Source organism: Gammaproteobacteria bacterium (genome assembly GCA_028819075.1).
Taxonomy (GTDB): Bacteria; Gemmatimonadota; Gemmatimonadetes; order Longimicrobiales; family Gaopeijiaceae; genus BD2-11.
The window spans coordinates 57,672-115,342 of record JAPPMM010000028.1 but is presented as its reverse complement, the minus strand read 5'-3'; the positions used below and the strand labels follow the sequence as shown (position 1 = coordinate 115,342).

Annotated in this window: 47 protein-coding genes and 1 tRNA gene (2 of these 48 cut by a window edge); 23 read left to right on the top strand and 25 right to left on the bottom strand. The window is 67.4% G+C overall.

What is annotated here, in order from left to right; genetic code table 11:
- From OXU32_06750 to OXU32_06735, 4 genes are all read right to left on the bottom strand, one after another.
- Positions 1-567 carry the 5' end (the start) of an SDR family NAD(P)-dependent oxidoreductase gene (locus tag OXU32_06750; protein ID MDE0073664.1) on the bottom strand. Its footprint begins 9,204 nt before the window's first position, so only the first 567 of its 9,771 coding nucleotides appear in the window; its start codon is at positions 565-567; the stop codon falls past the left edge of the window.
- A gap of 596 nt (positions 568-1,163) precedes the next feature.
- A complete protein-coding gene (locus OXU32_06745; protein ID MDE0073663.1) occupies positions 1,164-1,835 on the bottom strand; it encodes a M50 family metallopeptidase in 672 nt (223 codons plus the stop codon).
- Positions 1,836-1,899: 64 nt separating this feature from the next.
- Positions 1,900-2,868 carry a pyridoxal-phosphate dependent enzyme gene (locus OXU32_06740; protein ID MDE0073662.1) on the bottom strand — a complete coding sequence of 323 codons (969 nt, stop codon included), beginning with the start codon at positions 2,866-2,868 and terminating at the stop codon, positions 1,900-1,902.
- A gap of 49 nt (positions 2,869-2,917) precedes the next feature.
- Complete coding sequence (locus OXU32_06735; protein ID MDE0073661.1) at positions 2,918-3,682, bottom strand: creatininase family protein; 765 nt, start codon at positions 3,680-3,682, stop codon at positions 2,918-2,920.
- A gap of 203 nt (positions 3,683-3,885) precedes the next feature.
- Here OXU32_06735 and OXU32_06730 point away from each other — a divergent pair, with 203 nt between their 5' ends.
- Genes OXU32_06730 through OXU32_06720 form a run of 3 tightly spaced genes read left to right on the top strand, consistent with a single transcriptional unit; the run spans position 3,886 to position 6,885 of the window.
- On the top strand, positions 3,886-4,806 hold the full coding sequence (locus OXU32_06730; GenBank protein MDE0073660.1) for a proline dehydrogenase family protein: 921 nt from the start codon (positions 3,886-3,888) through the stop codon (positions 4,804-4,806).
- Positions 4,790-6,472 (top strand): amidase, encoded by a 1,683-nt coding sequence (locus OXU32_06725; protein MDE0073659.1) that lies wholly within the window; start codon positions 4,790-4,792, stop codon positions 6,470-6,472. The genes OXU32_06730 and OXU32_06725 overlap by 17 nt, the downstream gene beginning before the upstream one ends.
- Entirely contained in the window at positions 6,469-6,885 is a 417-nt protein-coding gene (locus OXU32_06720; GenBank protein MDE0073658.1) for a hypothetical protein, read from the top strand. The genes OXU32_06725 and OXU32_06720 overlap by 4 nt, the downstream gene beginning before the upstream one ends.
- 86 nt (positions 6,886-6,971) lie before the next feature.
- On the opposite strand, the gene OXU32_06715 is transcribed toward OXU32_06720, so the two are convergent.
- Positions 6,972-7,997, bottom strand: coding sequence for a PfkB family carbohydrate kinase (locus OXU32_06715; GenBank protein ID MDE0073657.1), 1,026 nt, complete (start codon positions 7,995-7,997; stop codon positions 6,972-6,974).
- A 7-nt stretch (positions 7,998-8,004) separates the two neighbouring features.
- Positions 8,005-8,601 carry an HAD family hydrolase gene (locus OXU32_06710; protein ID MDE0073656.1) on the bottom strand — a complete coding sequence of 199 codons (597 nt, stop codon included), beginning with the start codon at positions 8,599-8,601 and terminating at the stop codon, positions 8,005-8,007.
- A gap of 118 nt (positions 8,602-8,719) precedes the next feature.
- Here OXU32_06710 and OXU32_06705 point away from each other — a divergent pair.
- The 5 genes from OXU32_06705 to OXU32_06685 all read left to right on the top strand — a co-directional run bounded on the left by OXU32_06705 (position 8,720) and on the right by OXU32_06685 (position 13,490).
- Positions 8,720-8,792: transfer RNA gene (locus tag OXU32_06705), tRNA-Ala, on the top strand.
- A gap of 423 nt (positions 8,793-9,215) precedes the next feature.
- The gene (locus OXU32_06700) at positions 9,216-9,437 is read left to right on the top strand and encodes a type II toxin-antitoxin system HicB family antitoxin (GenBank protein MDE0073655.1); all 222 of its coding nucleotides are present in this window, start codon (positions 9,216-9,218) and stop codon (positions 9,435-9,437) included.
- Positions 9,434-9,628: a type II toxin-antitoxin system HicA family toxin gene (locus OXU32_06695; GenBank protein MDE0073654.1), complete on the top strand. Its 195-nt coding sequence runs from the start codon at positions 9,434-9,436 to the stop codon at positions 9,626-9,628. The genes OXU32_06700 and OXU32_06695 overlap by 4 nt, the downstream gene beginning before the upstream one ends.
- 232 nt (positions 9,629-9,860) lie before the next feature.
- Positions 9,861-11,771 carry a Xaa-Pro dipeptidyl-peptidase gene (locus tag OXU32_06690; GenBank protein ID MDE0073653.1) on the top strand — a complete coding sequence of 637 codons (1,911 nt, stop codon included), beginning with the start codon at positions 9,861-9,863 and terminating at the stop codon, positions 11,769-11,771.
- A 39-nt stretch (positions 11,772-11,810) separates the two neighbouring features.
- A complete protein-coding gene (locus OXU32_06685) occupies positions 11,811-13,490 on the top strand; it encodes a DUF885 family protein (GenBank protein MDE0073652.1) in 1,680 nt (559 codons plus the stop codon).
- Positions 13,491-13,526: 36 nt separating this feature from the next.
- Here OXU32_06685 and OXU32_06680 read toward each other — a convergent pair whose 3' ends face one another.
- Complete coding sequence (locus tag OXU32_06680; protein ID MDE0073651.1) at positions 13,527-13,910, bottom strand: hypothetical protein; 384 nt, start codon at positions 13,908-13,910, stop codon at positions 13,527-13,529.
- Positions 13,911-14,029: 119 nt separating this feature from the next.
- Here OXU32_06680 and OXU32_06675 point away from each other — a divergent pair, with 119 nt between their 5' ends.
- The 3 genes from OXU32_06675 to OXU32_06665 all read left to right on the top strand — a co-directional run bounded on the left by OXU32_06675 (position 14,030) and on the right by OXU32_06665 (position 22,161).
- Positions 14,030-15,109, top strand: coding sequence for an XRE family transcriptional regulator (locus OXU32_06675; GenBank protein MDE0073650.1), 1,080 nt, complete (start codon positions 14,030-14,032; stop codon positions 15,107-15,109).
- Positions 15,110-15,289: 180 nt separating this feature from the next.
- Complete coding sequence (locus OXU32_06670; GenBank protein MDE0073649.1) at positions 15,290-16,471, top strand: hypothetical protein; 1,182 nt, start codon at positions 15,290-15,292, stop codon at positions 16,469-16,471.
- Complete coding sequence (locus OXU32_06665) at positions 16,471-22,161, top strand: DUF3883 domain-containing protein (GenBank protein ID MDE0073648.1); 5,691 nt, start codon at positions 16,471-16,473, stop codon at positions 22,159-22,161. The genes OXU32_06670 and OXU32_06665 overlap by 1 nt, the downstream gene beginning before the upstream one ends.
- Here OXU32_06665 and OXU32_06660 read toward each other — a convergent pair.
- The 3 genes from OXU32_06660 to OXU32_06650 form a co-directional block, all read right to left on the bottom strand.
- Positions 22,059-22,388 (bottom strand): type II toxin-antitoxin system HicA family toxin, encoded by a 330-nt coding sequence (locus tag OXU32_06660; protein MDE0073647.1) that lies wholly within the window; start codon positions 22,386-22,388, stop codon positions 22,059-22,061. The two genes, OXU32_06665 and OXU32_06660, sit on opposite strands and share 103 nt — an antisense overlap.
- A complete protein-coding gene (locus tag OXU32_06655; protein ID MDE0073646.1) occupies positions 22,385-22,588 on the bottom strand; it encodes a type II toxin-antitoxin system HicB family antitoxin in 204 nt (67 codons plus the stop codon). Before OXU32_06655 ends, OXU32_06660 begins: the two co-directional genes overlap by 4 nt.
- A 236-nt stretch (positions 22,589-22,824) precedes the next feature.
- A complete protein-coding gene (locus tag OXU32_06650) occupies positions 22,825-23,982 on the bottom strand; it encodes a fumarylacetoacetate hydrolase family protein (protein ID MDE0073645.1) in 1,158 nt (385 codons plus the stop codon).
- A 223-nt stretch (positions 23,983-24,205) separates the two neighbouring features.
- Here OXU32_06650 and OXU32_06645 point away from each other — a divergent pair, with 223 nt between their 5' ends.
- Positions 24,206-27,034, top strand: a complete 2,829-nt coding sequence (locus OXU32_06645; GenBank protein ID MDE0073644.1) for a prolyl oligopeptidase family serine peptidase — start codon at positions 24,206-24,208, stop codon at positions 27,032-27,034.
- 87 nt (positions 27,035-27,121) lie between these two features.
- On the opposite strand, the gene ilvN is transcribed toward OXU32_06645, so the two are convergent.
- A complete protein-coding gene (ilvN, locus tag OXU32_06640; protein ID MDE0073643.1) occupies positions 27,122-27,619 on the bottom strand; it encodes an acetolactate synthase small subunit in 498 nt (165 codons plus the stop codon).
- A gap of 140 nt (positions 27,620-27,759) precedes the next feature.
- On the opposite strand from ilvN, the gene ilvB reads away from it, so the two are divergent.
- Together ilvB and OXU32_06630 are read left to right on the top strand one after the other, a co-directional pair.
- Positions 27,760-29,607: a biosynthetic-type acetolactate synthase large subunit gene (ilvB, locus tag OXU32_06635; protein ID MDE0073642.1), complete on the top strand. Its 1,848-nt coding sequence runs from the start codon at positions 27,760-27,762 to the stop codon at positions 29,605-29,607.
- Between the two features lie 6 nt (positions 29,608-29,613).
- Positions 29,614-31,296 carry an amidase family protein gene (locus OXU32_06630; GenBank protein ID MDE0073641.1) on the top strand — a complete coding sequence of 561 codons (1,683 nt, stop codon included), beginning with the start codon at positions 29,614-29,616 and terminating at the stop codon, positions 31,294-31,296.
- Positions 31,297-31,330: 34 nt separating this feature from the next.
- On the opposite strand, the gene OXU32_06625 is transcribed toward OXU32_06630, so the two are convergent.
- Entirely contained in the window at positions 31,331-31,828 is a 498-nt protein-coding gene (locus OXU32_06625; protein MDE0073640.1) for a hypothetical protein, read from the bottom strand.
- A 225-nt stretch (positions 31,829-32,053) separates the two neighbouring features.
- Between OXU32_06625 and OXU32_06620 the strand changes: the two genes are divergently transcribed.
- The 3 genes from OXU32_06620 to OXU32_06610 all read left to right on the top strand — a co-directional run bounded on the left by OXU32_06620 (position 32,054) and on the right by OXU32_06610 (position 33,917).
- Complete coding sequence (locus OXU32_06620; GenBank protein ID MDE0073639.1) at positions 32,054-32,602, top strand: serine protease; 549 nt, start codon at positions 32,054-32,056, stop codon at positions 32,600-32,602.
- 64 nt (positions 32,603-32,666) lie between these two features.
- Positions 32,667-33,581, top strand: a complete 915-nt coding sequence (locus tag OXU32_06615; protein ID MDE0073638.1) for an FHA domain-containing protein — start codon at positions 32,667-32,669, stop codon at positions 33,579-33,581.
- A gap of 12 nt (positions 33,582-33,593) precedes the next feature.
- Positions 33,594-33,917, top strand: a complete 324-nt coding sequence (locus tag OXU32_06610) for an FHA domain-containing protein (protein ID MDE0073637.1) — start codon at positions 33,594-33,596, stop codon at positions 33,915-33,917.
- Here the strand turns inward: OXU32_06610 and OXU32_06605 are convergent.
- The 9 genes from OXU32_06605 to OXU32_06565 form a co-directional block, all read right to left on the bottom strand.
- A complete protein-coding gene (locus OXU32_06605) occupies positions 33,914-34,666 on the bottom strand; it encodes an ABC transporter ATP-binding protein (GenBank protein ID MDE0073636.1) in 753 nt (250 codons plus the stop codon). The genes OXU32_06610 and OXU32_06605 overlap by 4 nt on opposite strands.
- A complete protein-coding gene (locus tag OXU32_06600) occupies positions 34,663-35,511 on the bottom strand; it encodes an ABC transporter permease (protein ID MDE0073635.1) in 849 nt (282 codons plus the stop codon). The genes OXU32_06605 and OXU32_06600 overlap by 4 nt, the downstream gene beginning before the upstream one ends.
- A 7-nt stretch (positions 35,512-35,518) precedes the next feature.
- On the bottom strand, positions 35,519-36,295 hold the full coding sequence (modA, locus tag OXU32_06595) for a molybdate ABC transporter substrate-binding protein (GenBank protein ID MDE0073634.1): 777 nt from the start codon (positions 36,293-36,295) through the stop codon (positions 35,519-35,521).
- On the bottom strand, positions 36,292-37,476 hold the full coding sequence (locus OXU32_06590; protein MDE0073633.1) for a helix-turn-helix domain-containing protein: 1,185 nt from the start codon (positions 37,474-37,476) through the stop codon (positions 36,292-36,294). Before OXU32_06590 ends, modA begins: the two co-directional genes overlap by 4 nt.
- Positions 37,477-37,678: 202 nt before the next feature.
- Positions 37,679-38,926 carry a hypothetical protein gene (locus OXU32_06585; GenBank protein ID MDE0073632.1) on the bottom strand — a complete coding sequence of 416 codons (1,248 nt, stop codon included), beginning with the start codon at positions 38,924-38,926 and terminating at the stop codon, positions 37,679-37,681.
- A gap of 88 nt (positions 38,927-39,014) precedes the next feature.
- Entirely contained in the window at positions 39,015-40,259 is a 1,245-nt protein-coding gene (locus tag OXU32_06580; GenBank protein ID MDE0073631.1) for a hypothetical protein, read from the bottom strand.
- Positions 40,260-40,409: 150 nt separating this feature from the next.
- A complete protein-coding gene (locus OXU32_06575) occupies positions 40,410-41,093 on the bottom strand; it encodes an outer membrane beta-barrel protein (protein MDE0073630.1) in 684 nt (227 codons plus the stop codon).
- Between the two features lie 211 nt (positions 41,094-41,304).
- The gene (locus OXU32_06570; GenBank protein ID MDE0073629.1) at positions 41,305-41,622 is read right to left on the bottom strand and encodes a HigA family addiction module antitoxin; all 318 of its coding nucleotides are present in this window, start codon (positions 41,620-41,622) and stop codon (positions 41,305-41,307) included.
- A 21-nt stretch (positions 41,623-41,643) separates the two neighbouring features.
- Entirely contained in the window at positions 41,644-41,922 is a 279-nt protein-coding gene (locus OXU32_06565; protein MDE0073628.1) for a type II toxin-antitoxin system RelE/ParE family toxin, read from the bottom strand.
- A 123-nt stretch (positions 41,923-42,045) separates the two neighbouring features.
- On the opposite strand from OXU32_06565, the gene OXU32_06560 reads away from it, so the two are divergent.
- The 3 genes from OXU32_06560 to OXU32_06550 all read left to right on the top strand — a co-directional run bounded on the left by OXU32_06560 (position 42,046) and on the right by OXU32_06550 (position 44,624).
- Complete coding sequence (locus OXU32_06560) at positions 42,046-43,197, top strand: FAD-dependent oxidoreductase (protein MDE0073627.1); 1,152 nt, start codon at positions 42,046-42,048, stop codon at positions 43,195-43,197.
- 97 nt (positions 43,198-43,294) lie between these two features.
- Entirely contained in the window at positions 43,295-44,263 is a 969-nt protein-coding gene (locus OXU32_06555) for a class A beta-lactamase-related serine hydrolase (protein MDE0073626.1), read from the top strand.
- A gap of 88 nt (positions 44,264-44,351) precedes the next feature.
- Positions 44,352-44,624, top strand: a complete 273-nt coding sequence (locus tag OXU32_06550; protein MDE0073625.1) for a hypothetical protein — start codon at positions 44,352-44,354, stop codon at positions 44,622-44,624.
- A 33-nt stretch (positions 44,625-44,657) separates the two neighbouring features.
- On the opposite strand, the gene OXU32_06545 is transcribed toward OXU32_06550, so the two are convergent.
- The 4 genes from OXU32_06545 to OXU32_06530 form a co-directional block, all read right to left on the bottom strand.
- Positions 44,658-45,800: an aminotransferase class V-fold PLP-dependent enzyme gene (locus tag OXU32_06545; protein ID MDE0073624.1), complete on the bottom strand. Its 1,143-nt coding sequence runs from the start codon at positions 45,798-45,800 to the stop codon at positions 44,658-44,660.
- Positions 45,801-45,868: 68 nt separating this feature from the next.
- A complete protein-coding gene (locus OXU32_06540; GenBank protein MDE0073623.1) occupies positions 45,869-47,020 on the bottom strand; it encodes an aminotransferase class V-fold PLP-dependent enzyme in 1,152 nt (383 codons plus the stop codon).
- A complete protein-coding gene (locus OXU32_06535; GenBank protein MDE0073622.1) occupies positions 47,017-48,426 on the bottom strand; it encodes an amino acid permease in 1,410 nt (469 codons plus the stop codon). Before OXU32_06535 ends, OXU32_06540 begins: the two co-directional genes overlap by 4 nt.
- Positions 48,427-49,893 (bottom strand): hypothetical protein, encoded by a 1,467-nt coding sequence (locus OXU32_06530; protein MDE0073621.1) that lies wholly within the window; start codon positions 49,891-49,893, stop codon positions 48,427-48,429. It lies immediately after the preceding gene.
- Between the two features lie 193 nt (positions 49,894-50,086).
- Between OXU32_06530 and OXU32_06525 the strand changes: the two genes are divergently transcribed.
- The 3 genes from OXU32_06525 to OXU32_06515 all read left to right on the top strand — a co-directional run.
- Positions 50,087-53,173 carry a glycosyl hydrolase gene (locus OXU32_06525; GenBank protein MDE0073620.1) on the top strand — a complete coding sequence of 1,029 codons (3,087 nt, stop codon included), beginning with the start codon at positions 50,087-50,089 and terminating at the stop codon, positions 53,171-53,173.
- A 311-nt stretch (positions 53,174-53,484) separates the two neighbouring features.
- Positions 53,485-56,733, top strand: a complete 3,249-nt coding sequence (locus OXU32_06520; protein ID MDE0073619.1) for a SusC/RagA family TonB-linked outer membrane protein — start codon at positions 53,485-53,487, stop codon at positions 56,731-56,733.
- 16 nt (positions 56,734-56,749) lie between these two features.
- Positions 56,750-57,671 carry the 5' portion of a RagB/SusD family nutrient uptake outer membrane protein gene (locus OXU32_06515; protein MDE0073618.1) on the top strand. The gene runs 422 nt beyond the window's last position, so 922 of the gene's 1,344 nt are visible here — the first part of the coding sequence; the start codon lies at positions 56,750-56,752; its stop codon lies off the right edge, out of view.

Below are 57,671 nucleotides of genomic sequence, written 5' to 3'. Positions count from 1 at the left end.
GGCGCAGGCGGCGTCCACCGCCTTGGCCGGGCCGGTCAGCCCGAGCACGAACGAGACGCGCCCGGCGGTCCCGTTCAGGTTCGTGCCGCTCAGCGCGTACAGGCACGCCGCCGCCTCGGCGGGCTTGGCCGAATCCACCACCAGCATGCGGTACTCGTCGTTGCTGATCCCCGAGTAGACGCCGGTGCGGCTCTCCCTCAGGCGATCCGGGTCGATGCCCGCGTCTTCAAGCGCCTGCCAGCTCACCTCCAGCATCATGCGCTGCTGTGGATCGAGGAGTTCGGCCTCTACAGGGGATATCCGGAAAAAGGCGTCGTCGAACCGGTCGATGTCGTCGACGAATGCGCCGAAACGGCAGCCCTCGCTCTGGACCGCATTGTCGCCGAATATCTGGCCCCAGCGCCCCTCCCCGGAACCGGGAACCCCCTCGACCACAGCGTTTCCTCCGGTCTCCAGCAGGCGCCAGAAGGCTTCGATGTCGTTTGCGCCCGGGAACCGGCACGCCATGCCGATGATGGCGATCGGCTCTCCGGATCCGGACGCAGACCTGGAGGCTGAATCAGGCATGGAAGCTGACATATCTCGTTTCCTGCGCTTCCCTCGAAGCGGATGTCGATACTTCGTTCGCGTGAAGGGTGAGAGCGACCTGCGTTTGCGCACGGTCCCGTTACAAGGATAGCCGCACTCCGTTGGAGTGGCAGCACCGCGCCGGCACGACGAAGGCGCCGCCGGACCGATCCGACGGCGCCTTCTTCCAGTGTTTTCTGCTCAGCCCGGCACGATGGCCGCTGGCCCGAACAGATACGATCACTCGGCTAACGGCGATCGCTTGCCCATGCCAGGCTGAACAGGGTACTTGGACTAGACAATTGATCACCTCCTTTTCATGAGTCGACATCGGGCCGAACACCGGCGGGCCCAGGCCCGCGGTCCGTCGGAGAACGCCATCTGAGCGATTCCCCAGCGGCCCGCCACCCCCTAATGGAGCAGTTGCCGAAAATTACATGGCCGTGACGCCTGCGGCAAGCGAGGGGCGGGACGCGGGGGATCATTTGTTTCCGGCGCAGGCGGGATCGGACGCCCGGTGCTGCGAGCGCAGCCTTTCGTCCCGGGAGAGTGAGTTGGATTCCCGCCGTGCCCGCCTCAGACACGCGGCAGGACGGCTACGCCTCCCGGAACGCCTTGCGGAAGAGCATGAGGGCGACCGCGATCGCGATCCCGATCCACAGGAATCCCCAGGCCATGGTGGGGATGCCGGTCATCTCGGCGAGCATGCGCGCGTCGGACTGGAGTTCCGGCCGGTCGATGATGTCGCTCTTGATGTCGAGGATGGCGTACAGACAGCTGGTGAGCCCGAGCGCGGTGAGCAGTACCCGGTTCGCCCGCGCCGGGAGCTTTGCCGCCGAGGCGAAAAGGGCCAGCCCGAAGAGCAGGCCGAAGCCGAAGCCGAAGCCGTTGCGCACGTACAGGAGGGTGAGCACGATCACCATCACGCCCACCGCGCCGACGATCCACCGTGACGGCCGGGCGCCGGCGCGCGCGCCCATGAGCAGCAGCGCGCCCCAGCCCAGGCTCCCCAGATATCCTGCGGACAGTGTCAGGAACGCGTTCCCGCCGGGACAGTAGCACACGCCGCCCTGGGCCGGGTCGAGTTCGATGCCCTCGATGGTGCCCCCGGTGGCGAGCGCCGCGATGCCGTGGCTGATCTCGTGGAGGAGCACCACGAAGACCTTCAGTGGATAGACGACGGGTGTATCCCACGCGAACCAGATCGCCCCGAAATAGAGGGCGAAGCCGGCGAGGAAGACGAGGCGTCGTTTGGTCTGGGGGTTCATGCCGGATAGGTACGTCGCGCGGAGGCGAGGGGTTCCAGAGCCGGCGATTCCTGCGGCAGGAGCGTCAGGGCGCCCGGCCCTCGAGGATGGCCGCGAGCACGCGCGCGTCGATGTTGCCGCCCGACACCACCGCGACGACCGGGCCGTCGCCGACGCCGGGAAGGTCGCCCAGCCCCGCCGCCACCGCCGCCCCGCCCGCCCCCTCCGCGACCACGTGCGCGCGCTCGGCCAGCAGCCGGATCGCCTCGCGGACGTCTGCGAGCGACACGACCCGCGACCCGGCCAGGAGCGCGCGGGCCAGCGGCCACATTCCGGGCAGCAGGCCGGCGCCCCCGATCCCGTCCACGAACGACCGCTTGTACGGGACGTCCACCGGCCGGCCTGCCCGGAGCGACGCCGCCAGCGGGGCCGCCGTCTCCACCTCGGCCGCGAACACCCGCGTCTCCGGCCGCAGCGCGCGCACAGCCGTGGCGATCCCGCACGAGAGCCCGCCCCCGCCGAAGGGAACCACCACCGCGCGCACGTCCGGCAGGTCTTCCACGACCTCGAGCCCGATGGTGCCGTTGCCGGCGATCACGGCCGGGTCGCTGACCGGGTGGACGAAAAACCCCTTTTCGCCGGGATGGCCGTAGTCGCGCAGCACGGCCCACCACTCGGCGAACGGTACCGGGACGGAGGTCGCTCCCAGCCGAGCGATGGCATCCAGCTTGGCCGCGGGCGCGGTGTCCGGAACGATCACCCGGCAGGGGATCCCGCGCCGCCGGGCCTCGTACGCGACCCCCTGGGCCATGTTGCCGGCGCTCCCGGTGTAGACCCCGCGCGCCAGCCGGGCGCGGTCGGCGAGCGCCATGGCGTTGGCGGCTCCCCGGATCTTGAACGACCCGATGGGCTGCAGACACTCGAGCTTGAGCCACACCTCGGCGGACGCCCCCGCCGCCCCCAGGCGCACCAGCGGCGTGCGGATGGCGGCTCCGGCGATGCGCTCGCGCGCCGCCCGGATGTCGGCCAGGTCGATGGGCCCGACCGGCTTCATCCCGCGGCCGCCCCCGGACCAGGCCGCGCCTCGCGGTCCTCGAGCGGATTCATCCACGGACTGCCTGTAACGCCGCCGCGATGCCTTCGGCCGCGCGGGCAATGCACCGCTCCCCGATCTCGCGGCTCATCCCGCGCGGGTCCCCCAGCACGCCGTTCGAGGTGACCGCTCGCAGCCCCTCTCCAAATATCCGCTCGGCCAGCGCCGCGTCGAACCCCCCCACATATCCCGCCTCGGCCAGCTCCGCCCGCACAAGGTCGGGGCGGATGCAGAGCATCTCCGAACTCTCTGCGATGTCGGCGTGACCGCCCACGCGATCGGTGAGGCCGGGGGCCACTTCCCGCACCGCACCCTGCCACAGCCCCACGAACTCGAGCAGGTCGGTATATGCGTGCACCGTGCAATCGGGGGCGCCGGCGGCCCCGAGTTCGTCCAGCATGGCCGCCAGGGGCGCGAAGTTGCCTCCGTGGGACGGCACAAGGTACACGGCGCGGAAGCCGTGGCGCGCGAGGCTTTCCACATAGTCCAGGCAGATCGCCCTGAGGGTATCCGTGCTCACCGAAATCGTGCCCGGGAAGCCCATGTGGTGCTCGGAGCATCCCACCCGAATCGTGGGGCCAATGAGGCTACGCCCCAGACGGCGCGCCACCTCGAAGGCGAGCCGGTCGCCACGCGCCGCGTCCACCAGCAGCGGCAGGTGCCTGCCGTGCTGCTCGATGGCACCCACGGCCACCACGACCGAGGTGAACCCGCCGGCCAGAGCCGCCTCCACTTCGGGCCAGGTCATCTCTTCGAGGAGAAGCGTCTTGAGCATGGCTCCAACCTATGCCGGGGCCAGCCTCCGCTCCAGGTGATCGAGGAGCAAGGCGACGGTCACGGCCAACCGACTTGGCCGACCTGACCGGGCCGGGTATACTGCCTCACTCTCGTGCCACCTCAGGGAGAAACCGGAATGCCCGACGAAGCCGACCCCGAGCCGCCACCTCGTCGCGGGCGCACCCCGGAGCGGAGCTAGCCATGCTGCGCCAGGTTCTGCTCTGGGCCTCCGAGAACGCATGGATGGAGCGCCAGATGCGGCGCCGCGCCTTTGCGCGCCGGGCGGTGTCGCGCTTCATGCCGGGCGAGACCGCCGGCGCGGCGCTCGAGGCCGCCCGGGGGCTCGCCGAGCACGACATCTCGACGGTGTTCACCAAGCTCGGCGAAGCCCTCGAGGACCGGGACGAGATCGAGAGGGTGGTACGACACTACGTGGACCTGATCGAGCGCATCGCGGCGGAGCAACTGCCCAGCCAGATCTCCATCAAGTTGACCCAGCTCGGCCAGGACCTGGGCCCGGAGGTGGCGCAGGCCAATCTGGAACGGCTGGCGGCGGCCGCCGCCGCGCAGGGGGACGTCCTGTGGGTGGACATGGAGGCATCGCCGTACGTCGACGAGACGCTGGACATCTTCACCGCCACGCTGGCCCGATATCCCGACCTCGGTCTGTGCGTGCAGGCGTACCTGTACCGCACGGCCGCGGATGTGGAGCGGCTGCTCTCGCTGGGGGCGCGCCTGCGGCTGGTGAAAGGGGCCTATCAGGAACCAGGGGACATCGCCTGGCCCCGTAAGCCGGATGTGGACGAGAACTTCATGGTCCTCACCCGGCTCATGCTTGAAGACGCGAATCCGGGCGCGCCCCACGGCATCGCAACCCACGACACCGTCCTGCTCGGCCGCATCCTGGAGGAAGCGCGGGAGATGGGGCTGCCTGAAGATGCGTTCGAAGTGCAGATGCTCTACGGGATCCGGACGCGCGAGCAGTTGGCACTGAGGCGGCGCGGGATTCCCGTGCGGGTGCTCATCAGCTACGGGCCGCACTGGTACCCGTGGTACATGCGTCGCCTGGCGGAGCGGCCCGCGAACCTGGGATTCGTCGTCCGCAGTGTCTTCACGCGATAGGGATCTCGCCGTCGAAGGTCTGCGGGCGAACCTGCGCGCGGCGGGGATTCCGGCCCGAGAAGAGGACATCGACCGGGTCGTGACGGAGGGCATCCCGGACCGGGCGGTGGTCTTTCGTGCCTTGCTTGCGGCCGCGGGAGACGATTGCATTCCGGACTCTCTGTCGGGATGGTCGCTCGCCGGATCCGCGGCACACGGGGAAGGAAGGGACGCCGCGGATGCGGCCGCTGGCCCGCCCCAGGCCGCTGGCCCGTCCCCGTCCGGTGGCCCGCCCCCGTCCGCTGCTCGCGCGCGAACGGAGCCCGCGCCCTGGCCCTCGACCATCGCCGAGCTGGCGCCGCTGGTGCGCGCTGGCGCGGTGTCTCCGGTGGAACTCACCGAGCAGGCGCTGACCCGCATCGAAGAGGATGACGGCCGGGCGAACGCCTTCCAGTTGGTGCTGGCGGATGAGGCGCTGGCGACGGCGCGTCTCGCGGAGGAGGAGGTGCGGCGCGGGGCGTGGCGCGGCCCGCTGCACGGGATTCCGGTCGCGGTCAAGGATCTCCTGGCAATGAAGGACACGGCCACCACGTCAGGGTCGAAGGTCTTCGCCGATCACGTCACCGACCACGACGCGGCGGCGGTAGAGCGGCTGCGCGCGGCGGGGGCGGTGATCGTGGGCAAGACCCGGCTGTCGGAGTTCGCGTACTGGCCGGGCTCGACCAATCCGCACTACGGGCCCACTCCCAATCCCCGCGACCCCACCCGCGACGCGGGTGGGTCGAGCAGCGGCTCGGCGGCGGCGGTGGCGCGCGGCATGGTGTACGCCGCCCTGGGGACGGACACGGGGGGTTCGATCCGCATTCCGGCGGCGCTATGCGGGGTGGTGGGCCTCAAGCCCACCTTCGGGCGCGCGAGCCTGCACGGCTGCATGGCGCTGGCGTGGTCGCTCGACCACGTGGGCCCGCTGGCGCGCAGCGTGGAGGATGCCGCGCTCGTGATGGCCGCCATCGCGGGACCCGACCCGCGCGACCCCCGCACCCGACCGGCTCCTCCCTTCGCGGTGGCGGGCTCGCCCGGCGACCCGGCGCAAAGCTCGCGCCGCCTGTATGCCGACCTGCCCGGTGTCCGCGTCGGTGTGCCCGCGGACCTGCACCTCGCCGCACCCCTTCAGGAGGCCGCCGCGCGCTCGTGGGCGCGCGCCAACCGTGCGCTGGAGCAGGCGGGCGCAACGCTGGTGGAGGTTGACCTCGACGAGATCCACATGCTCCGCCAGGTTGCCGTGCTTACGCTGGGCGTCGAAGCCGCCGCGCATCACGCGCCGCTGCTCAGGGCCCACTACGACGACTACGGCGAGTTCTGCCGTGGCCGCCTGGTGGCCGCCTTCACCTTCTCGGCCCAGGACTTCCTCGGGGCGCAGCGGCTCAGGCACTGGATCCGCATGCGCTGGGATGCCGCGTGCCGCCACGTGGACCTGCTGAGCTTGCCCTGCCAGCCCGGCGTGGCCCCACCTTTGGATATGCCCGCCTCGACGGACCTCACGAATCTGTTCAACGCGCTCGGCTGGCCCGCGATCAGCGTACCCTGCGGTGACGGTGAGCAAGGACTGCCGCTCGCGGTGCAGCTCGTGGCGAAGCCTTGGGGCGAGGCTGAACTTTCGCGCGCGGCGCGGGCGGTGGAGGTGTGAGGAATGCCTGGACGATCGTCCTGATCCTGGCCGCCGCCTGCGGCGAGGACTCTGCCGGTCCCCAGGAGATAGCGGAGGTCCCCGGGCAGCTCGAGCCCGCCGTTCCCCCGGAAGGATACGACGGCCCTGCGGATTTCTTCGGCTTCCGCTACGGCTTCAAGGGGCAGCTGACCCGGACGGGGATCGGCGTGGGGCATCTTCCTCCAGAGGCCGGAGAGATGGACCGTGTTCCCTGGCTATGGATCGGCTGCTTTGTACGGGAAACCCAGGAAGCCGAGTACATGAAGATCGACCCCGTTGAAGGGTCGTCCTTCCCCTGCGGCTTCCGATGGCACGTGGACCACCTGGATGCCGTCGTCGAGTCTCCGCGTACGCCCCTTTGGGAGGCGCTCGTCGTCGTGATCGTGCCCTGAGGATGGCCCGTGCCGGGGAACCCGCGACCGGCTTCGCGCACTCCCTCGCGCACCTGTCTGGACTTAGTCTTATCGACTAAGTCCACTCAGACGAGTTTCCTCCAGGCCTCGAGCGCGCGGGCCACCTCCCCGGGCGCCGCAGTGGCGGCTCCCCGGCGCCCGACGACCACCGAAGCGGCCGCGTTCGCCAGCACGGCAGCGCCCAGGACGTCCGCGCCGGCCGCGAGCCCGAGCGCCAGCGCGCTTGCAACCGTGTCGCCGGCCCCGGTCACATCCGCGACCTCTCCCCTGCGGGCAGGCGGGATGTTCCGACAATGCCCGGCGCGCTCGAAGACGCTCATCCCCCGGCTTCCGCGCGTGACCACCATGGCGCGCGCGTTCAGGCGGCGCAGGAGCTCTCTTCCGGCCGCTGTGACATCGGCGTCGCTGCGAAGGACGCGGCCGAGGACCCCCGCCAACTCCTCTTCGTTGGGGGTGGCCACGGTCACGCCCTGGAACTCGGACAGCTGATAGCGAGAGTCAGCGCACGACGGAATGTTCCTGTTGCGCGCCGCCTGGATCAGGCAGGAACGCACTGCTGGCGCAAGCGTCGCGTAGCCGTAGTCCGAGAGCAGTACCGCGTCGACATCGGAGACAAGCGCGCGAGCCCGCCTGACAAGGTCGTCGATCCGGCTCGCGCCGTACTCCCCGCCCCGGTCGATCCGCAATACCTGCTGCCTGACGGTATTGGCGGCTCCCGCGAGGATCCGGGTCTTGGTGACGGTGCGGCGCTCCGGGTCGCGCAGCATCCCGCGCGTATCGATGCCCGCCGCCCGGAACAGCTCGACCACCCTGTCTCCCTCCCGGTCGCGTCCGACCAATCCCAGCGGAATCGGCTCCCCGCCCAGGGCGTGCACATTGCGGGCGGCGTTTCCCGCCCCTCCGAGGCTCGTATCGTCGCTCTCGTGCTCGATGATGACGACGGGAGCCTCGCGGGAGAGGCGTGTCGCCTGTCCGACGAGATACCGGTCGAGTAGAAAGTCGCCCGCCACCAGGATTCGGCGGCCGGCAAGTGCGTCGACGCTCCTGAGGGCCACGTCGCGCGCGCGCTTCAACCGGTCGTCGGGGTCCATGTCCTCGTCACCTCGGGTGTTGTGGAAGTGCGGCCACGATCGCGCGCGCGGCCGCGAGCAGGTCGTCGCAGATCAGGTCGGGCTCGACGCGCCAGCGGTGGCGCAGGTACTCGATCTGGCCGCGCCCGTAGCCGGTGCGCAGCAGAATTCCGCGCGCTCCGGCAGCATGCCCCGTCTCCACATCCGTGATCATGTCGCCGGCCATCCAGGAAGCAGTCAGGTCCACCCCGTGCTCGCACGCCGCCCGGTGCAACATCCCCGGAAGGGGCTTGCGGCAGTCGCACACGGCCGGCCGTCCCTCGGGAGGGAGATGCGGACAGTGGTACACCGCTTCCACGCGGGCCCCCTCGCGCGCCAGGGCGTCGACCAGGCGGCGGTGCACCTCGTTCAGCACCTCCTCGGTGAAATACCCGCGCGCGATCCCCGACTGGTTGGTGGCCACGAACACCCGGTAGCCGGCCCGGTTGAGCAGGCGGATGGCCTCCCCCGAAAAGTCGTGCAGGCGGAAGCGGTCGGGATGATTGATGTAGCCCACCTCGCGCGCGACCGTGCCATACAGGTCGAGGAAGACGGCTCCCTGAAGGCATGTGCGAGCGGCGGACATGATGCGACAGTATATCGCGCCCGGGAAGGAGGGGGCAGCCCCGCCTTGGTCGCGGTGCGCGCGAAACGCGCGCGAGACTGGAACGACGGGTCTCCCGCTCCTACATTCCTGCCTCTTCGGGGCCATAGCTCAGTCGGGAGAGCGCCTGCTTTGCACGCAGGAGGTCGCCGGTTCGATTCCGGCTGGCTCCACTTCCGCTGAGTCTTCGGGGTCAGAGGCTCCTACGAGGCGTGAGGCTACCTCGCAGGCAATGGAGATCGTGTAGAGGAGGGCTTCGGAAGATTAGCCAGGAGTGGTCGATACTCTCGGACGCGCGTTCCGCGGACGCCCTCGACGGACGGGCGCCTTGGCGAACTTCTCCGGCCAGCCGTTCCTCGATAGGTCGGGCGCGGTGTCAGGGTCGAGACCTCGGGCGGTAGAGCGCTCGTTCTCGTTCATTTGGCCTCCTCAAGCTGATGATCCGGTGCGCGCCGTCGCGAGTCCGGAGTTGTATATTTCTCCCGGACCGGGCAGCGGGCGATCCCGCTCGGACATGTCCGGAATCGGTATCGACCCTCCAACTCGTGGAGGTGGCGTTGGGCCAGAGCGGCAACTCCAATCGCAAGGAGGCAGTTGTGGACCTGAAATGCACGGCGGTGTTCCGGAAAGTTCCCGAGGGCTACATCGCCTTCATCGAAGAATTCCCCGGTGCCAACACCCAGGGCGCCTCCCTTGAGGAAGCTCGAGCGAACCTTCGGGAAGCCGTCGCGCTGGTGGTCGAAGCCAACCGGACCCTGGCCCGCGAGGACGCCGGCGGGGATGCGGTCATCAGAGAGCCGATCACCGTCACGGCGTGAAGCGCCGCGATCTGCTGCGGCACCTGACAGAACACGGGTGCGCCTTCCTGCGGGAGGGCGGGAACCACACCCTCTACATCAACCGGATGGCCAAGAAGGTTTCGACGATTCCCCGGCACAACGAGATCAACCGGGACCTCGCGCGAAAGATCTGCAAAGACCTCCAAGTGCCCCGTCCGCCAGAAAGCTAAGACCGGACGCGCTCTTCGCCGCCCAACTGTGCGGACGAAGCTGATATGAAGTTCTACCGCGACGCGCAGGGACGAGGTGTTGAGCGTGCTGGAGTAGCAAGGCGGGCGGCCCATCGCCGGCTCTGCAGCAACCCTCCATTTGGTGCCATTCTCCGGTCGATCGATTACGTTGCTCGCTCCACGTCCGGGGCCCGCCGGCCCGACCGTCGCAACGACCCGGTGACCTGAGCCCATGACCGAGATCCGTCCCGTGTACCGTCCGAACCGCCCCCGTCTCGCCAGGACGCCGACTCGCTCCGACACCACCCCGCGCTTCCTCTCCCTCGCGCGGGCATGCGCACTCTTCGCCGCCCTGCCGCTGCTCGCCCCCGCGGCCTGCTACGACGGCCCCCGGCCCGTGTTCGAGGACGGAGAAGCGCAGGTCGTCCCCGAGTTCGGGGATTCAGCCACCTGGGTGCGCCACGAACTCTGGGTCGAGACCGACTTCGATTCCGACGGCGACGGCGCTCCCGACCGCGTGCACGTGGACGTGACGCGCCCCGCCGCGACCGAAACCGGGCTCGAGGTCGCCGTGATCTACGAGACCAGCCCGTACTATTCCGGCACCGGCGGCCTCAACTTCGACTACTTCTGGGACATCCGGCAGGAGGTAGGCGAGCCGCCCCCTCCGCGCACGGTGATGCCTTCGATGGACCACATCGAGGAGCAGCCGGTCATCTCCAACTCGCACATCGCCACCTGGGTGCCGCGTGGCTTCGCGGTGGTGCACTCGCAGTCCCCCGGGACAGGCCAGTCGCAGGGCTGCCCCACCGTGGGCGGCGAGAACGAATCCCTCGCCCCCAGGGCGGTGATCGACTGGTTGAACGGGCGTGCGCGCGGCTTCACCGCGGCCGACGGCGGGGAGGAGGTGAGCGCCTACTGGTCCACCGGCAGCGTGGGCATGATCGGGACCTCCTACAACGGCACCCTGCCGCTGGCCGCAGCCACCACGGGGGTGGAGGGGCTGGAGGCGATCATCCCTGTGGCTCCCAACACGTCGTACTACCACTACTACCGGTCGCATGGTCTGGTGCGCTCGCCGGGCGGCTACCCCGGCGAGGACATCGATGTCCTCTACGACTTCATCAACAGCGGCCCGATGGAGAACCGCGACTACTGCAACCGCACCGTCCGCACCGAACTCATGCAGGCGCGCTTCGACCGCGCCTCGGGCGACTACAACGACTTCTGGGCCGGCCGCGACTACCTCAACCACATCGATGGCGTGCGCGCCGCGACGCTCATGGCGCACGGCTTCAACGACTGGAACGTGATGCCCGAGCACAGCTACCGCATCGTGGCCGCGCTGCGCGACCGCGGCGTGCCGGTGCAGGTGTACTACCACCAGGGGGGCCACGGGGGCGAGCCGCCGCTCAGCCTCATGAACCGCTGGTTTTCCCGGTATCTGTACGGGATCGAGAACGGCGTGGAGAACGATCCGGGCGCCTGGATCGTGCGCGGGGCCGACGACCGCCTGAGCCCCACCCCTTATCCGGCCTATCCCCATCCCGACGCGGAGCCGGTGCGCCTGCACCCGTCCGGCGAGGGACGGGCGCGGGGCATGCTCTCGCTCGAGGCCGATTCCGATGTCGGGGAGCAGTCGCTCACCGACGACGCGGGTTTCTCCGGCGCAGAGCTGGCCGGGGCGGAGGCCTCGGAGCATCGGTTGCTGTTCGCGACGCCCGCACTCGCGGACGACGTCCACCTGTCCGGCCTTTCCCGCGTGTCCCTCCGACTCGCCGCCGACCGCGCCGCCGCCAACCTCTCGGTCTGGCTGGTGTCGCTTCCCTGGACCGAGGGCGCGTCGATCAACGGCAACCTCATCACGCGCGGATGGGCCGACCCGCAGAACGCGGCCTCGCTGCGCGAGAGCGCGCCGCTGGTCCCGGGCGAGTTCGTCGAGCTCGCCTTCGACCTTCAGCCAGACGACCAGATCATCCCCGCAGGGCAGCAGATCGGGCTCATGATCTTCTCCAGCGACGCCGACTTCACCCTTCATCCCGAGCCCGGAACCCGGCTCACCATCGACCTCGCGGGAACCGCCCTCGACCTGCCTGTCGTGGGAGGGCGCGGGGCGCTGGCACGAGCGCTGGGCATCGACTGAATCAAGCATCGAAGAAGACCACAGATCCGGGAGGCCGTCATGTCCCGCAGCAAGCTTCGTCCCTCTCCCCTCATCGCCGGGATCGCGCTCATCGTGGTCGGAGTCCTCTTCGTGCGGTGTACGGCGGATCCCACGGACTCCGCCATCGCCGCCGGCCCCGGATCCCACGCCGACCTGGTGCAGCTCTTCGAGGAGTGGCGAGCCTTCGAGATGCCCGAATTCGTGGATGGCGTCCCCGACTATTCCGCCGCGGCGATGGCGCGCCAGCACGCCGAGCTCCCGCAGTGGCAGCTGCGCCTGAACGCCCTGGCCGCCGAGAGCTGGCCCGTCGCCGAGCAGATCGACTGGCACCTGGTGCGGGCGGAGATGAACGGGCTCGACTTCGACCACCGTGTGCGCCGGCCATGGGCGCGCGATCCGGCCTTCTATGTGATCATGTTCCTGGCGGAGAGCGACGTCCCGGCCCATGAAGGCGCCGTGATCCACGGCTGGGTCGATACCTGGACCTACGACTATCCGCTGTCGGACGCGGATGCGGCGGAACTCACGGCCCGCATCGGCGCCATCCCGGCGCTGCTGGAACAGGCTCGCGTGAACCTCGCCGACTCCAACGCCCGCGATCTCTGGCTGGCAGGCGTCCGCGACTTCGCCGGTCAGGCCCGTGACCTCGACACCTACGCCCAGCAGGTCGCCGGCACCAGCGCCGATCTCGACCAGGCCATCGCCGACGCGCGCGCCGCCTCCGAGGACTTCAGCGTCTGGTTGGAGGAGGGTGCCTCCTCCCGCACCGGGCCGTCCGGGGTCGGGGCCGACAACTACACTTGGTACATGCAGAACGTCCACCTGGTCCCGTATTCGTGGGAGGAGCAGGTGACCCTCATGCGCCGCGAGCTGGCGCGCTCGCATTCCTCCATGCGGCTGGAGGAGAACCGCAACCGCGCTCTGCCCGAACTCGAGCGCATCGCCTCCACGGAGGAATACGACCGGCGCCTGAACGAGTCCGTCGACCTCTACATGCGGTTCCTCGAAGAGGAGGAGGTCGAGACGATCTTCGACTACATGGATCCCGCGCTCAGGGCGGTGAACGGAAGCTTCTCGCCCGTGGAGCCCGGCGAACTGCGCAACTTCTTCCAGGAAGTCATCTACCGCGATCCGGACGCCTTCCGTCCGCACATGCACCACTGGATCGAGCTGGCGCGCATGCGCGAGGACCCGCACCCGAGCCCCATCCGGGCCGTGCCCTCGCTCTACAACATCTTCGACTCACGCTCCGAGGGCCTGGCGACCGGCGTCGAGGAGATGTTCATGCATCTGGGGCTTCTGGACGACAACTCGCCCCGGGCACGCGAACTCGTTTGGATCATGCTGGCGCAGCGGGCGGCGCGCGCCCTGAGCGGGCTCAACCTGCACGGCGACGTCTTCGACATGGAGGAGGCGGTCGAGCACGCGATGACCTGGACGCCGCGTGGATGGCTTACCGAGGGAGATCTGGTGCGCGGCGAGCAGAGCCTCTACCTCAGGCAGCCCGGATACGGCACCAGCTACGTCACCGGCAAGATCCAGATCGAGGAACTGATGTCCGAGTACGCCATCCAGGAGGGCGACGACTTCACCGTCAAGCGCTTCTTCGACGCCTTCTACGGCGCCGGCGTGATCCCCATCGTGCTCACGCGCTGGGAGATGATCGGCGAGAAGGATCCGATTCTTGAGTTGGACTGAGTTAGTCGCATCCGGAGGGCGGGCGCCGCTGTTCCGCTAATTCGCCGGGCTTGCAGGATAGTCCTCCCGCCTTCCGGTATCGCCCCCTTGGATGACGAAGTCTCGCCGGTCACGGTACAGGCGCGCCCGGTTCAGGACCTCGTCCCCGGCGTCGAGGTCGACTTCCTCGCACTCCACCATGATCCAGTACTTGTAGTCGTCGAGGAAGAGATACCGGCGTGTCTGGTGGAAGAACCGGCACTCGACGCCCTCGCCCCGGTCGATCCGTTCGCAGAACGCGGCCAACAGCTCCTCCTGCCCATCCTTCTTGACGACGACGTACTCATGGGGCCACGTCTTCCGGTAGGTGACGGCTTCGCGCCACGGTGCGTTTGCGATCAACTCCATGATGTGCGGCCGTTGCTGCGTTCCGTTGTCCACGTCCCCTCCCTGCTGCCCATTCCGCAGTCTGCGGAGCAATTCCTAAACTGCAAGTTGACATCTATACCGCTTTGTGTGTAGAATGTCAACCATCGGTCATGCGGAAGGGGAGCAACGGGATGTTCGGACAACGGCTTCGGCTGGCCCGCAAGCGAGCAGGCCTTTCCCTCCGAGCGCTTGCCGAGCGGATGGACCCGAAGGTCACCGCGCAGGCCATCAGCAAGTACGAGGCGGGCAAGATGATGCCCTCGTCGGCTGTCCTGGTCGGCCTCGGCGACGCGCTTGATGTCTCGCTGGACTTCCTCATGAGCGACCGCGTCGATGTGCTGGACGGCCTCGTGTTCCGCAAGGACTCGGGCACTTCCGCCCGCGACCGCGCCCGGGCCGAAGCCGTCCTGACCGACAACCTCGAGCGATACTTGACCATCGAGGACATTCTCGGCATTCCGCCCGCGGCCGACTGCTTGGAGCACTGCCGCTGCGACCGCATCGCCACCGAGGCCGAGATCGACCAGCGCGCTGAAGAGCTCCGGGAAGCGTGGGACCTCGGCATGGATCCGGTACCCAGCCTGTGCGCCCTGCTGGAGGAAAAGGGAATCAAGGTGGTCGAGGCCGACCTCCCCGAGCGCATCAGCGGTCTCGCGTGCCGGGCCATCGGGCGGGGGAGGATCGTCGCCGATGCGGTGTTGGTGTCCAGCCGGACCAACGTCGAACGCAAACGCTTCACCTTGGCCCACGAACTCGCGCACAAGATCATCCGGTCGACCGGCAACCCGGCCATCAAGCTGGAGGCGGCGATGAACCGCTTCGCGGGCGCGTTCCTCGTCCCCGCGCGGGATCTCCTGGAGAAGGTCGGGGGGAGGCGACGCCGCGTCACCTACTACGAGATCGCCCGTCTCAAGCACACCTACGGGGTCTCGGCGGCGGCCATGCTGGTCCGCCTCGGTCAGGTGGGTGTGCTGCGGGCGTCCGCGGTCCGGCGCGCGTTCGCGACGTTCGCCCGGTCGTGGCGTACGACGGAACCGGAACCGATGGGCGACGAGCAGGGATTCGGTGCGTTCGAGAAGCCGCAGCGCTTCAGGCGGCTGGTTTGGCGTGCCGTGGGAGAGGAACTGATCTCGCCGGTTCGCGGGGCGGCGCTGCTGGGGGAGCCGCTAGAGGTGGTAGAGTGGCAGGTTAGCGGGCCAGGGGTGGGATGAGGGGCCTAAGCAATCGGCTCCACGCGGGCAATGCCCTCTCAAGGACCAGGGGGCGATCAGGTGATTGACGCGGTCGCCCGGTGGGCGTACGCGGTATCTTGCCCGACTCGCATGGCCCGCGAGAGGTTGCGTCGACCCGCAGGGCCGGTAGGTCCCCCTCTCCTGAAACCAGAGTGATACATGGAGATTCTTGATCCTCGGAACGAAGTCCCGAACACCCCGGTCGGCCAGATCCTGACGCACGAAGGACGCTCGATCGCCCTGGTCGACCTCGGACGAGACGCAAGCAATGCCCTGCGAGCATCCTGGTCCACGGATCAACCGTTCCAATCCGGCGGAGTGGTGGACACCAAATGGCTCCTTCCGATGCTGGGCACCGGGAGCACCGCCGCGTCGTCGCTGCTCGCCGGCAACGTCTTCCTGGCGACCGCCAATCCCGCGACGCTGATGACCATCGGCACCGGGGTGGGCTCGGCGGTAATGGGTCCGACCGGGATCGTTGCGCAGGCCCCGTTCGTTGCCGCCAGCAGTGCCCTGGTGCCGGTTGTCGCACCCATGATGCTCTTCTCGACCGTCTCGTCGGTCATGCTGTGTGCACGCCTCGATCGAGCGCAGCAGACGCTCGGTCGTCTCTCCGACGTGGTAGAGCGCGTTCGAGCCCTTCTGGACGCCGAGGATTACGCAAGGCTCGAAGCCGCGGCCGAACGGATTGACGAAATCCGGTCCGAATTCGAACACTCCCGCCGGTTCGCCAGCGACGTATCGGCCAGACTGGCCAAGATCGATCACGACGTGAGTGTCCTGCGTTCCAAGTACGGACTCCTGATGAGCGGGGACGTGAAGTCGGAGAAGGGCGCGCGGGCCGCGGTTTCGGATCTCAACCGGTTCTTCCTGGCCAGTCTTCAGGATGTCCAGATCGACGTGCTCCAGTTGCTCCTGGCGATCCAGAACGATCCCGATGTCGTCGAGTTCCGTCTGTCCCGGCTCCGGGAGAAGCTCCAAGGGTACGCCGAGCGATTCCGGCAGGTCCGCGGTGACGACCGGGTCGGAGCCTACCACAGGGAATTGAAGGGGCAACTGGACAAGTCAACGGGCGTGGTGCCCCGGGTGTTGATGCCGATGCGGCGATTTCTGCCCAGTGGCCTGCGGTTTGGGGATCTGGCCGCGGAGCTGGACAAGGTTCGGGACATTCGGAGGGACTTCGAGGCGGCGCAGATGCGCGCCGCGCAGTGGATCGATGCGACCGATGCCGTTACGGACGAGTCGCGGCTGCCGTCCCTCATCTTCTACCGCGAGCCCGAGGGTGAGCAGGCGTTGCGGGCTCGGCACACGCACGATATTCGCTTGGAACGGGCGGCGTAGTGCGTGGTCTACCGGAGGGCAAACGGATCATCGAGGAGCAGGCCCGCCGTCAGGTGCGCACCTTTCTCGATGAGTTGAGGAACGGGACGACCAACTACCGGACTGTCGCCAGCCTGGGCGATCAGGTGGCGCAGGAGTACCGGGGAAGAGCCGTGTTGGAGTTGTTGCAGAATGCCCACGATGTCCTGGGCGGCAGCGACGACCCGGGCCAGATCTCGTTCGTCCTGAACCCGTCTGCCGAACAGCCCGAACTGCTGATCGCCAACAGCGGGCGGCCCTTTCGTCCCGAGGATTTCAGCGGAATCTGCGAACTCGCGCAGAGCCCCAAGGATCCGAACGAGAGTGTTGGCAACAAAGGGCTCGGCTTCCGGAGCGTGCTCGAACTGACCACTTGCCCGGAGGTCTGGTCGACCGCGCCCGCGGAAGACAAACCCGCCTTTACGTTCGGCTTCCACCCCGGAGTGCTTGATCCGATAGCTCGAGTGGCCATGCGGCTCTTCAACGGCGACGCGCCGACCGACCCCGCATTCGGCCTGGAACCGGTCGTGGACTGGTCGGAGAAACAGATCGACGAATACCGGAGCCGCGTGTCAGGGAACAGCGTCACATCCGTGGAACAGGTCGACACGTGGCTCTTGGAAGAGGTCAAGCACCTGTCGCCCTACGTACTGCCGCGTTTTCTCGGCGATCCACCGCCCCAAGTGGCGAAGCTGCTCGAAGATGGCCATGTGACGGTCATTCGCCTTCTACTGGACGGGGGGAGGGCGGGCAGCGCGACGGAAGCAGTCCAGTCGGTTCGAGAGCAACTCGTGGCGTTGGACGAAGCGGCGATGGTGTTCCTGCGTCACCTGTCGGTGTTGCGGATCGCCATTGACGGAGATCGCACGGAGCTCAAGCGCGAGGCCGATTCCGAACGCTCCGGTCCCGTGCCGGCCAACCGTTATGAGCGACTGAGGGTGAGCAGGTCGGCGGCGGACGCCAGCGATGTGACCCAGCGGTCTTTTCACGTCTGGAGCCGCACCTTCGGCGGCGAGGACCAGCCGACGGAAAGCGAGCGTGTCGCCGCCGCCGTCCGCCACCTTCCGAATCGGTGGCCGGAGGTGCGGAAGGTGAAGGTCGCCGTCGCGGTCGAGGAGACACGAGAGGCACGGGAGGGCGCTTTCGTCATCTTCCTTCCCACCACGGTGAAGACTGGTGTCGGCGCGCATGTGAACGCTCCGTTCTACGGATCTTTGGACCGGAAGAAGATCGACTTCGGTGACGAATACAACGAACTACTGCTCGAATTGGTGACGGACCGGGCACTCGAAGCGGTCCTCGAGCTGGTGGAAGGTTCCCCAGAGCCGTGGCGGGGCCGGGCGGTGATCGATCTGGTTGCGCAGGCCGGTTCGTCGGCGTCCGACGCTCCCGAGCTGACGCGCCGCCTCCATGAACGCGGCCGCAGCCGGGAGGACTTTACCTCCCTTGATCAGATGAAGCTGATCCTGTGCGATGGCGGCTGGCGGCGGCCCGCCATCGCGCGAACGATGCCGAACATCCCGGCCGACGATCCCTTCGGCGAAGCGGAGTGGCGCGGGCAGGCTGGATTCGATGTGGCATCGTCCACGCTTGACGAGCGGCGCGAGGCCGTCAAGGCCTTTCTGCGAGCGCTGGACTGCTCGCCGGATCCGACGGACGGGGAGTGGGCGGACACCCTGAAGCGAATGGCCGACCAGATCCGCCGGCACCAGGTGGACGCCCAAGCCGACCGATCCCGTTCTTCGGAGGTGCCGCCCGACTGGAACATGTTCTTGGAGAGTGTGCTCGCCCTGCTCCCGACGAGACTGCGGTCCGAGCCCAAGAAGCCGAAGGCCGATGCTCTCGCCGAGGCGAAATTCCTTCCCGCCGAGGACGGACGGCTGCTCTCGGCGTCCGACGCCAATGCTGTTCGGATCTTCTTTCAGCCTCGTAGCGGTGCCGACGACGCTGCGGATTTCGTCGGCTCCGTTCCGGGCTCCCTCAAGGAGCGGGTGGCATTCCTCCACCACGACGTAGAGACGCACGAAGGACCACAGCGCCGGCGGACCGAAATCCAGAAGTTCCTCGACGGGCGGTTCGTGCAGAGCTTTCGGAGAGCCGATCTTCTCCGAGTCGTCATCGTCCCGTCGCTTCCGGACCTGCCGGCCGCTCATGGCAGCCTCGAGGCGAGGAAGTGTGCCGACGCGCTGGCTTGGAGTCTGGAATTGATTGGCCCGGAGGAACCGGAGGGTCTGTTGGATGACCTGGCCAAACTTCCCGTTGCCTGCACCAACGGCTGGTTCGCGATGAAGGAAGCCGTGTTCGGGCCGGGGTGGCCCGAACGCTCCGGCGACCACCTGCAAACCCTGGCAGATGGCCTCCCTGGCGAGGAAGGCGTGAAGCTCCTACGGAATGCACTCCTGCCCCCCGACGACGACCGATGGTTCCCCCAAGGAGACAATCGTGGCGCTGGCGGCAGCCAGCCGGACAGGACCGACCTCGCTGATCGCGGCGACCAGTTCGCCCGTGCGGGGGTGGTGGACGGGCTGCGGCTCGAAGCCTGCGAGCCGATCCGCTATTGGATGGAAAAAGCCAGTCCGATGCTCCCGGACATGGCTCCCGATTCCGTACCGCAATCGGCGTGGGCGGACTGGCGCGAAGCCGTTTTGGAGCAAGTCAAGCCCAGGAGGGACAAAGACTTCCCATACGAACTCCAAGATGTCTGTTGGCTTCCCCTGCTTCATCGTGAGGATCTCGACGCCTTAACTCATGCGGCCCTCTCGGGCCTCATTCTGACGTCCCTCACGCGATGGCCGAAGGGTTGGGACGAGGTGACAATCGGATTGAGGCATGCCCGGTGGGATTGGACACAGCGGATCACATCCCCGCTCAAACACTGGCTGTCCACCGCGCCATGGCTTCACGACATCCGCCCCGGTGGAGAAGGGCTCGCGCGCGAAGGCCTGCAACCGCTGCACCGACGCTGGTTCGTTCCCAAGTCCCTTCTTCGAGGTCAGATCAGCCGCTTCCGCCACCTGTCGCCGCTTTCGTTGCCGTTGGCCCAACGGCTAAGCGAAGACGAAGAGCGACTCGAAGTGCTCGAGAAGCTCGGGCTCAACGTCTACCCAACCGACGACGACAGGACTGGACCGGCCCTCTTGGAAGCCTTGGCCGATGTCGCAAAGGCACTCGCCGACGGCGCGGGCGCGACCGGCCACGACGCGATTCCCGCTGGCGGGTTTGATGTGCTCCTTGGCCAGATTCGTCATGGTTGGAGACACTTGGACTTGGATGAAGAGCTTCCCACACGGTTCATCGTTCGCACGAAACCGCGGATGTTGGCGGTCCGCTCGCCCAAGGAGCTCAGTGACGTCTATCTCCCCGGTCATGGTTGGCGCACCCGTCTGTTGCGCGAACACGGTCAGTCGATCATCGCCATGCGGCCGGAGGAAGCGTCGAAAAGGCCGCTTCGCGACCGTCTCGTCGAGTTCGGAGCGAGACTGGCTTCCGGGCTGGAGGAACACTGCCTGATCGATGATCGTCCGAGCGCCCAAGTTGAGGAACGAAAGCAAACGCTCGACGCGGCGGGCTTGGGCTGGCTTCCGATGGTGCTGCTCGCCCTTCACGCACACGGAGGCGCCAACCCGTCGGGACCGGCGACCGAGGCGTGGCGGCGAGCGGCCAAACGGCTTCGCGGTGCCTGTGTTCAACAGTGCCTGTCCATCCAAGTGGAACTACGGGATGGGGAGCGATCCGTCGCACGCAGCGAGCCGCCGGCACATTGGCTCTCGCGGCAACGCATTCTTGTCCTGCGCCGTGACATCATGCGAGACGGCTCCTACGAGGAAGCAGCCTCAGCGTGCCAAGCGATTCTCGACCGCCAGGATCTTCTCAAGGATCTTCGTCTCGTGCTCGGGGCACTGGACGGCAATCCGCGACCCACCGGGAGACAGATCGAGGCGGCCTTGGACCGTGCAGAGATCGATGCCGTGGCCGGAGCCGACATCCGGCATCGCTGGGAGGGCGAGACATCTACCGTGGTTCACCGGATTCGGCCGGTGTTGCAGCTCCATGGCATATCCCACGACGATCTTGGCACGGCCGCGACGGACACCGCAGGGCTCACCAGGTGGCTGGCAGCAAACGTCTGTATCCCGAAATGGTCGACCGAGGACCTGCTGGCGGCCGCCCGCGATTGCCACGACGACTTTGCAATGGGATTCACGGCATGGCGAAGGCTGGGTAACGACGCGGAGCTTCCGAAATGGAACAAGGCGCTTTCGGTGCTCGAAGACAAGTACGAGCAGGTCAACAATGCACAGTCCGACGCCCAGGCGAAGCGCTACCTGGACGAAGTCGCGCCCGTGCTCCGAGCCTTCGCCCGGCATATCGCCACGGCGGACGCACAGGTGCCCATCGAGGATCAGGGCGAGCTGTTTTCGAAGATCGACCAAGTGCACGGGCAGCTCGAGGGCAGCACGGAATGGACCCGTCTCTGCGCGGAGTGGTCCGCCAGCCATTGGAGGGTGCCGTTCAGCGCCGTGCTTGGGGTGCTCCGCGCGAAATTCACGGAGATTCCTGAGGTCCGGATGCATTGCGGTGCCCTTGATGGCGTGACGACGGTTGGCTCCCTGCGGTCGGCGCTCGAGCGAAAGGGTGTGATTCTGGATCCAGATCCGCGCGAAGTGGCGCGCGGCAATCAATACCGCCTCAGTCGGTTAGTCTGCGGAGTGCGCGAGTGCTACGAAGCGTGGCGCAATAAGAAGAAGGGAGCCAAGTCAACGTCGAGCGCGAGGGGCTTCGAAGCTCGCTCGGACGCCTCCATGTACCTGCGGGACTGGCCGGATGACGACCTGCTCGAACGCGCGAAGCTGGCGGTCGCCGATGGCGACTTCTGGGTTGCGGTCAAGGAATGCGCGACAATGGAGCAGATGCGCGAGAGGCTCGGCATCACTCTTGAGGACCTGGAACGCACTAAGGGGAGGCGTGTGCAACAGGATGCCGAAAAGGAGCGGCAGGCGAGAACCGTCGAGGTCGCCGGAGAGCCATTCGAAATCGGCGGGCCCGTGTCGTATAGCGAACTCTTTGTCCGACTACTAAAGCTTCCCGACCCCCCGGGGCTTGTCGAGGGGATCGGTCCACCACCGCCGGGGCCGGCCGTGGGCGGCGGAATGCGAACGAGCGTCTCCAGCGACAGCGAGCTCTCCCGGCGCGGACGCAAGACGTCACACCGGCATGGCCCGCCCGACCTCCCCGAACTGGTGGGAATCGTCGGAGAAATGCACGCCTTCCGCTTCCTTGAGGCCAAGTTCGACATCAGCCCGAGCGAATGGGTCTCCGAGTCCAGAACCAAAGTCGTGCCCCTGCTGGACGCTGAGGAGGACGTAACCAGCGACAGCCTCGGCTACGATTTCCGGTTCACGCGCGACGAAGTGACTTGGTGCGTCGAGGTCAAGGCGACGAAGGGTGACGGCCTCGGGTTCGAGCTGCCGTCGAGCGAGCTCAACGCCGCATCCCGCATCGCCCCGAGAAGAAACGAGCGGTGGCGCATTCTGCGCATCGTGAAGGCGCTGAGCAAGCAGCCAGCGTGCTACTGGCTTCCGAACCCGTGCGAACCGGGTCCGGGTGAACGGCTCCGGCTCGTTCGCCAGGGTGGTGCGGCCGTCGAGTATGCGCTAATCGAAGGACAGTGAAGACGACCGATCCGCTGCCGACACTCTTCCATCCGGGCCAGAAGAGCTATGAAGCCCATGCCCTTCCCATCGCGCCGGATCCATCGGCTGCGCCTGCGTGCTGGAACCGAAATCCGTGCGGCTACTCCGTCCTTCGTGTAGATGTGATGGCTTCCACGGATTCTTCTCAGCCGCCAGCCGCGGGACTCAAGCAGACGGCAAAAGCCTTTGCCGCTTAACGTCTTCAAACAGCGATCTCGATGATTCTGTCCGTCCCCGAGACTGGAACATCCGAAGCATCAACCGAGAGGCATCCTTCGACCGCCTCTCTCACGTTTTCCAGCAACTCGTCAAGCGACTCGCCTTGGGAGACGCATCCACTGATGGCCGGCACTTCGGCCCAATAGCCGCCTTCCTCTGCCTCATGGACAACGATTGTGAGCTTCATGACGCCATGTCCCGCTGGTGTGGTGGATCCGATTCCGCCGTGTGCGTCCGGGACCTCGTTGAGCGGCCCTTCTTTCCAGCCGCACCTGGCCGACCAGCTCGACCCTCAGACTGAGATCCAGCACCCTCGCGGCCTGGGCGAGCGTATCGAGCCGGGCACCTAAGGTACACCATGTCACCTTGGTCAGGAGGAGCCCCCTACCAGGATCCCGATGTGTTCCTCCCTGCTACCGCCGGTCACCTCCCTCCCGGAGGCGGCCCCCGATACGTCCGCACCGGCGGCAGGTGCGCGCCCGTGAGCCCCTGAGGGGCGGGCTCGCTCACCACCGACAGGTTCAGCGTGCCGATTCCGTCGATGGAGGCGGAGATCTGCTCGCCCGGCTGCAGGAAGCGCTGTGCCCCCCGAACCGCCGTGCCCATGCCGACGCCCCCGGAGGTGCCGTTGTTGACGACGTCCCCTGGGAAGAGGGTGATGATGGAGGAGCCGTACTCGATCAGCTCCCAGAGGGAGTGGATCATGTCGCCGGCGGTGGCCTCCTGCATGCGCTCGTCGCCGACGTCGAGCGTCTGGCGCAGAATCTCCATCGGATTCCCGTAGAATTCCTTCGGCACGATCCAGGGCCCCTGGGGCGCGAAGGTGTCGTGGCCCTTGCCCACGAACCAGTCGGAGGTCATGGGGTTGCCGCCCGGCGGACGGCCGCCGCGGTCGGAGATGTCGAGCGACACCAGGTAGCCGAACACGTACGTCTCCGCGTCGTTGGCGGACACGTACTTGGCGGATCGGCCGATGACCGCGCCCAGTTCGACCTCCCAGTCGATGCGGTCGCGCCCGTAGGGAAGCACCACTTCGCCCCCGTCGCCGATGACCGCGCCCTTGCTCGGCTTCAGGAAGAGATAGGGCACGCCCCGGTTCTCACGCCGCTGCCGCCGCGCCTCGGCCCGCTCCTCGTCGGTGCCGGTCTCGTTGACGTGGCTGTAGAAGTTGACCGCGGCGTTGAGGATCTTGCCCGGGTACAGGATGGGCGGGAGGGTGCGCACGTCCTCGAGGTCGTGTACGTAGGACGGGCGGCCCGCGCCCAGCATGTCGTTCTCGACCAGGTGGTTGACGACCTCGTAGAGGCGACGCTGGAGGCCATACTCATAGCGCTCGATCAGCTCCAGCATGTCTCCCGGGGCCTGGACGCGGGCATAGTAGGGATCGCGTTGGAGAGCGGTGTTGGCGGCGTCGACTTCGACGATGAGCTGGTCGCGCAGTACCAGCGACACGGTGGGCGTGCCATCGATCTCGAAGGTGCCGACCTTGAAGGGCTCGGCGATGTCCGGGGCGCCCTGAGCGGACGCCGGCAGCGGCATCACCAACAGAAGCAGTGTGGCCAGGATCCGGAAAGTGCGCATGTTGTCCTCCGCTGGTTGACTTCTTCGGACCAACTCCGGCCTTGGGTCGGGTGGGCGTTTTTCGCAGCGAGTCCGCGGGTTCGCGCCGCACCCTTCGCAAGACTGCACAGTTACGCCCGGCCCGGGACTCTGTCAAACGGATTGCATGGCTCTGTCTCGTCGTCTACCGTTCCCCTCCGCGCAGATCTCCCTCCGCGTACATCTCTCCGGCAGCAGGTGGGTCATGAAGACGATCCGTTGGTTCCTCGCGCTTTCCATCCTGGTCACCGCTCCGCTCGCGCTCTCCGCGCAGCAGAAGGCCCCACTTGACCACGACGCCTATTCGATCTGGAACCAGATCCAGGACGAGGACTTCTCCCGCGACGGCCGCTGGCTGGTCTACCGGCTCGTGCCCGGGGACGGCGATGCCACGCTGGTGGTGGAGCACCTGGAGGACGGGCGCCGCGTAACGGTGGCCCGGGGGGCCGATCCGGGCTTTAGCGCCGACAGCCGCTTCCTGGTCGCGCTGGTCGAGCCCGCGGAGGAGGCGGTGGACGCGGCCCGCGCCGAGGGGTCGCGCGACGCTCCGGGCGACTCCCTGCTGATCCTGAACCTGTCCGACCTGTCGGAGACGCGCGTCGCGGAGGTCCGGTCGTTCCGCCTGCCCGGCGACGGCGGCGCCTGGATGGCGTACCTGATGGACGAAGACGCCGGCGATGACGAAGACGAGGAAGAGGGCCCCGCCCAGCGGGGAGAGGGCGATGACGACGACGGGCCGCCCCGCCTCGACGACGGCACCGACTTGGTGGTGCGCGACCTCTCCACCGGCCAGGAGCGCCGCTTCGACCATGCGGTGAGCTACGCCTTCTCCGGCAACGGCGGCGCGCTCTACTACACGGCGTCCGGGCAGGACGGCGCCGCCGACGGCGTCTTCCGCGTGGGAACGGCCGGCGAGGCGGAGACGGTCACCGGCGGGGAAGGGCGCTACCTCGGGCTCGCCGTCGCCGACGACGGCGCGGTCGCCTTCCTCACCGACCGCGACGACCGCGGGGCCGGGGCGCCCGCCTTTTCGCTGTACGCCGCGCGCGAGGGGTCGGCCGCCGCCCAGGTGGCCCCGGGCGCGGAGGCCCTCCCCGACGGCTGGGCTCCGAGCGAACACGGCGGGGTGTCGTTCTCCGGTTCAGGCGCGCGCGTCCTCTTCCACAGTGCGCCCCGGCCCCTTCCGGATCCCGAGGACGAGACACCCGAGGACGAGCGCGTGCGCGTGGACATCTGGAACTGGAAGGACCCTCTGCTGCAGCCCATGCAGTTGGTGCAACTGGACGACGAGCTGGAGCGCAGCTACCAAGCGGTGCTCGACCTCGGGAGCGGCCGGGTGGTGCAGCTCGCCACCACCGAAGTGCCCGACGTGACCGTGGCCGACGACGGCGACGGGGCGGTCGCGATGGGCAGGAGCGGCCTACCGTACCGGCAACTGGTGTCGTGGGACGCCAGCTACGTGGACCTCTACACCATCGACGTATCGGACGGCTCGCGGCGGCAGGTGGCCGAGCGGGTGCGGGGCCAGGGCACACTCTCGCCCGGCGGCGGCTACATCACGCGGTGGGACGGCGTCCGGCGCATCTGGGTCGCCATCGACACGGGCAGCGGGGAGGAGATCGACCTCACCGGCACGATCGACGCGGGCTTCGACAACGTGCTGGACGACCGGCCGGATCTCTCTCGCTCCTACGGGGAGGCGGGGTGGACGGCGGACGATGCCGCCTTCCTGGTCTACGACCGCTACGACATCTGGTCGGTCGACCCCACCGGCCGCGCCACTCCTCGCAACCTCACCCGGGGCACCGGGCGCGCCTCCGACACGCGCTTCCGCTACGTCGACCTGGACACCGCCGACCCGGTGGTGCCCTCCGGCGAGGTGTACCTCTCGTCCTTCCACCTGTACGACAAGTCGTCCGGCCTGTGGCGGGGCGACTTCGGCGAAGGCGCCGCTCCGGAGCCCCTCATCGCCGGCGACGCCCGCTACGCCGGCCTGCTCGGGGCGCGGAACGCCGAGGTCTTCGCCTACACCCGCTCCACCTTCCAGGAATTCCCGGACCTGTGGGTGGCGGGCCCGGAGCTCGACGACGGGCGCAAGGTCACCGACGCCAACCCGCAGCAGTCCGACTACCTGTGGGGCACCGCCGAAATCGTGGAGTGGACCTCCATGGACGGCATCCCCCTCCAGGGCATCCTCTACAAGCCGGAGGGGTTCGACCCGTCGGAGGAGTACCCCATGATGGTGTACTTCTACGAGCGCTCTTCCGACGGTCTGTACGGCTACACCGTGCCCGCGCCGGGCAGCTCCTCCATCAACCGCAGCCTCTACGTCAGCCGCGGCTACCTGCTCTTCGTGCCCGACATCCCCTATCGGGACGGTTACCCGGGCGAGAGCGCGCTCGACGCCGTGGTCCCGGGCGTCCTCGAGCTGGTCGAGGAAGGCTTCGTGGACGCGGACCGGATCGGCGTGCAGGGGCACTCCTGGGGCGGCTACCAGATCGCGTACATGGTGACGCGCACCGACCTGTTCGCCGCGGCCGAGGCGGGCGCCCCGGTCTCCAACATGATCAGCGCCTACGGGGGCATCCGCTGGCAGTCGGGACGCAGCCGCGCCGTCCAGTACGAGCGGGGACAGAGCCGCATCGGCGGCTCGCTCTGGGAGTATCCGCTGCGCTTCATCGAAAACTCGCCCATCTTCACCGCCGACAAGATCAACACGCCCATCCTCATGCTGCACAACGACGAGGACGGAGCGGTGCCGTGGTATCAGGGGATCGAGCTGTTCGTGGCGCTACGCCGTCTGGGCAAGCCGGTGTGGATGCTCAACTACAACGGCGAGGCCCACGGCCTCAGGCAGCGGCACAACCAGAAGGACTGGGCGATCCGCATGCAGCAGTTCTTCGACCACTACCTGAAGGGCGCGCCCGCTCCGGTGTGGATGGAGGAAGGGGTGCCGGCCATCATGAAGGGCAGGACGCTGGGGCTGGAGCTCACCCGCGTGCGGGCGATCTCCGAGGAGGAGCCGGGCCGGTAGCCTCGCGCGGTTCCGTCCTCGCGCGCGCTCGTTCCCGGATCTCGTCCACGGTCCCGAGCGACGACCGCTGCGCGGGATCCTCGGAGGCTAGCCGCGCCAGCGCATGGGCGCGCCGCGGGATACCGCCATGGCCCCGCTGCGTACCAGGGCGTCGGTCTCCGCGATCCGCCCGGCGCTCTCCAGGAAGCCGTCGATCCTGGGGCCGCTGCTGGTGATCTCGATGGTGAAGTGGCCTTCGTGCTCGGCGAGAATCGACCCGCCGAACTCCGCAACCAGTTCCTCCAGTTGCGCGCGGGTGCCGGTTGCCAGGCGCAGCTTGAACAGCACCAGTTCGCGGATGATGTGGTCGCGCCCGGTCATGTTTCGCAGATCCACGACATCCACCAGCTTGCTCAGCTGCTTCATGATCTGCTCGAGGGTCTCGTCCGAGCCGTTGGTGACCAGCGTCAGGCGCGAGACGGCGTAGTCCTTCGTCGGCGCGACATTGAGGCTTTCGATGTTGAAGCCCCGGGTCGAAAACAGGTCGGTGACGCGGGAAAGCGCGCCAGCCTCGTTCTGAAGCAGGACGGACAGGGTGTGTCGCATGGCGGTCTAAGCTTGCGGGATGGCGCTGGCATCGCAAGATATGCAGGCTCGCCGGAGGGCTTTGCCATTCGGGTGCCTTTGTTCGACTATTCACCACGGTACCACCATCCGTTTCCGTGCCCGCCACGGGAGGCGTCTCCATGACAACCAGCACCGCGCTCCGCGATTCCCGCGCGCACCCGCTCGCGGGTCAGGTAATGAGCGGAGCCGAGATGATCGTCCAGGTCCTGGCCGACGAGGGAATCGACACCATCTTCGGCTACAGCGGCGGAGCGATCCTGCCCACCTACGACGCCGTCTTCCGCTACAACAAGGAAAACGCGGTGGACGGGGTGGAGCCGATGCCGCTCATCGTGCCCGCGAACGAGCAGGGCGCCGGCTTCATGGCGGCCGGCTACGCGCGCGCGAGCGGCAAGGTGGGGTGCGTGCTGGTGACCTCCGGGCCCGGCGCCACCAACTGCGTGACCCCGGTGCGCGACTGCATGGCCGACTCGGTGCCCATCGTGGTGATCTGCGGCCAGGTGCCCACCGCCGCCATCGGCACCGACGCCTTCCAGGAGGCCCCGGTCACGGCGGTGATGGGGCCGGTGGCCAAGCACGTCTTCCTGGTGACGAAGCCGGAGCAGCTCGAGGCCACCATGCGCACGGCCTTCGAGATCGCGCGCACCGGCCGGCCCGGTCCGGTGGTGGTGGACGTGCCCAAGGACGTGCAGAACTGGACCGGGGCCTTCCACGGGGAGGGATGCCTGCCCATCCCCGGGTATCGGCGCCGCCTCGACGCGCTCCGCGCCCGCAAGCTGAGCCACGACCGGTGCCGCGAGTTCTTCGACATGCTGGGCGAGAGCCGCCGACCGCTCATCTACGCCGGTGGCGGGGTGGTGAACGCCAACGCCTCGGAGCCCCTGCGCCGGCTGGCCAACGATTTCGGCATCCCCGGCGTGACCACGCTGATGGGGCTGGGCAGTTTCGACACCACCGCGCCGCTCTGCCTGCACATGCTGGGGATGCACGGCACCGCGTTCGCCAACTACGCGGTGGACGACTGCGACCTGCTCATCGCCGTGGGGGCGCGCTTCGACGATCGCGTGGCCGGGGTACCGGCCAAGTTCGCGGCCAGGGCCCGGCGGGTCGTCCACTTCGACATCGATCCTTCGGAGATCCACAAGGTCAAGCCGGCGGACTGGCACTACACCGGGATGCTCGGGGAGGCGCTCGACGACCTGGTGGCGTACGGGCACTCCATCGGCTTCCGGGCCGACTTCTCCGACTGGCACGCCGAGGTCGCCGCGCTCAAGCGCGACTACGCCCTCGACTACGACCGCGAGAGTTCGCTCATCCAGCCCTACTACGTCATGGAGGTCATGAACCGCATCACCCGCGGCAACGCGATCATCTCCACCGGCGTGGGACAGCACCAGATGTGGGCCGCCCAATACTGCGACTTCAGCGAGCCGCGGCTCTGGCTGACCTCGGGGAGCATGGGCACGATGGGGTTCGGGCTTCCCGCCGCCATAGGGGCCCAGTTCGCGCGCCCGGACAAGCTGGTCATCGACGTGGACGGGGACGCCAGCATCCGCATGAACCTGGGCGAGTTCGAGACCGCCGCCTCCTACGATCTTCCGGTCAAGGTCATGGTGCTGAACAACTTCGGCGACGGGATGGTGATGCAGTGGCAGCGCCTGTTCTTCAAGGGGCGGCTGTCCGCGAGCGACAAGTCGCTGCGCAAGAAGAACTTCGTGCTGGCGGCGCAGGCGGACGGCTTCGAGTACGCGAAGCGCCTGGATCGCAAGGAGGACGTGCCCCGGGTCGTCAAGGAGTTCCTCGAGTTTTCCGGCCCCGCCTTCCTGGAAGTCGTCATCGACCCGGAGGCGCACGTGTATCCGATGGTCGGGCCGGGACTTTCCTACCAGGACATGGTCACCGGCGACCACATCCCCAATCGCTACGAGGACCGGGGCGCGGAGCCCGATCCCTCCGATCTGTTCTGAGGCAAGATGATGCGCGTTCTTCCCCTCCTCCTGCTCGTCGCCGCCGCGTGCGCACCCGCCTTCCAGGTCGAGGAGGCGACCATCGCGGACATCCACCAGGCCATGGAGGAGGGCCGGATCACGGCGGAGGAGCTGGTGCAGGGTTACCTCGACCGCATCGAGGCGTACGACCGGCAGGGCCCCTACCTGAACTCCATCATCACCGTGAGCGAGTACGCGCTGGGGCGGGCGCGCGAGCTGGATGCCGCCTTCGGCGAGTCCGGCTTCACCGGTCCGCTGCACGGCATCCCCGTGATCGTGAAGGACAACTACGACACCCACGACCTGCCAACCACCAACGGGACCCTCGCCTTCCGCGGGGCAATTCCGCCCGACGACGCCTACCAGGTGCGCAAGCTGCGCGAGGCGGGCGCGATCATCCTGGCCAAGTCCAACCTGGCCGAGTTCGCGTCCAGCGGGGCGTTCACTCTCAGTTCCGTGCTGCCGGGATTCTCCCGCAACCCCTACGATCCGACCCGGGTGACGGCGGGTTCGAGCGGCGGCACGGGAGCTGCGGTGGCGGCCAACTTCGGCGCCGTCGGGCTGGGCTCCGACACCGGCAGCTCCATCCGGGGGCCTTCCTCCCACCAGGCGCTGGTCGGGTTCCGCACCACCATGGGGCTCACCAGCCGCGACGGGATCGCCCCGCTGAGCGCCGCGCGCGACGTGGGCGGTCCCATGACCCGCACCGTGGCCGACGCGGTGGCGGTGCTGGAGGTGATCGTGGGCCAGGATCCCGCGGATCCGGTCACCTTCGAGAGCGAGGGGCGGGTGCCCGACAACTACCGCCAGTTCCTCGACGCCGACGCGCTCCAGGGCGCGCGTATCGGCGTGCTGCGCCAACTGTTCGAGGAGGCGCGCGACTACGACGATCCGGGCTCGCTGGGAAGCGGGGTGCTCGTCCCGGGCGAGGAGATGCCGTCAGCGGACCCGGAGGCGGGGGAACAGGAGTCCGGCGCGCGCGAAGGACAGAACCAGGAGCAGCAGGGAGAAGAGCAGGAAGACGAGCCCACCACCATCCACCCCGAAGTGCTGCGGGTGATGGAGCAGGCGCTCGAGGACATGCGTGCCGCCGGCGCCGTCATCGTGGATCCCGTCGAGATTCCGGATCTGGACGACATCCGCGGCGACTTCCCGAGCATCAGCCGGCTGAAGCATGACTTCGAGAAGTACCTGGCCACGCGTCCCGAACTGAAGTTCAGGACGCTTGACGAGGTGGTAGAGTCGGGCGACTTCCATCCCTTCCTGCGCGCCAGCATGGAGCGCAACCGGGAAGTGGACTACGTGCCCGAGGAGCACGAGGATTATCCACTATACCTGGAGACGCAGCAGCGGCTGCAGGACGCCGTGCTCGCGGTCATGGAGGAGCACGAAGTCGACGTTCTGGTCTATCCGACCTACAACTACCCGGCCCGGCTGATCGGCGATGAGAACACCACCTACGGGGCGAACAGCTCGATCCTCTCGCCCCCGACCGGCTTTCCGGCCTTCAACGTGCCGATGGGATACTCGTTCGGCACGCTGCCCGCGGGACTCCAGCTCCTGGGACGGCCCTTCGACGAGCCGACCCTGATTCGCATCAGCTACGCCTACGAGCAGGCCACGCAGCACCGGCGGCCGCCGCCGTTCACGCCTCCGCTGAGCCGCTGAGGGCGGCGGACCCCCTGACAGCGGAAGCCGGGGGTCAGCGCGGGCCGGCGGCTCCCTCGAGCAAGTAGCGATCCGGCCCTCCGGAAGTCGTCACGCTGGAGACTCCACAGTTGGCGAGCAGCGCCCGTGCGTCGGCCTTCCCGCTGTCCGAGGGCGCGATGACGTCCTCTCCCTGCTCCGGCTCGTCGGTGAGGGCCCCGAGCAGGCCCGTGTCGTGGTCCGCGATGCGGGTCGCCACGACCCTCAGGTTGGTTTCTCCAGAGGCCGGGTTGTCGAAGGCGGTTGCGGTGAGCACGTCGTGGTAGGTGTTGCCGGTGAATATCTGGGTTCCCAGGCCTGATGTCTGCCTGCGGCCCCGGACAAAGCCGGCGTCGCTGTTTCCGTCCTCGATGGTGTAGCCCAGAATGTTCAACTGAGCGACCGCGCACTGATACGCCGTCTCCCGTCCGGGCGGAGCCACGCCGTAGTAGGAGATCGGAGCCGAGGAACAGGCGGACATCGCTACAGCGGCGAACAGCAGGGACCTCTTCATGCGATCCTCCTCCCGAGGTGAGTGGGGGATGGCTGGCCGCACGGAGCGAGGCGGTCCGCCATGCCCATGAACGCCAACGGCGATCGGGTAACCGTACACCGGCGGTGGCGCCAGGTTACGTCCCCCGGACAGGGTAACCGAGCACCCGGCAGCGTGGCTCGTGACATGCGCGTCGGCCGGGTGTAGACGAGCACAGACACGCCGTAGAGAAGGAGGGGATGGTCCATGTCCAGCCGAGCCAGCGCAGGCACGGGATTGGTCGCGGCATGGATGCTCGGGTCCCTTTTTCTCGTGGCGCCGGAGACGGTGGCCGGACAGTCGAGGACCGCGGTCGATCGAATCCGCGAGGCCGACCGCAGCGTGGTGCGGGTCGTCACCCTGCTCCCCACCGGCTTCGGCACCGGCAGCGGGGCGGTGGTGGCTCCCGGCATCGTTCTGACCAACCATCACGTCGTGAACGGTGGCGCGGGGCATCAGGTGATCTCGGCGCACACCGGCGGCATGAGGGAGGCCCGCGTGCGGTGGGAGTCTCCCGAACTGGACCTCGCCGTTCTCGAGGTGGACGGTCTGGTGCTGCCCGAACTCCTGCTCGGGACCATGCCCCTGCAGACGGGCGAGACCGTATGGGCCGTGGGATTCCCCGGCATAGCGGACGCCATCACCGGAAACATGTCGCTGCAGACGACATTGACGCGGGGCGTGATCGGCCCGACTGTACCGGGCGCCGTGGGACGTCAGGGCTGGAGGGAGAGAGCTGGACCAGGTTCAGCATGATGCGGCGATCAACCCGGGCAACAGCGGTGGGCCGCTGATCTCCGACTGCGGGATGGTGGTGGGCGTGAACACCAGAGGTGCCCTCGCGTCACAGGGCGTGTTCGTGGCTTCGCGAATCACCGAGGCGGTGCGCGAACTGACGACCCTCGGCATCGCCGTCAGCACGACCGACTCCCGCTGCACCGATGATGAAGCCAGCGCCGCGAGGGAGGCTGCGGAAGCGGCGGCCAGAGCGGCCGAGCAGGCTGTGCAGGCGGCGACCAGCGCGGCAGCCGAGGCTGCGGAGGCGGCATCCAGCGCCGCGGCGGAGGCCGTGGGGTCGGCGGTGGAGGCTACCGAGAGGCGCATGGAAGCCACCGAAGACCGGGTGGCCCTGGGTCTGTGGATCACGCTCGGCATGGCGGCGGTCATGTTTCCGACGCTGATGTTCCTGACCATGCGCGCGCCGCGCCGCGAGGTCGTGCGGGTGGTCGAGCAGGCGTCGGCGGGGGCGCGCGACCCCGGAAGGCCTCGCAGCTCGGGCCTCTATCTGCCGTTCAGGTACTTTCTGCCCGGCCGCGGGGCTGTAGCGGGAGGCGTTCGCCGACCCGGAGGCGCGGGAGGCGCTCCGCACGGAGCCGCACTTCCGGATCTTCGGTTCGTGGCCGATCCTTCGGACTACGGCGATCCACCCATCGACATCCGTTTTGGGGGCCACAGGCTCCGGCGTGCCGAGGGCGGGCTGGTCATCGGCCGCCAGCCGACCCTGGTCGACGAGGTCATCCACGACCCGACCGTCTCCATGCGTCACGCGCGCGTGATCCGGAAGGGCGGGCGTTTCTTCATCGAGGATCTGAACTCGCGCGAGGGCACGTGGGTCAACGGTGAACGGCTGGTTCCGTTCACGCCCCGGGAACTCTCCCGGGATGCCGTGGTTCAGTTCGGTGACGGGCCGCGTCTGGCCCTTCAGCCGGTGCCGGCCGGCAAACCCGACAACTGAGAGGGTTCGGACATGTCTCGCATCGTCGCTCGGACCGTGGGCCGCAAGGGCACGTGCGATGTCGTGCTGCGTGACGGCAGCGTGTCGCGGTGCCATGCCGAAGTGGTCTGCCTGCCCGAGGGTCGGATCCACGTCGCCGATCGCGCGACGGGGAGCGGCACCTTCGTGCGCCGTGGGGAGGAGTGGCACCCGATCCGGCAGGCCCTGCTCGATCCCGGGGATGTGCTGCGCTTCGGTGCGTGCACCATCACTGCGGGGGAGTTGGGCGCGCTCTGTGTCCGGGCCGATGCCGAGCCGGACGAAGGCCGTTCCTCGCAGGCCGATGCTGGCAGCTAACGCCGAAGGCGGCTCCCGCGAGTAGCCAGCGGTGATCCGAAGACCTCCGCCACGAACTCTGTGGCGGGGTGCGTGGCGAGCGCGTCGGCCGGGCCCCGCTGCACGATCCTTCCGTCCTCCATCACGTGGACATCGGCGTCCAGCGCCACGATGTCGCGGATGTCGTGAGTGATGACCATGGCCGGCACGGCGCTCTCCTCGAGCCGCTCAGCAAGCCGGCGGCGCATGGTCCGGCGCGCGGCCGCGTCGAGTGCCGCGAGCGGCTCGTCGAGGAGCAGGATGTGAGGCTCGGTGACCAGCGCGCGAGCCAGCGCGACCCGCTGGCGCTCGCCGCCCGAGAGCGTGTCCGGCCAGCGCTCGGCGAGATGGTCGGCTTCCAGCTGTTCGAGCACGGCGAGGGCGGAGGCCCGTGCACCGTTGTCCCGCCGTGAAGAGCCCGCCAGCCCGAACCTCACGTTGTCCAGCACGCGCAGGTGCGGGAACAGCCCGTAGCCCTGGGGGACGTAGCCTACCCTCCGCTCCTCCGGAGGGAGGTCGATGCCGCGGGCGGAGTCGAACAGGACGCGGTCGCCGACCGCGATGACCCCGGTGGATGGCCGGTAGGCGCCCGCGATGGTGCGCAAAAGGGTGGTCTTCCCGGAGCCGTTGGGGCCTACCAGGGCGACGGGCCGCCCTCCACCGTCCAGGCGCACGTCCAGATCCAGCTCACCGACCCGCATACGGACCTCGGCGTGCCAGGTCGGGTTCACCGCCGACCCGCCCCTGCGGCCACTGCCTCCACCACCCTGCCCAGACGGCCGCCCGGAAGCGCGCGCAGCCCGAGCAGCAGCAGCACCGCGACCGCGGCCAGCACCAGGGAAAGCGCGACCGCAGCCTGCACGTCCGACTCGAGCGCCGTGTAGATGGCCAGCGGCGCGGTCTGCGTTCGTCCCGGCAGGTTGCCCGCGAAGAGCAGCGTCGCCCCGAACTCGCCAATCGCGCGCGCCCACGCCAGAGCGGCCCCGCTGACCAGCCCGGGCAGCGCCACCGGCACCGCCACCCCGAAGAACGCCCCCACCGGCGACCGTCCCAGCGTGCGCGCGACGATGAGCAGGTCGCGGTCGACCCGGCGGAACGCGGCCGCCGCCGACTGGACATAGAACGGCGAGGCGACCACCACCTGGGTGAGCACCACGGCGGCCGTGGTGAAGGGCACCTGCAGCCCGAGCGCCTCCAGCGGGCCGCCCAGCAGGCCGTTGCGGCCGAAGGTCTGGAGCAGCGCGATGCCGAGCACGGCGGGCGGCAGGACGATGGGCAGGTCCACCAGTTGCTCCACGCCGCGCGCCCAGCGGCCGGAGGAGGCCGCGAGCCACCACGCCAGCGGGGTGCCCGCCGCCACCACGACCACCAGGCTCACCACCGTCGTGCGCGCCGTCAGCCCGAGGGCCGGAAGAAAGAGCGGATGGCGTGCCCCCGCGGCCAGCTCCGCCGGCGACGAGGCCAGCGCCAGCGCGACGACCGGAAGGGCGAGCAGTACGAGCATGGGCACCGCCGCCGCCAGCGACGGCCAGCGCCCGGCGCCCAGGGTGTCGCGCAGGTTCGCCTGCCGGCTCACGCGTTGCCTACTCCGCCGCGAACCCGTGCCGGGCCAGGAGTTCGCGACCTTGCCGGGAAAGGACGAACGTGAGCCATGCCTCGGCGAGGTCGGGGTTCACGCTGCCCTCCACGATGCCGATGGAGTAGTCGGCGCTGACGTTCAGCGCGGGTGGGATTTCGATGGCGCGCACGCCTCCCGCCGCGACGGTGTCGCTCCGGTAGACGATGGCTGCGTCCGCCTCGCCGAGCTCCACCTTGGCCCGCACGAGGCGCACGTTGCTCTCCTCGGAGGCCACCCGCGCGAGTACCGAAGCCGCGAAGCCGCCTTCTCCCGCCGCCTCGGCGCGCCGCAGCGCCCGGCGCGCGTAGCTGCCCACGGGGACGCCCTCGGTCCCGATCACCAGTCGGCTGGCGCGCGGCAGGTCGCGGAAGGACTCGATGCGCGCGGGGTTCCCGGGGGGCACGATGAGCACCAGCTGGTTGTGCGCGAAGATGCGCCCGTCGCGGACTCGGCCGAGCTCCACCAGAGCCTGCATGTGCGCCGGGTCGGCGGAAGCGAACACGTCGGCGGGGGCGCCCTGCTCGATCTGAAGGCGCAGCACCTGGCTGCCCGCGAACGCCAGAACCACGTCGGCCCCGGGGTGCGCCGCCTCGAAGGCGTGCTCCATGGCGGCGAAGCTCTCGGCAAGGGACGAGGCGGCGTACACGTGCAGGGTGCGGGAGGTGTCGGCCGGGGCGCAGGCCTGGAGCAGGGCTGCGAGCAGCAACGCCCACGCGGGACGTCCGAGCGAACTTCGCCTCATGGCCGCGCGCCCCCCGCCTCGAGCGTGCTAGCGTGCCCGCTGATCGAGGTATCGTAACCCGGCAGGGAGGCGGCTTCGGTGCGGAAGCCGGGGTCGTCCAGGGTCTCGAGGAAGCGCGACACGGGCGGCGCCTCGGCGATGTCGGCCGGGATGACCAGGTCGAAGCGCTCCTCCACCAGTGGCACGAACCCCAGTCCCCAGGCCAGCGCCGCGCTCTCGATGGCGACGCCGGTGTCCGCCGCGCCGCAGTGAACCCGCCGGGCCACGTCGAGGTGGCCCTCCGCCACCGGACCGGAGAAGTCAGGCCGTCCAGCCCCTTCACCCGCGAGCAGGCGCGCAAAAAGGTCGTCCGCGCCGGTGCCGGGCTCGCGCCCCACCACCCGCACGCCCGGCCGCAGCAGGTCGGCGGCGTCCCTGATGTCCAGCGGGTTGCGCGCCGCCACCACGAAGCCCTGGCGCCACCGGGTAAGGTTGACCACCAGCATGCGCCTGCCGGGGAAGCGGCGCCGCACCGCATGCACGTTGGCCTCGCTCGACTCCCCGCCCGACAGGTGCAGCCCCGCGATGTGCACCATTCCCGCGGCCAGCAGGTCTAGGGCGCGGTGGCTGCTGGCGGGAATCCAGGTGGCGCGTGCGTTCCCTGAGCCCTCCCCGACGCGGTGCGCCAGGTTGGCGAGCAGGGGGGCGCACCCGGCGACCAGCACGTTGCGCTCGAGTTGTTGCATGCCGCGCACGGGGCGGACGCGGGCATGGCTGGTCGCGTCCGAGTCATCCTTGCGGTTGGGCGGGGCGTCCGAGGGCGTGGCGGCCGCCTCCACCACGATCGCATCCGCCGCCCCGGTCGTGTGCGCGGGGAGGGGGTGGGCCGCCCACCGGCCACCCACCCGGCCGACGGCCACTCGGGAGGAGGGGGCGGGTGGGGAGGCGGTCACGGCGGAGCGGGGGGGTGGGAGGTGAACCTCCAACTCCGGCACGGGCTCGAGCCGGAAGAGGTCCTTGACGGCACAGTCGAACGTGCCCGCCAGCCGGAGCGCGAGCGTCGTGGACGGGACCTGGCGGCCGCCCTCGATCGCCATGATCGCGTGCCGGCTGACCCCGACCCGGTCCCCCAGGGCCTCCTGCGACAGACCCAGATTGCGACGGTGTCGCCGGACGCTGTTGTGGAGTCGCGTGTCGGTCATGGGCAGCTCCCGATCGGGCATCAAGCTCGCCCTGGTCCTCATCGGCCCGCGGCGATGGCCGATGCTTCTCACAGGAAAACACGATAGATCCATGGAGATGTAATGCGCAAGTTACATACAGGTAATGCCAGCATTACATCAAGGGAGCGTCGCCATGTCTCACACAGGCGCGTGACCCGCCATGCTTCGCCATCGGCGCCGCCTACGCTCCCGGGCACGTCCGGTCGACGCGGTAACGGTGCAGGTAGGGCTCCTCAAAGTCTCCGCGTGTCGCTCCCCACACCTCGTTACGGCTCGCGAGGAGGATTGCGAGACGAGGATACCAGGGTTTTGTCGAAGCGCGACCTTCACCGATCTCCAGCCTGCCCTCGAGCCTGCCGTCCGAACCGTAGATCTCCCACACATCGACGCGGTCCTCACGCAGCTCTCGCAGCAACCAGATGGATCCGTCCGTTCCGGCCACCACCTTCCTGACCGGAGGATGGTTCTCGGGAACCCAGAATACGCGCCGGTAGGCACTGCGTTGGCGCTCGAGTGTGGTTTCGAGCAGCTGCATCCGGCGCGAGGTGTAGTCTCCGACCGCCCATCCGGCGTATTCGTCCCCCAGGCGCCGTTCCATTGTGCGGGTGACCTCAAGCGGTTCGTACTCGACCTCCCGATGCAGGAGCGTGTCTCCACCGATCGATATCATCAGAAGATCGAAGGTCGGCGGCGTTGCGTCTTCATGCACCTTCCCGATCTGCACAACTGCGGATCCGTCGGGAGTGAGCGCCGTGAGGTATTCCTGGAGTCCCGGGAGGGCCGGTTCCCTGAGTGGATGGACACGGGGCCATCCACCGGGATTCCTCTCGTTCTCCACGGCGTTTTCGGGCCAATCGATGATGGCAATTGTGTCGAGGACTTCACCGGATCGTGAGATCCGGCGCAGCGCGAGCCCGGGATCGTCTCCTCGGGACGACCATGCTCTCATGTCGCTGAGTCGGCGCGCACCGACGATCGTCCCGTCCGCCAGCATGCGGCCTGGAGTCAGGTGCGATCCTTCCTCTGGCACGCTCAGGTAGAACTGGATGACCTCCTCGGGCACGCGCTCGTCCGTGGTGAACAACTGGATCCGGTTGAAGTCGGCTACCCAAAGCGTGTCTCCGATCCAGCCCAGACCGAAGGCCGACCACTCGATATCACCCGGCCCCCGGCCCGCGCGCCCGATTTGGCGAAGCAGCTCGCCATCGAGGGAGAACACGTTGACTGCGGGCACCTGCGCCTGCGCCACGTACAGGGCACTATCGGGACCGATCGCGAGATCCCGGACACTGGTAACAAGGTCCGTGCTCTCCGCAGAGCCGATCCGCAGGATCTCTTCCAGCCGCCATGGCGTTGGGCAGGCGGTCTGCGCGCGTGCCAACCCCGGAGCGCAAAGCAACAGGACAACGCCACAGATGAGCCGGCTCACGTTCTGCCTCCCTCGGTGGCCGAATAGAAGTGTCGCGTGTGGTTGTACCTCAGGTTGCCCGTCCGCCTCTCACTCATCCACGACCCCACTAGGGCTCGCACGTCCGATCGACGCGGTACCGGTGCAGGTACGGCACGTCGTACTCGCCGCGCGTGGTTCCCCAGATCTCGTCGCGGCTCGCGATGCCGATTCCCAGGCGAGGCATCCAGGGCTTCGCAGTGCTGCGACCCTGTCCAACTTCCATGCGGCCCTCGAGCGCTCCGTCTGCGTCGTAGATCTCCCAGACATCGACACGATCCTCACGCATCTCTCTCAGCAACCAGATCGTTCCGTCCGTCCCGGCCACAACCTGCCGGACCGGCGGATGGTATTCGGGAACCCAGAAGGCGTCGCGGTAGACACGACGCTGGCGCTCGAGTGTTGACTCCAGCAGTTGCATCATGCGGGACGAGTAGTCTCCGGCCATCCACCCGGCGTATTCGTCCGCCAGGCGGCGTTCCATCGTGCGGGTTATTTCGCGCGGTTCGTACTCGACCGCTCGATTCAGGAGCGTGTCTCCACGGATCGAGATTACCACGAGGTCGAAGGTCGGTGGGGTCGTGTCTTCATGCACCTTCGCAATCTGTACGACTGCGGAGCCGTCGGGCGTGATCGCCGTCAGAGGCTCCTTGATTCCGATAAGGGGCAGGTCTCTGAGGGGGTGGACACGAGGCCAGTCACCCGGGTTCGTGACGTTCTCTATGGCGTTGTCCGGCCAATCCATGATCGCGATCGTATCGAGGACTTCTCCGGATCGAGAGAAGCGGAGCAGTGCGAGCCCGGGATCGGCTCCCCGCGACGACCAGGCCGTCCCGTCAACGATGGCACGCATGCCGATGAAGGTCCCGTCCGCGAGCATGCGGCCCGGGGTGAAGCTCGATCCTTCCTGGGGTACGCTCAGGTAGAACTGGATGACTTCGTCAGGTACGCGCTCGTCCGTGGTGAACAACTGGACCCGCGTCTCGTCGGCGATCCAGAGCGTGTCTCCGACCCACCCCACGCCAAAAGCCGCCCATTGGATGTCACCCGGTCCATTGCCTGCACGGCCGATCTGGCGAAGGGGCCTGCCATCGGGAGAGAAGACCGTGACCGCCGGCACCATGGCCTGTGCGACATACAAGGCGCCATCCGGTCCGATCGCAAGGTCCCGAACGCCCGCGACGAGGTCCGTGCTTTCCGCGGAGCCGATTCGCACGAGTTCTTCCAGGCGCCATGGCGTCGGACACACGGTCTGCGCGCGTGCCGCCCCCGGCGCGCAGAGCAACAGGGCGATCATGGCAATCAGCAGACGCATGCGAGCCTCTCAATGACAGGCATCCGGGTTCAATAGCCCGACATCCGTACTCCTCTTCGCGGATCCTCAGGTGAGCTAGCCGCACTCACCCCCAACATGTGTGTGATCAGACTGTTCTGGCGAGAGCCACTGGACAGGGTCGCTCGACCCCTAGCCGATCGGCAGCGCCATGCCGGCCCGAAGAGTGAGAACCCGGTGCCTGGGCCCGCTCCAGTACCGGTCTCCGCCTCCGACCGGGATGAGGCCAAGCGTGTAGAGCAGGTCGAGGCTCACATCGGCCCGGTCCGTCACCCCAACCGCGATTCCTCCGCCCAGGGCGATCCCGAGGTCCATCGCGGCCTCGATTTCGTCCGGTCCCGCGTCGCAGCTGCCGGCCGCGGCGACGTGCTCCGCTCCGAGCCAGCCCGACGCGTCGAAGTCGCAGGACACCCGGCTGGCCAGCGTGGGACCGACGAAGAAGCGGACCGAAGAGCGTTCCCACGACGACAGGGGGAGCGTCGGCACGGCCAGCAGCGTGAACTCGAAGTAGTCGAGCGCCATGTCCACGGTGACCAGCTGGCGGTTGTCCAGCCCGCTCAGCCGACCGCCCTTCTGCGCGTAGGCGACGCCCACCTGGACCCCAAGGTGCTTCGAGGCAGGGAGGGTCGCCGCCAACCCGATGGACATTCTCGCGAGGGACTCGGAGTGCCACACCTCCCGGGCCGAAGGAGGGTCGGCGGCGAGCGTAGACAGGTTGACGCCTCCGGTCAGGGACAGCGTGGCCTGGGCCGAGGCGGGAGAGGTGGGAGTGAGAACAAACAGCATGACGGTGAGAACGAGCGGCAACCGCTTCATTGGAAACCTCCTAGTCGGTGGATGAACGAGACGACGGACTTCTGCATCAGGAGCGCATGAAGGAGGGCTTCGTACTAAGGAGCTGATCGCGGCCGGGGATGGCACCCGGCCGTGGCGCATCGTGATCGACTTCACCGATGGCGCGGTGGTCGATATCCGGGTCGTGGACCGGGCGGTGGGGTTCGTCGTGCCCGGGTGAAGCCGCGCCGGCTTACCCGACCGGCTGTCGCTCTTCGACGCGCGCGGGCATGAGATCGAGATCGACCCTGATCCGATCTTCGCGCTTTCTCGCCTGGGCGAGGTCGTAGGCCGCTTGAAGGCGCATCCAGAACTCCGCGTTGGACCAGCCTGCCTTTTCCAGCCGAATGGCCATCTCAGCGGATATGCCCGCGTGGCCGTTCAGCAGGCGTGAGAGCGTGTGACGCGCCACGCCCAGCATTCGCGCCGCGTCGGTGACGCTCAAACCCAGCGGCTCCAGACAGGTGAGCTGGATGTCGCGACCGGGGTGGGGTGGGTTCTTCATAGGCATCGGGTCGGCCTCCCTGCTTGGCTAGTGATAGTCGACGAGGTCGACATCGTACGCGTTCCCTTCATGCATGCGGAAGACAATCCTCCAGGTCCGTGTGAGCGAGATGCTCCAGTATCCGGCGCGGCTGCCCTTCAGCGGATGCAGCCTGTAACCCGGTCGACTTACGTCGGAAGGGACCTTGGCGGCATCGAGAGCCGCGAGGGCGATCCCAATACGCTCTCGTTGGTCGGCCGGGACTCTGCTGGCATCGGCTCGACCGAACAACCGCTTGAGGCCCCGATGCCGGAACGTCCGAATCAAGAATTGTACCGTGTGCAGGTACGCATATCAATCTTCGATGGGTTGGAGAGTTGCCCGTCGTTGCCCAGCCATCCAAGATGGACTTCGGCGAAGGCACCTGCCATGGAAGAATGGGCCGGAGAAATGATGGATCGACGAACGCTGCTGAAAATCGGCGGCCTGGGGCTGCTCGGGAGCGGGCTGGGCGCGTGCGGAGTGCGCTCGACACCCATGGCCCAGGCGCCGCTGCGGCTCGCACCTGTGCGCGTCGACCCGGACCGCATCATCCGCACGACTGTGGGCCTCCGCCCCCATCGCCCGGCGGGCTTCCTGCTGCGCGCCGAGCGGCTGGACGAGACCACCGTGATCCACAACTACGGGCACGGCGGGGCGGGGATGTCGCTCTCATGGGGCACGGGCGCCATGGCCGCCGAGATGGCCCTGGAGCACGACAGCCGCCGCGCTGCGGTCATCGGTTGCGGGGCCGCGGGCCTCACCGCCGCGCGTCAACTGCAGCGACGCGGCTTCGACGTGACCATCTACACGATGGACGTTCCCCCCAACACGACCTCGAACATGTCGCTCGCGGGGTTCACTCCCACCTCGGGCCTCATCGACGGTGACCTGCGCACGCCCGCCTGGGACGCACAGTTCCGCGAGGCCGCGGAGATTTCCTACCGGCAGCTGCAACTGCTTGTCGGACGGGGATACGGGGTGTCCTGGATCCACAGCTACGCGCTGAGCGACAACGAGCCGCGACCCCGGGGAGGCGGGGGAGGGGACCGCGAGCCGCTGCTTCCCGCGCACCTGCGCACGGGCACCAGGCTGCTCGGCCCGGGGGAACATCCGTTTGCAACCCGCTACGCGACCCAGCGCACCCAGATGCGCATCGAACCCTCCATCTATCTCGATGCCCTGGTGCGGGACGTGGTGGACCGAGGCGGGCGCATCGTCATCCGAAAGTTCACCGAGCCGGGGGAGCTGGTGGAGCTGGAGGAGTCGGTCGTGGTCAACTGTACCGGGCTGGGCGCGCGCGACCTGTTCAGCGACCGCACGATGGTCCCCCTCAAGGGACAGCTCACCGTGCTGATTCCGCAGCCGGAAGTGAACTACGGCACCTTCGGGGGCGCCCCCGTTTCCGCCGGTGGCCTTGGCATCCACATGCAGCCGCGCAGCGACGGCATCGTGTTGGGCGGAACCTCGGAGCGCGGCGAGTGGTCGCTCGAGCCCAACCGGGACGCGCTGGAACGCATCGTGGCCGCGCACCGGGCCGTCTTCTCGGCGATGCGCATCTGAGAAGCGGGTGCGGCCGGGTTCTGGGCGTCACCCGATGCCGCCCGGAGCCGCCAACGCAGCTCGGCACCAGACGAAAAGCACATCATCAGGAGGGACCATGACGTCTTTGCTGCCGCACCGTATCCTCACCTGCCACATGGCCCTCGGCCTTGCCGCCTCCACGTTCTTCCTCTCCCTCGCCTCCACGCTCTCGGCCCAGGAGGAGCATCTGGCGCTTCTGCGCGGAAAGCTGCAGACGGAGCTGGAAGGCATCGTGAATGGCTATGAGGGCGTCGCCGGCGTTCACATCATCGACCTGACTTCGGGGGACCGCTTCCGGGTGAACGACGAGCTGGTCTTCCCGCAGGCCAGCTCCATCAAGATCCCCATTCTGCTGGAACTCTTCCGGCGGTCCGAGGAGGAGCCGGGGCTGCTCCGTCGCCGCATCGACATGACCGACGAGGTGCGCACCGGCGGCAGCGGGGTGCTGCTTCACCTTACCGACGGAGGCGCGTCGCTGTCGCTTGAGGACTACGCCATCTACATGATCGTGTATTCGGACAACACCGGGACCAACGTGCTCATCGACGAGATGGGAATGGACGAGGTGAACGCCCTCTCCGCCTCGCTCGGCGCCGAGCACACCCTGCTGCAGCGCAAGATGATCCAGCCGGAGGAATCCGCGCGCGGGAACGAGAATCTTTCCACGCCCCGGGACGCCGCGCTGATCATGGAGCGGATCGCGAACTGTGGCTTGCCGATGAGCGAGGCAAGCTGCGCACGGGTGCGCGAGATCCTCGAGATCTTCAAGGGCGGACCCATCCGCAACCCGGTGCCCCGCAACGTTCCCATCGCCTTCAAGCCGGGCGGGATCACCGGCGTATCCACCGTCTGGGGCCTCGTGGACGTGCCCGACCGCCCCTACGTGATCTCGGTGATGTCCAACTACGGCGGCGACGGCGGGGCGGTCGTGGAGGCGGTGTCGGCCGCGGCCTACGACTACTTCTCGCGCCTGTCCGGCATCACCATGTACGGCACACGGGTCGACCCGGAGGTCAAGCGGAGGGTGCGAAGGCCGGGGGGGTGATCGGTGTTTCAGCTCCCGCGCCCCGGCAACCGCCGCGAGGCACGCCCGCTCAACCTGAAGAACATCAGTCCGATTCGGAGGGCCTGACATGAGTGACACATCGGAGCATGCCGCGGATGGCCAGGCACTTCCGGGCAGGACGTCCCTGGTGCGATCGATCGTCGTCGCGGCAGTAGTCGGTTTCGGCGTCGTCTCCTTCTGGCGCGGCGTCTGGTACCTGTGGGACGTATTCACCTTGGGCCAGGAGGACAGGATGGAGAGTGCTCTCGCATCGATGATCACGGGCATCGTGATCCTCGCAGTGATGCGCACCTTCTACTCGGCGCTGGCACCGCCCATCGAACGGGTCAACATCCGGTAGCTGCCGCCGCGGACCGGACCGGGGCCGACAATCTCAGGCGAGGAACCGATCGAGCTCCTTCAGAGCGTGCTCGATGTCGTCAGGCCGGTTGTAGAGATGGGGCGAGAAGCGAACGAAGTCGCCCCTCAACGAAACGACCACGTTGGCCCGACCCAGATGTGCGGCAACCTCCGAAGGGTCCGCGTTCGGGAACCGCGCGGAGACGATCGATGTTCGCTCCGCATCCTCCAGCGGGGAGACGATCGCCGCCCCGCGCTCCCGGAGTCCCTCGATGAGCAGATCCGCCAGGCCCAGGTTGTAGTCGAAGATCCGCTTCACGCCGACTCCGACCAGGTACTCGATCGACCTCGTGAGCCCGACGGCGCATCCGTATCCCATGGTGCTGAACTCGAAGCGCCGCGCCGTGGTGGGCAGCTCTAGCCGGTCCGCCTGCAGATCCCACATATCCTTGTGGCTCCGCCAGCCGATCAATCCGGGATTCAGCGCTTCATGGAGGTGTGGCGCCAGATACATGACTGCCGCTCCGAAGGGGCCGCAGAGCCATTTATAGCCGGCGGAAATCAGCGCGTCGGCGCGGCAGGCTGACGGATCTATCGGAACCCCTCCGGCGGACTGGGTCGCGTCTACGATGAGGAGCGCGCCGTGATCGTGAGCCACTTCGCCCAGCTCGGTCAGGTTGTACATCTGGCCCGTGCCATACTCGACGTGCGAGACGCACACGACTGCGGTCGAGTCGTCGATTAGGGAAAGCATCTCGTCGGGACTCACATACCCGTCGCGGCCCCGGGCGAGTCGAATCTCACAGCCCGTATACCTTGAGATCCGGGCCCATGGATACAGGGTCGTGGGGAACACGACGTCCGCGCTCACGACGTTCGTGCCGGCCCCGGGCATGATGGCCCAGGCCAGGGAGCACAGGAATTCGGTGGAACTCGCGGCGACCGCCATGTCGTCGGGCTTGACGTCGAAGAGGCGTGCCGCGGCCCGGTGCAGATCCTGGAAGACCTCGTCTTCCGCGACCTCGTCGAAGTTGATCGTACCGTTGTTCGCCACGTCCTCCTGCCACTCGATGGCGGCCTCCGCGCCACCGCGATACATCAGCGCCACCGATGCGCTGTTCAGGTATGTGGACCTGCGGCTTGCCGGAAAGTCGTTCGAATCAACCAGGTTTGCCAAGGTGTTCTCCTTTCGTGCCGGCGGGTCTGGCAGGACCTCGCATGTCGCTCGGCGGATCGGTCATCATTTCAGTTGAGACACCGGTCGAGTTCCTCGCGCACGCGCTCGATGTCGTCCGGTGCGTTGTAAAGATGCGGGGAGATGCGGATGACATCACCCCGGCTGGAGACGACAACCCTCGCGGCGTTCAGACGGCTGGCGATCCCTGCGGAGTCCCGGCCCGGGAATCTGGCGGCCACAGTGCTTGTCCGCTCGCGCTCGTTCAGAGGAGAGACGATCTCGGCGCCCTGCTTCCGGAGTACATCCACGAGCAGATCAGCCAGGCGGCGGTTGTGCGCGCTGATCCGTTCGATTCCCGCGCCGACCAGGAATTCGATCGATCGTGTGAGCCCGGCGGCGCATCCGTACCCCATGGTGCTGAACTCGAAGCGCCGGGCGCCGCTCGGAAGCTCCAGCCGGTCCGCCCGCAGATCCCACATGTCCCGGTGGCTCCGCCAGCCGACGAGTCCGGGATCCAGCTCGTTCTGGAGATGCGGAGCGAGATACATCACCGCCGCTCCGAAGGGGCCGCACAGCCACTTGTACCCGGCCGAGACCAGCGCATCGACGCCGGCGGCCGAGACGTCGATGGGGACGGCTCCGGCCGACTGGGTCGCGTCCACCACCAGGAGCGCGCCGTGGGCGTGGGCAACGTCCGCCAGATGGGCCAGATCGTAGAGTTGGCCCGTCCGGAACTCGGCGTGGGAGATCGAGACGACAGCCGTGCGGTCGTCGATCGAGCCGAGCAGGGCGTCCGGGTCCGCGTACCCGTCGGTGGCCGGAGCGAGCCGGATCTCGCAACCGGTGAAGGACGAAACCCGAACCCAGGGATAGTGGGTGCTCGGGTGCACTACCCGGGTGCTTACCACATTGGTACCGGGACCGGGGGCCACCGCCCAGGCGAGCGAGCAAAGGAGTTCGGTTACGCTCGTCGCGACGGCGATGTCGTCGGGCGACGCGTTAAAGAGACGCGCCGCGGCTCGATGCAGATCCTCGAAGACGGCTTCCTCGGCGGTTTCGTCAAAGTTGATGGTTCCGTTCTCCGCCAGCTCCCGTTGCCACTCCACGGCGGACTGCCGGGCACCCCGGTACATGAGGGCGGCCGAGGCTGCATTCAGGTATGTGGACTGTCCGCTTGCCGGGAAGTCCGCAGGATCAGCGAGAGAACGGCTTCCGGTCACCGCGCCCCCGCAGCGTCTCCGCGGCCGCCACGTTTCCAGTAGAAGTACGCGGGAATGCCGAGGGCCAGGACGCCGAGACCGGAGAACGACTCCCACGGCCTCTCGACCAGGGTGTTGATCACGAGCGCCACGACCGACGCCAGGAAGAAGGCGGGGACAACGGGGTATCCCCAGACCCTGTAGGGACGCGGCAGGTCGGGGCGAGTACGGCGCAGGGTGAAGACGCTGGCCGCCGCAGCTCCATATAGCAGGATTACCGCGAACGTCGCGTAGGTGAAGATCTGCTCGAAGGTTCCTGACAATGCCAGCACGCAGGCCCAGAAGCACTGAAGCCAGAGAGAGACGTGTGGTGTCCGGTAGCGGGGGTGCACACTCGCTACCGACTGAAAGAAGAGCCGATCCTTCGCCATGGCGTAGTAGACGCGCGCGCCCGCCAGGATTGACCCGTTGGTTGATCCGAACGTCGAGACCGCGATCGCCCCTGCGATGAAAGCAGCCCCCCAGGGCCCCAGAAGCGCTGACGCCGCCGCCTCCGCCACGGCAAGCACCCCTTGCATCTCCCCGACGGGCAACGCCAGGACGTACACGACGTTGACGAGGAGGTATACGACGGTGATGAAAACCGTCCCGAAAATGAGCGCTCTCGGCAGAGTTCGGCCCGGATCTTTGATCTCGCCGGCGGAGAAGTTGAGATTGCTGAAGCCGTCGTACGACCAGAGCACGGCGAGCAGGGCGACCCCGAAGCCGGCCAGCCGCGAGGAGCCCTCGCCACCGCCGGTCAATGTCGGTAGTTCCTGGCCCGAGCCGAGACCGGCCCAGAGACCCAGACCGACGAAGACGGCGATCGCCGCGACCTTCAGAACCGTGGAAACGTTCTGAATCAGCGCCCCGATGCGGAGGCCACGCGTGTTCATCAGGGTCAGGAAAATGATCGTGGCGACCGCTACGAACTGTCCGGCGGACACGGACAGGTCCCTCCCCGCCACCGTGATGGTCGCGAGCGTATTGTCGATCGCGAGCGCGGGAACAAAATAGCCCAGGTACACGGCGAAGCCCGTCGCGACGGCGGCAACCGCGCCCGGCTGGTAGACGAGAAAGATGACCCAGCCGAAGAGGAATGCCGATAGAGGTCCGTAAGCCTCGCGCAGATAGACGTACTGGCCTCCGGCCTCCGGCATGGCCGCGCCCAGTTCGGCGTACGTCAGCGCTCCGGCCACGGTCAGGATGCCACCCACGGCCCAGGCAACGAGCAACAGGCCGGCGTGGGGCAGGGATTCGGCCATGACGCCCGTGGTGAGGAAGATGCCCGACCCGATGGTGATCCCGATGACCAGGAATGTGGAGTCGAGAAGCCCGAGCTCGCGCGCCAACCCGCGGCTTTCTTCGTGCGGCTTGCTGCCGCCCATTCAGTTCACCAGTCCCGCGTGCCTGCAGACGATTTCCATTGCGCGGACAAGCGCGCGCACGGCTGCCCGGGTGGGCTCCTCCATCAATTCGCCGTCATCGGCCAGATTCCCCATCCCCGGCCCGATGAACATGTTGCCGCTGTAGATCGTGGCCGGGTGGATGCCCATTTCGTCCATCGCCGTACCGATGGGATTGGTGTCGGCAACGAGGTCCTCCAGGGAGAAGATCGGGATGCCGAAGTCGCCGTCCTTCCACGTCTTCTCGTAGTTCAGCTCGATACCGCCCATCATGTACGACTTCGTGATGATGATGTCGTCCCGGAAACGTGCGGGCTCGAAGCGGGAGAACTCCTCGACCACGATGTCGTACATCGCGTCGATGGGCCCCGTGATGCGCTCCGGTTCGTCGCGAAGGACCTTCAGCACCGCCGTCAGCCCGACGACCGCATCCCGCCCCGGGTCTGCCAGCGAGAACACCGCCTTGCCGTGCGAGGTGAGGCCACCCCGGACGGTCCCGCCCAGCCCCAGCCCCCTGCGAATGGGGACCATGCATTCTTCCCTGCCCACGAGCAGCCCGCTGATGGGGGCGCGGCAGGCCTTGTCCATGCTCCAGGCCATCACATCGGCCCCGATGTCCGCCGGAGACAGCCCGATCGCCGGGCAGCAGCTCGCGGAGTCCACGATGTAGGGCACGTCGAACTCCTCGGCGAGCTCACCGATGTACTTCTTCAGTACGGGGATGCCGTTCTCATCGTGTTCACCGTATCCGTATCCCACCGTGTCATAGCCCAGGCTCTCGAAGCCGACGAGCTGGCCCGCGTGCCGGTCGGCCGCCACATGAAGGGCGTCGCGCGACGCGGCGGCGTCGGTGCCGGTCAACAGGGGCACGGGATTGAAGCAGATGCCGTGACCCTCGTAGCGCGCCCCCGCAAGCCGCACGAAGACGGCGTCGAGGTTCGGCAGGCTCTTCCCCTCCACCGCCAGCTCTCCAGCGGTCACGCTGCGACCGGCGACGAGGTTCTTGTACCTGGGCGGAAAAGGCCTCCCGTAGCCCGCCGTGAACTCGTAGTCCTCGCCGTAGGGGGCGATGAAGCGCCCACGATACGTCTCTCCCTTGCGCATGGTCGGGGGTGCGAAGAGCGTCTCGAAACTCACCCGGAGGGCTGCCTCGCAGGTGTTCGCGGCCGCCCCGTCGTACTCGTCGCCAAAGATGTCCTTGATGACTACCCGCAGTTCGTCCTCGACCCTGCGCATCGGAAGCAGAGGGCCGGTGTTCGCCGCGACGATCGCGTCCAGGACGTAACCAGGCAGCGGCCCGGGGCAGGAGGAAGCCCCGGAGTAGAGCCCGACCCGGTCGCGCCACTTGTCTAGGCCCAGTTCGCGCGCGGCCTCTCTGGCATCTTCGTGGATTCCGGGCGTGTTCTCGTGAAGCCGCTGATACCATTGAAACCGGTATTCGCGCGTCATGGCGGTCGCCTCGATGAAGGTTGGATCGGCCGTTGTTCACGACCTTGTTGCGTCTTCCACGGAGCACCCTTGTCGGAAGGGCACGAACACGATCAAGTTATGATCACATGTTGAACGATTTGTCAAGTGACCCACGTCTATGGGCTCACGAGTCCGGTTGTCAGCCGCTTCGGCACCGCAACGGAGTTTCACGATGCACGCTTTGCAACCAGCGCGAGGCCTTCTCCTTCTACTCCTGCTCCCGGCGCTTGCCGCTCCACCGCTCGCGGCTCAGTCGGCGCCGCCGTTCGACCCGTCCTCGTTCCAGGCGCTGGAGTTCCGTCTCGTCGGTCCCTACCGCGGGGGACGGGTGACCGCGGTATCCGGGGTTCGCCACCTGCCCAACACCTACTACATGGGCTCTACCGGTGGGGGGGTGTGGCGTACCGACGACGGCGGCGAAAACTGGGTCAACATCTCCGACGGCCAGTTCGCCAGCGCTTCGGTGGGAGCCATCGCGGTGGCCCCGTCGGACAGCAACGTGCTCTACGTGGGAATGGGTTCCGCCTGTATTCGTCACAACGTCTCCCCCGGTGACGGCATGTACAAGTCGGTGGATGGCGGGCGGACCTGGCACCATATCGGCCTCGAGCAGTCCGCCCACATTTCGCAGATTCGCATCCATCCGACTGATCCCGACATCGTCTACGTCGCCGTTCTCGGTCACGTGTTCGGCTCGAATCCGGAGAGGGGGATCTTCCGGTCGCGTGACGGGGGAGAGACGTGGGAGCGCGTGCTCTACGTCAGTGACCGAGCCGGCGCGGCGGACCTGGCGATGGATCCCACCAACCCGCGTATCCTCTACGCGGCCATCTGGCAGGCTCTGCGTCAGCCGTGGACCCTGGTCAGCGGTGGGGAGGACAGCGGGCTCTACAAGAGCGTGGACGGGGGCGACACCTGGGTGGAATTGACCGAAGGGCTTCCCGCGGGCATCAAGGGCCGCATCGGCGTAGTGGCTTCCCCGGTCAACCCGGACCGGGTGTGGGCTCTCGTCGAAGCGGAGGACGGCGGCCTGTTCCGCTCCGACGATGGCGGCGAGAGCTTCCGCCTCATCAACGACGACGCGGTGCTCACGGTGCGCGCGTTCTACTACATGCACCTGGTCGCCGATCCCGTGGACGAGCACACGGTGTATTCGATGGCCCAGGGCGACGGCTTCCTGAAATCGGTGGACGGCGGTGAGAATTTCGAAGCGATCCCCGCTCCTCACGGCGACCACCACGCGCTGTGGATCAACCCGGACAATCCCGAGAACATGATCAACGGCAACGACGGCGGGGCCACGGTGACCTACACCGGGGGCCGCTCCTGGTCGACGATCATGAACCAGGCGACATCGGAGATCTTCACCGTCAGCACCGACAACCGGTTCCTATACCGTCTGTACGGGGCCCAGCAGGACAACTCCACGATATCGATCGCCAGCCGGACCACGTCGTTCGGCATCACGGAGAGCGACTGGCACGCGGTCGGGGGCGGCGAGCAAGGCGAAGTCGTGCCCGATCCCCGCAATCCGGACATCGTGATTTCCGGAAACTACGAGGGCATCATCGAGCGGTACGACCACTCCACCGGCCAGGCCCGGAACATCCAGGTCTATCCGCAGTTCGGCGAGGGGCAGAAGTCGAGGAACTACAGGTACCGATTCGCGGTGCTCGCTCCGATCCGCTTTTCGCCGCACGATCCGGGCGTCCTGTATCACGCCTCCAACTTCGTGCACAGATCGACGGACGACGGGCACAGCTGGGAGGTGATCAGCCCGGATCTCACCGGGGACGATCCGGAGAAGCAGGGAGTGGTCGGCGGTCCGATCGGGGGCGACTACACCGGGGTCGAAGTCTACCCGGCCATCATCGCCTTCGAGGAATCGCCAATCACGCCGGGCCTACTCTGGGCCGGCAGCGACGATGGCCTGATCCACATCTCGCGGGACAACGGGCAGGAGTGGCAGGACGTGACGCCGCCCGGCCTCCCCTCGCTGGGCACCGTGTCCACCATCGACCCGTCTGTACACGAACCCGGCCGCGCCGTCGTCGCCGTCCACAGGTACCGATTGGACGATCACGCGCCCTACATCTTCCGGACCGACGACTACGGCGCAACCTGGGAGCGACTCGCCAACGGATCGAACGGGATTCCCCCGGATCATTTCATCCGCGTCGTCCGCGAAGATCCGGACCGGCGTGGTCTCCTCTACGCCGGGGGGGAGTTTGGCCTGTACGTCTCCTTCGACGATGGAGAGAACTGGCAGTCCTTCCAGCTCAACCTCCCCGTTTCCCCGGTCATGGATATCGCCGTTCACAGAAAGGACCTGGCCGTCGCGACCCAGGGGCGCTCCTTCTGGATCCTGGATGATCTGTCGCCCCTGCACGGGCTCACCGAGGACGTGGCCCGGGCCTCCGCGCACCTCTACGAGCCGAGGGATGCATACAGGCTCGGCGGAGGCGGGGGTGAGGAGCCGCGCGTCGGCGCCAATCCGCCCAACGGCGTGATCGTGAACTATCATCTCGGCGAGGCGCCTCAGGACGAGGTTGCGCTCGAGTTCCTCGACGCGGCAGGCGAAACGATCCGGAGCTTCTCGAGCGTTTCCGGTGAAGTGCCCGTGGAGCCGGGACTCAACCGGTTCGTCTGGGACACGCGCCATGAGGGTACGGATGACCTGCTCGGTTCGATTCCCGGGCCCAAGGCTGTTCCCGGAACCTATCAGGTCCGGCTACGCGGCGGATCATCGTCTGCCACTCAATCCTTCGAGTACCTGAGGGATCCGCGGATCGAGACCACGCAGGCGGAGTTTCAGGAGCAGCTGGATCTCGCGCTCCGCATTCGCGACCGCATTGCCGAAACCCAGGGTGCCGTTCGCGCCATCCGTGAAGTGCGGGATCAGCTGGACTATCTGCTCCAACGGGTCGTGGACGATCCGGAACACCCCGTCGCCGCAGCGGCGCGATCGCTGGAAGAGGAGATCGCGGACGTAGAGGAAGCGCTGACCCAGATTCCTCCCAGGAGATTCGTTTTCGTGGCCGAACCGCGGGTCTTCGGAGAGCTCGGATACCTGTACGAGACCGTCACCGGTGCGGACACGAAACCGACCGCAGGTGCGCACGAGCGCCTTGCGGACGTGGAGTCACACTTGTCCGAGCAACTCGCGACGCTCGAGAACGCGCTTGCCTCGGGGATCCCGGCGCTCAATTCCCTCGCGCGGGAACATGGGATCGGATTCGTTGTGACGCCCTCCTTCTAGCGATACGCGGAGGACTGGCGTCCAGCGTTTCCCTGATCCGGCCATCGCGATTCTACCCTCAGCCATATCCCCCTTCCGGAGGGCCGTTCGGGGCTATTGCGGTGGAAGATCGGCGTCCGTATTGTGAACGTGTTGACACATCCCTCATGAGAACATTCTGCCAGAGGCCGTGTGCTTGACCGCATTCCCGATGCGTTGGCTCCGCTCAGTCCGGAGAGATGAGCGTTCGCGATAGATCTTCCAGCCGAATCGGCAACCTGCCGAGGTTGGGGTCCTTCCAAGACGTCTTGCCCCATGAAGGAGGCAGAATCATGGCGTTTGACAAGTTCTCACGCACCGCAGGAATCGCACTCATCACCTGCCTTGCTGTGGGCTGGGGTAGCGCTCCGCTGATGGCGCAGGCTTCGGGCACACTGGCAGGAGAGGTGCGCGATGCCGGATCGGGGCGCGCAATTGTCGGTGCGCAGGTCTACCTGGTCGACACGAGCATCGGTTCGCTCACCAACGCCGAGGGGCAGGTTCTACTTCTGAACGTCCCTGCCGGGGAGCACGTGGTCCGCGCCGAGTACCTGGGTTATCGCAGGGTGGACCAGACCGTCCAGGTGGAGTCGGGCGAGACCGTCCAGGTGACCTTCGATCTCGAAGAGACGGCCCTGCAGCTGGATGAGATCGTCGTCACCGGCGCAGGGCAGCAGACGGAGCGGCGCAAGCTGGGCAACACGGTCGCAGCGATCTCCGTCACCGAGCTCGAGGACGCGCCGACCCTGTCCTTCTCCGAGATCCTCCAGGGCCGCGAGCCCGGCGTGATCGCCATGCCTGAAGGCGGGGTGACAGGCGAAGGCGCACGAATCCGGATTCGGGGAAGCGCCTCTCTCTCCCAGTCGAACGAGCCGATCGTGTACGTCGATGGCGTCCGAGTGGACAGGGGTGGAGGATACCACTCTCCGTACATCGACACGGGCGGCGGTGGTCAGCCCTCACGCCTGGACGACATCCAGATCGAGTCGATCGAACGTGTCGAGATTCTGAAGGGGGCCGCCGCGGCGACGCTCTACGGCACGGAGGCCTCGAACGGAGTGATCCAGATCTTCACCAAGAGGGGGCGTAGCGGGGCGCCGCGTTGGACCCTTTCCAGCGAATTGGGCGCCTCCAACTACGACATGGATGCGGCCTACGACCCGCTCTCGGGCTGGACGGCGTCAGCGGAGGACGCGGCCCGCCTCAGCAGCTTCTACGGAATCACGATCCGGCCCTACGAGCCCTACAGCATTCCCGAGTTCTACCACTTCGGCGTGGAGAACGGCTGGAACACGAACAACAACCTGTCGGTGTCGGGCGGCACGGATGCGGTGACCTATTTCCTCTCGGGTACCTACGGGTTCCAGGATGGTCCATTCGGCTTCACCGAACTGGGGCCGACCCGCGACACCGATCGCAAGGCGCAGGCCTCTGCCAGCGTTCAGCTCCTGCCCGTCGAGGGGCTGAGCGTCGGGCTCACGTCGAGTTTCACCGATCGGCGCATGGAGGTCCCCCAGAACAACAACACGCTCTACAGCCCAATCGGGCTCATCAACGACGCGAACCCCAACGAGGGAACGTGCGGTGATTCGAACCGCGTGAGCTTCGGCATCTGTGACGGTCCCGGCAATCCCCTGGCGTCAACGTTCTTCGCCACGTCGCGAGAGGCCTCCCAGATTCAGACCCAGCAGAATGTCCGACACTACACGGGTTCGTTGTCGACGCAGTGGAATGCGCTGTCGCGTGACGCCTGGGACCTCAGCCTCGACGGCACCTTCGGCGTCGACTTCACGAGCGAATTCGGCTCCACCCTCGTTCCCCTGGGGTGGAACGTGGACAATTTCACGAGCAATGATACCGAGGGCCGGCGGGCCGTGAGCGATCGGGTTCAAAGGCAACTCACGACCGACGTCAAGGGAATCTGGGACTGGCAGGTCAACAACGACCTGACCTCGAACACGGTGGTCGGCGGACAGGCCTTCATCAACAAGGAGCGCATCCATTCCTCCTTCGGTGAGGTCTTTCCGGGACCGGGACTCGACGTGGTCGGAGCCGCATCGGATCAGGGCGTGTTCGAGCAGGTCCTGGAGCAGGTGAATGCGGGACTGTTCGTCCAGAATCAGCTCGGCTATCAGGACTTCGTCTTCGCGACAGTAGGCGGTCGCTTCGACAAACACAGCGCTTTCGGCCAGGAAGCCGGTCGGGCCTTCTACCCGAAGGCGGGCCTGTCCGTCGTACCCAGCCAGAGATCCGCCTGGGAGAGCTCCACCTTCTCGACGTTCCGCCTCAGGGCCGCCATAGGAAAGTCAGGTCTCCAACCCGGCGCGTTTGACAAGTTCACGACCTTCTCCCCCCTCCCTTCAGCGGAAGGACCAGGGCTCCAGCCTGACAATCTCGGCAACCCGGACCTCAATCCCGAGGTCTCGACAGAGTGGGAGGTCGGCGGCGAAGCGGGCTTCTTCAACGACCGGGCCTCCATCGACGTGACCTACTGGAACCGTGAGGTGGTGGACGCGCTGGTTGCCCGGCAGTTTCCGGTCAGCGGCGGCTTCATCAATACGCAGCTCGTGAACATCGGCCTGCTGAGTGCGAAGGGCTTCGACGTCGGCATCGCGGCATACCTCGTCGACAGGCCCAACTTCTCGCTCGACGCCTTCGTGAACGGAGCGTATCTGGACGAAGTGGTCGAAGACCTCGGCGGCGCTCCACCGATCAAGGTCGGAGGCTCCTACCCCCGGTACCGGAACTTCCTGGCCGAGGGGTTCTCGCCGGGAGCGTTCCTGGGAGCGCAGCTCCTGGAGGTAGGTTCGGGCATGGTGCCGTTCGACTCGAACGGCGACGGCCAGCCCGACACGAGAGAAGAATACCTGAGATACCTCTCCGAGCCGCGCGACCTCGACGACCTGGGTCTTGATCCCCTCCTCGCGGACGAGGACGGTGACGGCGATCCCCTGGATCACTACAAGGGCAAGCCCATTCCGGACTGGCAGGGGTCGTTCGGCATCAGAGGCTCGTTCCTCGGAGACTTCAGGTTCTCTACGCTGTTCGAGTACGCGTACAATGTGCACACCTACAACCTGACCTACGCATTCAGGGAAGAGGGCTCGTGGTCTCGCAACACCCCGCGGTCTGCGCGGGTCGAGGCCACGATGAACAACCCGGCCAGCACGGCCGAGCAGCGACTCGAAGCCGCGATGGAGTGGGCCACCGCGATCACTGGCCTGTCGCCGCGAAGCGGCCTCAACGTGGTCGACAGGTCCGACTACATCCGGCTGCGAGAGTTGAGCCTCACCTACGACGTCCCCTCGTCGCTGGCGTCCCGACTCGGCCTGGAGACCCTCGCCGTCACAGCCACGGGTCGCAACCTGTTGCTGTGGACCGACTACTACGGGGTCGATCCGGAAGCGAACAACGCTGGCCGTGGTGGAGGATACGGAGAGATCGGCATTGATGGGCTCGAGAGCAACTTCCTGCTCAACGTGGACATGTACGGTTTACCGCAGCAGCGGCGGTTTGCCATCGGGTTCCGCGCGGGCTTCTAGGAGACAGGAGGGAACGATGAAGCGGCACTTGAATGCACTGCGGTGGCGGCCCCTTGGTCGAGGCTCCTTTCTCTTCGCATTGCTGGTCCTAGGGCCGGCCGGCTGCACGGGGCTCTTCGACGTGGAAAACCCCAACAACGTGAATGCCGACGACCTGGAGGTTCCGTCGGCGGCATCGGCACTTGTAAACGGCACGCTCTCGTCCGTGGCCCAGTCATGGTCGAGGATGTTGGCTCTCACCTCCACGGCCACGGACGAAGTGCGCTGGATCGGTTCCCGGCAGGGATGGCTCAAACTGGACCAGGGGACGATCAGCGACCCCCTGAACGAGTTCGTGGACGCGGCCTGGATCTCATTTGGGCAGGCCCGTTGGCTCGCGGACGAGACGATTGGCAAACTCGAGGGGTTCCAGTCGGCCGGGGAGTTGCTCGATGCGACCGACCTCGCCCGGGCCTACCTCTACGGCGGGATCGTCTACACCCTGATCGGAGACAGCTGGGACGACTTCGTCCTGTCCGACCGAGCGGAAGCGGCGGCCCCGATCGGCGCGGACAACATGAGCCAGATGTACACGACGGCCATCGAATACCTTACCAACGGCTTGGCGATCGCCCGGTCCGAGGGAGCCGGCGACCTTGAGCTCCAGCTGCTCGCGCAGCGGGCGCGCGCGAGGTTCGCCGCGGCCGTGTGGCACAAGCTGAATCCTCCAGGCATGGCCCCGTCCGACCCGTGGGTGAACGACTCCGGCGCAAACTCCGATGCAGCGGCCGTGCTAGCTCTGGTCGGCGGTTCCGACTGGAAGTATGAGTTCGCCTATAGCGCGACGACGGTTACGAGTTACGTCGGAGGACAGATCAACAACCGGCAGGAGCTTCGGTTCGACGACGATCTCGCCACCTACCCGGGTCGCGGCTCGAGCAAGCCGGTGGACGTCATCC

Excerpts from the sequence above, each read along its gene's own strand:
- OXU32_06745 (MDE0073663.1), bottom strand. The coding sequence starts at position 1,835 with ATGAACCCCCAGACCAAACGACGCCTCGTCTTCCTCGCCGGCTTCGCC.
- OXU32_06740 (MDE0073662.1), bottom strand. The coding sequence starts at position 2,868 with ATGAAGCCGGTCGGGCCCATCGACCTGGCCGACATCCGGGCGGCGCGC.
- OXU32_06735 (MDE0073661.1), bottom strand. The coding sequence starts at position 3,682 with ATGCTCAAGACGCTTCTCCTCGAAGAGATGACCTGGCCCGAAGTGGAG.
- OXU32_06730 (MDE0073660.1), top strand. The coding sequence starts at position 3,886 with ATGCTGCGCCAGGTTCTGCTCTGGGCCTCCGAGAACGCATGGATGGAG.
- OXU32_06715 (MDE0073657.1), bottom strand. The coding sequence starts at position 7,997 with ATGGACCCCGACGACCGGTTGAAGCGCGCGCGCGACGTGGCCCTCAGG.
- OXU32_06710 (MDE0073656.1), bottom strand. The coding sequence starts at position 8,601 with ATGTCCGCCGCTCGCACATGCCTTCAGGGAGCCGTCTTCCTCGACCTG.
- OXU32_06690 (MDE0073653.1), top strand. The coding sequence starts at position 9,861 with ATGACCGAGATCCGTCCCGTGTACCGTCCGAACCGCCCCCGTCTCGCC.
- OXU32_06685 (MDE0073652.1), top strand. The coding sequence starts at position 11,811 with ATGTCCCGCAGCAAGCTTCGTCCCTCTCCCCTCATCGCCGGGATCGCG.
- OXU32_06675 (MDE0073650.1), top strand. The coding sequence starts at position 14,030 with ATGTTCGGACAACGGCTTCGGCTGGCCCGCAAGCGAGCAGGCCTTTCC.
- OXU32_06670 (MDE0073649.1), top strand. The coding sequence starts at position 15,290 with ATGGAGATTCTTGATCCTCGGAACGAAGTCCCGAACACCCCGGTCGGC.
- OXU32_06655 (MDE0073646.1), bottom strand. The coding sequence starts at position 22,588 with ATGAAGCTCACAATCGTTGTCCATGAGGCAGAGGAAGGCGGCTATTGG.
- OXU32_06650 (MDE0073645.1), bottom strand. The coding sequence starts at position 23,982 with ATGCGCACTTTCCGGATCCTGGCCACACTGCTTCTGTTGGTGATGCCG.
- OXU32_06645 (MDE0073644.1), top strand. The coding sequence starts at position 24,206 with ATGAAGACGATCCGTTGGTTCCTCGCGCTTTCCATCCTGGTCACCGCT.
- ilvN (MDE0073643.1), bottom strand. The coding sequence starts at position 27,619 with ATGCGACACACCCTGTCCGTCCTGCTTCAGAACGAGGCTGGCGCGCTT.
- ilvB (MDE0073642.1), top strand. The coding sequence starts at position 27,760 with ATGACAACCAGCACCGCGCTCCGCGATTCCCGCGCGCACCCGCTCGCG.
- OXU32_06630 (MDE0073641.1), top strand. The coding sequence starts at position 29,614 with ATGATGCGCGTTCTTCCCCTCCTCCTGCTCGTCGCCGCCGCGTGCGCA.
- OXU32_06625 (MDE0073640.1), bottom strand. The coding sequence starts at position 31,828 with ATGAAGAGGTCCCTGCTGTTCGCCGCTGTAGCGATGTCCGCCTGTTCC.
- OXU32_06620 (MDE0073639.1), top strand. The coding sequence starts at position 32,054 with ATGTCCAGCCGAGCCAGCGCAGGCACGGGATTGGTCGCGGCATGGATG.
- OXU32_06610 (MDE0073637.1), top strand. The coding sequence starts at position 33,594 with ATGTCTCGCATCGTCGCTCGGACCGTGGGCCGCAAGGGCACGTGCGAT.
- modA (MDE0073634.1), bottom strand. The coding sequence starts at position 36,295 with ATGAGGCGAAGTTCGCTCGGACGTCCCGCGTGGGCGTTGCTGCTCGCA.
- OXU32_06590 (MDE0073633.1), bottom strand. The coding sequence starts at position 37,476 with ATGACCGACACGCGACTCCACAACAGCGTCCGGCGACACCGTCGCAAT.
- OXU32_06580 (MDE0073631.1), bottom strand. The coding sequence starts at position 40,259 with ATGCGTCTGCTGATTGCCATGATCGCCCTGTTGCTCTGCGCGCCGGGG.
- OXU32_06575 (MDE0073630.1), bottom strand. The coding sequence starts at position 41,093 with ATGAAGCGGTTGCCGCTCGTTCTCACCGTCATGCTGTTTGTTCTCACT.
- OXU32_06570 (MDE0073629.1), bottom strand. The coding sequence starts at position 41,622 with ATGCCTATGAAGAACCCACCCCACCCCGGTCGCGACATCCAGCTCACC.
- OXU32_06560 (MDE0073627.1), top strand. The coding sequence starts at position 42,046 with ATGATGGATCGACGAACGCTGCTGAAAATCGGCGGCCTGGGGCTGCTC.
- OXU32_06555 (MDE0073626.1), top strand. The coding sequence starts at position 43,295 with ATGACGTCTTTGCTGCCGCACCGTATCCTCACCTGCCACATGGCCCTC.
- OXU32_06550 (MDE0073625.1), top strand. The coding sequence starts at position 44,352 with ATGAGTGACACATCGGAGCATGCCGCGGATGGCCAGGCACTTCCGGGC.
- OXU32_06535 (MDE0073622.1), bottom strand. The coding sequence starts at position 48,426 with ATGGGCGGCAGCAAGCCGCACGAAGAAAGCCGCGGGTTGGCGCGCGAG.
- OXU32_06530 (MDE0073621.1), bottom strand. The coding sequence starts at position 49,893 with ATGACGCGCGAATACCGGTTTCAATGGTATCAGCGGCTTCACGAGAAC.
- OXU32_06525 (MDE0073620.1), top strand. The coding sequence starts at position 50,087 with ATGCACGCTTTGCAACCAGCGCGAGGCCTTCTCCTTCTACTCCTGCTC.
- OXU32_06520 (MDE0073619.1), top strand. The coding sequence starts at position 53,485 with ATGGCGTTTGACAAGTTCTCACGCACCGCAGGAATCGCACTCATCACC.